This is a genomic window from Mucilaginibacter sp. P5_A6, assembly GCF_056400585.1.
Genome location: NZ_JBFUKZ010000014.1, coordinates 115343 through 158254, shown reverse-complemented (window position 1 = coordinate 158254; position 42912 = coordinate 115343). Strand labels below are relative to the sequence as shown.

Sequence of the window (42912 nt, the reverse complement as noted above, 5' to 3'; positions counted from 1 at the left end):
AACAAGAACGGGATGCAAGTGATATTATATATGACGCTTATTGTTGCGATGATGTTACTTATCTACAAAAAGGCAAACAACATCGGTTACAAAACTGCCAAAAGACGCTTTGCTATGGAAGTGAGGGATCTTACAATTGCCCTGATCGTTCTGCAATGTGGCGGGGATCCAGGTCTGTTTTTTAAAACATAAAAAATGGCCGGAATTTCTTCCGACCATGACTGCCTTAAGGGGACATTTTAATACGTCAACATTTTTCGCATACCGGCGCTTAGGTTGCCGTTTTTCAGTCTTTAAATATCTGTTCTAAAGTTTCGTTCAACGGAGCAATCTCAAAAGGGTCATGGGTGATTTTGTAAACAACCTTGTTTTGATCGATTCCAATAAAATCACCATCGTCCAGGTCCTTGATGTGATAATATACAGTTCCTTTTAAGGGCACCTCGTACACGTCCCCCGGATTGACAAGGCTAATTTCCATGGCGTTTAGTATCCTGCTGAGCTTGTCGTAGTCTTCGCTACCGTAGAGCCGCTTAACATAAGAGCCAACGTCAACGCTATTGACGTCTACATTTGGCTGATCGCATCCCCGTAAGGAATACCCGCTGATAACGCCCGAAAAAACGCTAATTGTATAGATTAGTGTTTTTTTACTTTGGCTGTCAAGAACCCTGATGTTTGTAAGTTCGTAGTCCTTCGCCCCTTTGTCTTCGAAGTCATTGATTAATTCCGGATTGAACGAAAAGTCGATATAGTCCGGATAGAAGACGCTTGCCGACGCAGAGGTCAACAGTTTTTTTTCAAGCTGTTTTTCTAAAGGCCTAAATTCCTCGGGCAGCTTTCTTATGGCATTCTTCAATAGCGCCATCTCCCAGTCTTGTATGGCGCGGTTCCTTTTCTTTCTTTTAAACAATCCAAACATGATATTACTTCTTTTTGGGATATTTTGTAAACCAATTGTATTCACCGAACCATCCTACTTGCTGCTTAAAGCTGGATCTCAAAAATTGAAAGCGATAGGGGTCAATTAACGAATGCTGAATGGTATTTAGCCTCCAAACGTTAATCTTATTATTAACTAACCAGTTTGGCAAATTTAGTGATTTTTGCATTCGCTGCGTAATAATGCCATGATGAAATTCCGTGCTAATCCTTTGAACCCCGTTTGGCGTTTTAATAAGCTGAAGCGTTTCGGTTCCTCCTTGCGACAATTTGTATTCCGCAAATGTCCGTCCGCCTCCCAAGGGGGAAACCTTGCCGAAGACTGATGCTTCCCCGAAAGGTGCCGCAGCGGCAGCGCCTACGAGCATGTTTTTCCAGTACGCGGCATCATCCTTTGCCCGATCTTCTTTTGGCGCACTCCAGTATGAGACCTGTTGATGATACGCGTTTACCCAGTAATCTGTTGTGAATACTTGTATGGCGTTCCAATACGCGCCACTAATATCATTAACTATGGCATCCGGCTTATTTGTCCAATCTTCCCATTTTGCCGCAACACCTCCCCCAATATCCCATTGACCTGCAGCAGCCCCAAAGGTCGCCCAATAGCCCTTGGGAGTCGGCTTTTTTGCGGGAGGGTCGTCGCCTTTATCCGCTAATTGTTCAACCTGAACATTATTGCTTCCGTAGACTGTTTGTAAAAACTCAAGAGTCTGCCCGCCTCCCGCCGGGTGATCTTCCATGCCATCGGGATCGATATTTCTTATGGGATTCCCCTCGACATAGTTGTATGGACTAAAGGCCCTGCTTGTCTCAGATAGCGGGTCTATACTTGTCCACCTTGCTATTACCGGATCGTAGAACCTTGCATCATAATCGTATCTGCCCAGCTCTTCCTGTAATTCCTTCCCATTATAAAGGTACTCGTTCTTGGGAAACGTGGTGGTGCTGTTAATCTCCATCCCAAACGGGTAATAATCATCCGGCTGAACCGTGTTTGCCACTCCCGTTTTGGTGTCAAACGTTATCCTCGTGTTTCCGAGATGGTCGGCAAGAAAATACTCGTAATTGTAATGCTGAGCATCCGACGGAAGAGCTGCCCCTTCCTCGGTTTGGATAAGAGAAATGGTCGAAGCTGTGGTCCCATCGTATTGTATTCCCGAAACGTAATCGGTATTCCCCGTTGCCGGGCTTACCCTTCTGAGCTTTTCGCCGTTAGCGTCATAGGTGTATGTAATCGTCTTGGCTCCCGTTATCGTCTGCGGCAAATTGAGCATGTTGTAGCCAATATTGACGGTTCCCGATACCCGACTTTGGTCAACTAGTACGTTCCCGTTGCCGTCATAGGACGCATATGTGGAAAGCCCATGCTTCGCTCCCGCGTCATTGCTTATAGCATCGTTAACGCTTTGCAGCCGGTTACTCGTGATAGCCCCTGTCGTGTAGCTGTAGCTTAGCTGATCTATCAACGTTCCACCCGCCTGGTACCGGTTCAAGGATGTAATGTTGCCCATGACGTCATATGCGATATTGTTCTCAGTGGTGCCGTCGATACCGACCCCGCTCAGCAGCCGATCCAACTTGTCGTAGCTGAACGTGTAGCTTTTGCCGTTTTGTGACGACCTGGTACCCCAGCTTTGGCTGGCGATATTTCCGTTATACTGCGCGACGGGCGTAATGCCGAAAACGTTGCTTACGCTGTTGTATTGCAGCTGCTCTTCGAACAATTGCGCGTTGCTTTTCAAAAGCCAGCCGCGCTCGTTATACGCGTAGGCGATATCCTGCTTAAAGGCCACGCTGTCAGTGCTGTGCAAGTACTTTGCCGTCATCTGCCCGATTTCGTTATAGTCGATCTTTGAAAGCAGGGTTCGCGTATCGGCGGACTGGTTCAGGTTTTGTATCTGCTCCCAGGCCTTGAGCTTGCGGCCCACGTGGTCGTAGATATTCCGGCTGCTGATGGTTACCAATGGCGATGCCGTATTGGCGCTCGTAAAGTGCTGACGGGTAGTAGTGGTAACGGCATTGGCAAAATCGTACGTGAAGTCGATCATGTCGTAATTGCCCGCGTTTACTACGCCGCCCAGATAATGCTGCTGAAACGTCCTTATCGCCCGATCCTTCTCGTCATAGAAGTTCTGGGTCCAAAGCATGTTCGCGGGCGTATTAAGTATCGCGGTCTTTTTAGCCGTCAGCTGCCCGCGGGTCATCTTGCTTCCAGAGGCAAAGGCATACGGTAAGCCGCCGGGAGTCGAGACGTAATCGTCATAATAATTCAGCGCGTAGGTGGTTATCCCCGAGGTAGGCCAGCAAGTGGCCGTGTAGCCGTTTCCGGTCGTACTTTTGCTTTCCCATTGGCTGGCTTGCGCATCCACGGCTGCCTGCAGCGTTGCCCGATAATCCGTTCCCGGAGTTGATCCTGCATGGTTGTAGGTAGCAGTCAATATGGTTCTTCCCAGCCCGTCGTACTTTGTTACCAACCATTGTTGCGTGGATTTCATCCTCTGGACGGAGTCCTGGGTTCCTACCGCCTGATCCAGCTTGTTATACAGGGTTAGCTGCCATCCCTGACCTGGAATCCTTTTGCCAATCTGCCTGTTGCCCCCGTCGTAGCGGTACTGGTAGCAATACGCGTCAAGCTTAGCTTGGGTAATGTTGCCAGCATCTGGATTTGCGCCGGGAGGCAGTACATAGGTCAAGTTTCCATAACCATCATATACATAATATGTTGACAGTATTTCCTCCGCGCTTATGGCGCTATTGTAATTAAACGTCCTCTTTAATATCAGTTTTCCGAGCTTGTCTTTGTACACTTCCGTCGTGTTCCATTTGAGGTTTGCCTGCGATGATGACCAATTCTCGTTTTTGGTAACCGAGACGTACAGCTGATTTAAGCCATAGCTTCCCAGGTCCGCCAATGCGCTTTTATACAGATAATTGCCATTATAGGTATATAAGAAAGTCGCCCCGTACAGCTTCGCCCAATAGCCGGTGCCGCTGGATTGGCTTGTCGCATTGTTTGTCGCGTAAGCGATTTTCGTGGTGTGCCCCGGACTTGCCGCCCCGGCCTTTCCTGTCAGCTGCCAGTTGTCTCCGGGCGCGCCCTGCTCAATCGGGCGATTTAGCGGCGATGCCTCGATGCTTGTCTCAGCTACGGGAAAAGGTGTGCTTGTTACTCCTGGTGCGTTCCATGTGGCCGCATTGGTAGGATTTGCATAAAACGAGGCCTGGTCGGCAATCGCGGTTGCCTTGTAAGTCCCGTCGTCGGCTGCCGAAGGCAATACGACATAGGGAAGGTACTTGATCGATTCCCTGCCGTACTGGTCATAGGCCACGGGCTGCACTAAGTCCCTTTGCGTTGGGCTTCCTTTCACCTGCACGGTTTGCAGCGGCCTGCCGAGGCCGTCAGAGTACCCCACACTAACATTGACCTTTGCAGCGTCGCTGGAGGCGGCATACAAGTCCTGGTTGGTAGCGATTCCCGAAACCCGCGGAACGTAAGTCGCGACGTAATTCGTCGTCGGCGTGAAAGTCGGCGCGTTGGAAGCGACTACGGCAATGCTTAGGGGCGCGTCCTCGCTTTTGCCCAACGCGTTATACGCGTTAATGGTATAGGAAGCCGCTGCCATCAGCGTTGTCGGCGTTCCGCTGATGGTCCCTGTTGTTACGTTAAAGCCTAATCCGGCGGGCAGCAACGGAGCTATCGTGTAGGGGGCATATACCACTTTCCGGATGAGGTTGTTTGTATAATCGCCTACGTACACGTTGCCCAGGATATCCGCTGCTATCCCGAACGGGAGGTTAAACGTGGCCGTGGTCGTGCCTATTCCATCGTAGGCCCCCGCCGCGCCCGTTCCCGAAAGCGTGCTCACCGCTCCGGTGGAGGGCACGATCTTGCGTATCCTCTGGTTGTTCTCGTCGGTCACGTACAGGTTCCCCTGCTTGTCTATCGTGACGGACGTTGGCGCGTTGAAGCTCGCCGCGGTGCCGGTCCCGTCCGCAAAGGCTGCCGTGCCGGTGCCCGCAAGCGTCGTTACCACGCCTGCCGAGGTGATCTTCCTGACCTTGTGATTCGCCCGGTCGGTCACGTACACGTTGCCCAACGCGTCAACCGCGACGTTGAAGGGCTGATTGAACGACGCCGCAGTGCCCGTCGCGTTGGTGGAACCGGCGGTTCCGCTGCCCGCAAGCGTGGTTACCACACCGGCAGGGGTGATCTTCCTGATCTTGTTGTTGTACGTGTCCGCGACGTATACGGTTCCGGACGCGTCAACCGCCACGCCGCAAGGATAGTAAAAGCTTGCCGCCGTTCCTGTCCCGTCGGCGCTGCCCTGGGCTCCTGTCCCTGCGAAGGTGGTGACCACACCTAATGGTGTGATCTTGCGGATGGCATGGTTGTCCTCGTCCGCCACGTAAATGTTTCCCGAGGCGTCTGCCGCCATTCCTACCGGGTGATAGAAGGTAGCCATTGTGCCCTGTCCGTTCGTATAGCCATGTGCACCCGAAGACGACCCTGCAAATATTGTTACGTATCCTGAAGGGCTGATCTTCTGGATGCGGTGCGCGCCGCCCTCCGCTATGTAGACGTTCCCCAGCGCATCTGTCGTCGCGCCCAATGGCTGGCTGTAGGCAGTATAAGGGTCATCAAACACTTCCGGGGGCGCACCCGAAAATGTCGTCGTCTGCCCGTTAACCGCAGGCGTGCCGCCCGTGTTGGCTGGGCTTAGCGCAATTATGGACGAGCCGACGGAATAGCTCTGCGGGCCGCTGTAACCGATGACGGGTACCTGGGCCAATGCTTGTTTTGTATACAGCATACTTATGAAAAGGACGCTGGCAATGAATAGTGGCTTATAAATTTTAGACATTGATAAAATCGTGATAGGGTTCGCAGATATGTTATTGTCCCTGGTAATGGTAGTCCGTATGCCTGATGATGTTGCGGTTTTGATCCCTAATATTCATCAGGCGCCAAGTGCCGTCGTATTCGTAATAGGAGATCTTCCCTCCTGCGTCGCCTTGGCTGGTGATACCCACCAGCGGCTCGTACGTATAGGTGCTCATCTGGGCGTCGCTCGGATGCAGCCGCAGCTCGTCGATTGTCCCTGTGCCTGAAATCGTTATCGTTCCCGAGGTTGGGTTGGTGACGGTGTGCTCGTAATACGTATAGCCGTTATAGGTATAGCCTTGGACCGGCGTCGTGTCGTTAACCGATTGCGCCCCGCTTTTGCTCCAATAGGAAACGACGTATTTCTTTGGGACAACCAGGCTGTCGCGGTATACGCTGCCACCGGACAACGCGTATGCCTTTTTGCCCGTTGGCGCGCTGGCATCGTCCAGGGCGCTTCCCGAGAACTTCCACCTGCCCTTGCCGTCGGCCTCGAACGAGGTGTAGGCTACAGAGGAGTATGTCGCGTTCTTTATTTCCGCAACCACGTATTCCCTGTTGTAATCCCAGATCGTGCTATTTGTCTGCAACTTGCTCGTATACTGAAGGACTTTTCCGTTAGACAGGTCGTACAGGTCATAGGTCGTAAATGTGGGAATTTTTATACTGCTTACCTGGTTGTCCACCTCGTCGTTGTCAGCCAAAAAGAGGCTGCCGCTTTGCTTGAATGTTCTGCTGAAACGGGATGCATTAGTACCCTCTGACTTCGTAATGGAAAGAATGTCAGCCAATCGGTTACTCGACGTCATCGCGGTGGTGACAGAATTACCGGTAACATCGAAGGGATATGTATATTCCATGGTCTGCAGGCCGGTGGAGGTCTCTCTCGATGTATAAGACAATAAGTTATACTGGTTATTGTAATGGTAGACTGAGCTGACGCTCATGCTGTCTGTTCCAAAATAGCTGGTTTCCTTGCTGCTGCTCAACAATGTCTCGAAGTCGTAGATCGGATAGTACCCCACCAGGACCTGCGACTTTACGTTCTGCTCGTAGATAGGGCTGGGAGAGTTGCTGTAGCGGTAGCGGACCAAGCCTCCATAGGGAAACAGCCTCGCGCCGTAAAAGATTGAGGAGTTCACGTTGTCATAGCCGTAGTTCGTTTTCTTTAGCAAATTATTGCCGCTGTCGTAGGCGTATGCCGCCTTGATCGTGCCGTTGTCGGGATCGACGCGGTTTTTAATCGCGGGCAGCACCGCGGCAAACTGGCTGAAGGTATTGACGCTGTTGTTTACCATGTCGGGGCTGTTGTAAAAGTAGCTGATCGTTTTCCCGGTGGCAGCGTTGCTTAAATTCACCTCTTTCTTTGTCACCTTGTAATAGCCGACCCCGTTTATCGAGGAAAAGGGGTTGGACGAAAAAAATCCGTTCATGGTGATTTCGTCAATGGCGAATGTCCTGTCCAACGTCGCCTGGCCCGAGATGCTGAGGTTGCCTGGAGGCACGGCGTTATAGTTGAAATGCCGGATAAAGTCCATCGGCAATATGGCCTTTCCGCCCTCGTATTCGTACGCTGTTTTCTTTAATTGTGCATTGTTAATGTCTAAAAATGTAATCGCTTTTATCCTCAGGCCGAATCCCGATGATACGGTATTCGCGCTGCTGCTAAAATCCGGAACGAAGTAGTTGTCAAACTGGTTTAACTCGTAGGAAAAGCCCACCTTTCCCCCCGTCGGATAGGTGATCTGCTGCAGGATGCCCGCCTGGCAGTAGGTCAGGTTAGCAGAATGGTTGTCCCCGCTGTTCCCGAGGTCGGACCTGTTGAACTGCGTGGGGTTAGGCACCGCCGAGGTGTTGGAGGTCTGTCCGTTGTAAAAGCCCCAGTAATCTATCGCGTAGCTGTTTTTGGCGGGCAGCTCCGTGGCGTTGTAAGCGAAGCCGTGTGTCGCGCCGCTGTTGTCCTGTATTGAGTTCAGTTTCAGCCTGTACGGGGCATAGCCGGAGAAACCGGACGGCATTGGGCAAGTATTACCGCCTACGGATGACGAGTTAAAGTACAAATAGTTGAAGCTAACCGACTTTATAAGCTGGGTCGCGGAGCTAATCGTGAGCTTGTCCAGCTTCTTCCCACCCAATATGTCGCTTCTGTCCGAAACCGAGAACACCGCACTTCCCTTGGGGAATGTGACCGAGCTTAAGTAGGCGTACGCCTACTTGGGATAGGTCCGCGTGCTCAGTACCCCGGTCCCGGGAAAGTTTGCCGATACAATTCCCCGTATGCAAGCACTTTCGATTTCGGCCCCGCTGCTCGTTAAGTATGTGGAGATTTGATTGGAAATCAGTTTCTTCTGCGCGAAGTTCGGATAGCAGTCATTTACGGCGGTTTGCGAGTAGTTGAACGTAATCTGCTGCTTGTTTTTGGTGATGATCCTGGTCAGCATCCATATGATGGACGAGGGCTTTAAGTTCGACGTGGTGCTGCCGCCGCCGGTGACGTTGTCTGAAGCAGAAAAAGACTGCACGACGCTTTTAAGCTCAAAGTCGAATTCTTCTCCCGAGGGAACCAGGATCTTCCAAGTATCTCCCAAGCGGGTTACGCTGTATCCTTTTTTGTTAAGGACGACTATCTGGTGGCCGCCAAAGCTCCAGTCGTTGATGAACTTGAACGAGTGCCCGAGAAAGCTTGCGGTGAAAATATCCGGCTCCGAATCGATGCTGTTGTAGTCGTGGTCGTAAAAGAAGTCGCTGGTCGTGTTGTAGTACCCGTTGAACGGGGCGAAATTGTCGGTGTAGATTACAAACCCGTGCTGCGCCACGGGCGTGTTGATCTGTATCTGCCCGCTGCACCCGAAATCGCAAACGGTCTCGCCTCCCGGAGTACAGTATTGGTACTTATAGGGAAACTGATACGGCGTGCCGGTATTGTAAAAGTCAGGCAGCCTCCTTGTGTTGGCGGCGTAGTCGTCCTGGTCGTTCACCTGCTGGATGATGCTGCCGACTTCCATGTCCCAGCCCAGGCCCACCCAGCTGGCTTCCTGGTTCACCCTGTTCCCGACCGAATGGTAGGTGAGGTTAAGCGGAACCTTGACCCCGTCTTCCTCTATCGTGTATAAGGGAATGGATATGTTGGGGATGCCCGTGTAGTCGCTTACAGGCAGCTCCGTGTACCTCGTGAATTGGAACGCGGTTGGGGTTACGGGGTGTTGGTTGTCCAACACGGAATAGGGTTGGGTTTGTCCGAGCGACTTTTTCGGACTTAAAAGCAGCAGAATCAGAAAGCTGCAAAGAATAGCTCTTTTCATTAGTCGAGATAAGGTTTGTAAGACAGAAATAATAGGAAAATTCACAATAGACATGGTTTATTTTTCAACGAAAAACATCGTTGCGCGGCGTTCCCGATTTGCAAATCACAGCCAAGGCCACTCAACAGGCCTTCTGATTCCCCTGTTTCCTGCCGCATGGGAATTAAGGAAATGGGAAATGAAATGCCGTCACAATTGGCGATGGAAATCAGGGATGACAGTATACTTGCTCACCGGCATGTCGGCGTATTTTGTGACCTGCCAGGCAGTGGGAGAAACGGGATAAAGGTCGTCGATGTTTGACGATTGAGCTCCGGCTCTTGCGGACGCAAGCAACAGCAGAAGAATAGCCGCGCAGGTAACAGGTGTTCTTTTCATTAATCGTGATTTGGGCGGGTGTGCCAATAGTTTAAGGTAACAAAGATATTACATGCGTCGGAATTCGCAACCCGTGTTTTCACGGTATTTGGAGTCCGTTAAAACACAGGTTTTGTATTGATCATTAAAAATGAATGGATACCAGCGCAATCGGGCAACTCAAAATTTTATGATCAGTTGGCTCTCATAACCGGGATACAAACAAAGTTACGCAGTCCCTGCCATACCTATGGTGACACTACTTTGTCAGTAGATGATTATTCCTCATTTGGCGCGGGGATACAGCGGAGGTCAATAGCCTGGTGTACCCGTAACTATTCAGTTTAATATGTTTGTTCTCGCCCATTGGATAGTATGGTACCCCAAAGGTGCTTTTAAGGAAGCGTTTAAGTGACCCGGGAGGACAAGAACGGAGCACCGGGAGGCAGCCAACGGTGATAGTTCGGTTAAAAAAATGCTTTATGTAATATTTATATATTTTTCTCGATTTTTTTGAATAATTCTATTCTTTAATACCAATTATTGTCCATTTTTTTGAACTTAACTAAATATATTTTCGGGGGCCTATTAATTTTGTTCATTAAGGCAAGGATTGCTCATTGTACTTAATTTTTTTGTTGCGAAAGAAAAGTGATAAGAGAGGCAAACTCATCGTACGATAACGCATTGGCAAGGCCGGTGGGCATCATGGATGTTTTTAATTCTTTGCGGCTAATTACGTCAGCAGCTTTAATCGTAAAAACTTCACCAATAATATTTCGCATTACTATTTTTTGCGCCGACTCCGCGGTAATAAATCCCATATAACTTTTGTTCCCTTTTGCGGATATCATAACAGTGGCAAAGCCTTGAGAAATTGACGCATTAGGTTTAAGAACCGACTCTGCAATTTGCTGCCGTGTCATGATGGAACCAATTTGCCCCATAAACGGCCCTTTGGGTTTTTCACTCCTGGTAAGGTTATGACAGGCTATGCAGCCCTGGCGGGCAAAAAGAGCTTTTCCCTTTAAAGGGTCTCCCTTTATTTTTGCAATCATCAGCATCACATCCTCTATGGAAGTTTTTCCTATTTGCCCTTTCCTGTTCCTGATCTTTGCCAGGTCTATCTTAACTTCTTTGGTGGCAACACTTTTCTCTTCACCGCCAAAAACCGTGATGCCCATTTGATGGCGGGCATTTAAATCGGCAAAAAGTTGTTTCCTGTTGGGAGCTGGTTTTGCCCATTCGGTTTTTAAAAACTTCTCAATCCGTGACGAGCCTTCCCACGTAACGCCTTTATAAACCGGTCCGTGCGAATCCGGCCTCGTGCCCCACCACCATGAAGCATCATAAGCGTCTTCTTTTTTGTAAAGCCGTGATAGCGTTACCAGTATTTGCTTTTTTATTTTTTCATCCTTAACTTTTGAATAGGAGGCAATTAAACCATCAACAGCTTTGGTATCATACATATATCTTAAAGCCCATAGTGCAAGGGTCGAATTTTCGGTTCCGATTGCGTTAACGCAATCATTAACCGCATTCATACTTACGAGGGCTTTTACAGCCAGGTGTGCCGGTATAATTGCAGAATTAGGTTTGGCATGAGGGCCTTCCTCATTTTTGCCCGGCGCCGCAAATGTAGCCGGAACATGGGTTGCTAATAATTGTGGCGCTGCAGCTATTTTGCCGAGGCGGCCCAGGCCTACAATAGCTGCGGCCTGAACCCGTTCGGAAGGATCCTTTAAGCCGGCTAAAAACGGCTCGATGGGTACGTTTTGGATGCCGGACTTTCTGTCGGCCAGCGCCCTTAAGGCAAATTCCTTTAACTCTTCGTTTTTAGAAAGCTGTACCAGCGCTGGTATCCCGTTTTCACGGGCCGCCTGGGCATAGGTGTAAATACCCGCTACCCGGGCATATAAGGGCAGGCTTGCATCATTTGCAATTGCAAGCGACAGGTTGCTGCTCTCTTCAACAGGCCGGGTAATGAGTTTCTGAGACGCGCTTAACCTGGTTACAGCGCTTGCCGATTTAAGTAAGTTTGCCAGATCGCCTGATGAAGCAGCATTAAGATCGGGGAATGCTTTATACGTCCAGTTTTTGGGCACAGCCCTCACAACATAGCCTTTAGCGGGATCGCCAGAGTAACCAGCGCCATCCCATGCCGAGAGGTAAAGTCTTCCAGACCCATCTACATCAAGATCTGTAATTTGCGGCAATTGAATAAACTCTTCTTCTTTTTGCTGAAAGCTGGCGCCATCCGGTTTTATGCGGTTAATATAAAGTTCGCTTCTTCCCCAGTCGGCTGTCATTGGTACGCGGTTATATTTTTCCGGCCAGGTGGGCTCGTCCATAAACAAAGAGCCTGTGCCCGATCCTCCCCCTAAATCTACAAGGGCCGGTAAAATCTCATCCGTAAAGTGCTGAAACAACAAAGGGTACCCATATTCGCCCGATTGTATGTGGTGAGAAAAACGTATGTTCCATCCACCGCCATCATTGGTATTGTCCCTTGTGAAAATGTTCATGTAGGGGTCAATGGCAACGTCGTAAATGTTCCTGGTTCCATGCGTGTAAATCTCCATCTCAGTTCCATCTGGCCGCACTCTAACTATACCACCACCCAGCATGGTTAGTTTTTTGCCGCTGCGGTCAACAGCATCATGAAATCCAAAGTCACCAACAGCAATATATATCCAGCCGTCAATGCCCATTCGTATTCCATTGGTGGCATGGTCTGTACCTCTTTCAGCCAGCATGTGCGCATTGCTTATGTGTTCAATAAGGGGTTTTGGAGGTCCGTCAGCAATGCCGTTCTGGTCTTTGTCTGTAAAAACTTCCAGGTTCATTCCACTTGCCTTACCCGATTCTTTAGAGAATACGGTGTGCATTACAAAAACCTGGTCGCCCATAACGAGGATACCGCGGGGATCATCAACTTCGGCAAATTCTGTATGCTTGTCTATTTTACCGTCATTATCAGTGTCTACAAGTCTGATGATTTTTCCTTTTCCAGGAGTTTTACCCAACGAACCCATCATATCAACACCAACAAATACCTCGCCTGTTGGCGCTGTCGCAATGCAGGCGGGGCTTGGCGTAAGCTCGGGGCCTGCAAATGTGGTAACCGTTAATCCATCCGGCCAACGCAAAGAATCTTTGTGCGCAGTACCTAAGGCTTGCTTTTGAATTAACACAGAAGGAGTAATTTGAGGTTGACTTCCTTGAAAAAAAGCACCAGTAAGGTACCTGAAAATACCTGAAAAGACTATAACAAAAAACAGGGTGAAGGAAAATTTTAGCATAAGTGGTTTGAGTTTATGGATAATTATTACACTATCAAACGGCTAAATTTATGTGTTTCATTTAATGATAGTTGCATTTATTTCAATCTTTATCATTTAATCCCCTACTTTTTGACAATATACCCCCCCCCCATCGGGTCAGTTCGCAAAAAAATAACTTAGTTGCCCAAATCAATTTTAACCCTTAGTTTAAAGATCTCTCAATACCTCAGGGCCGGATTTTGATCAGTGGTACATCTCTATTCGCAGACAGGTGTAGGAGCCTACAGCCGCTTTTAGGGTTCTTAAACTTTTTCGACAAAGGAAGCAACAATACTTTGGAAAATTGTTAAAATGTATTTAGTGGAATGGAGGAGACCAACCTGGGATTGCAGCTCAAGTACTTTACAACGGAGTGATCCGTGCGCCGATGACGCGGAAATCAGAAAAATAACCGTTGTATAGTCCCGCAAAATGCAATAATGGCAATCAAGGCCGATAAAGGGATTACAATCTTTTTGCGGAAATAATGCTTCTTGCTGAACCAGCGGGCAATTAAAAAGTAAGCTGAAAGCATAGCGGTGATTTGACCTAATTCCACACCAATGTTGAACATGATCAAGCAGGTAAAATAATGGTCTTTCGGTAAACCTAAATGGCTTAATGCGCCGGCAAAACCCATACCATGAACCAAACCAAACAGAAATACAATACCTATTCGCGATGTGCGGAGTTGGGAGAATAAATATTCTCCAGGGTTACGTATAAAATAGATAATGCGATAACCGGCTCCGCAATATTTAAAGAAGGCGTAATAACGTGATGCATGGCCAGCCCAAGCGTAATGGAATGCGCAATGGTAAAAGCCGTAGCCTGCCAGAGTATAGGTTTCAACTTTGGGCTCAGTAAAAACAAACTAAGTAAAAACAGAATATGGTCATAACCGTAACGTAAGGCACAATATGCAGGAAACCCTCGGCAAGATATGTAAGCGCTGCGCTTGATTTTAATAGCTGGGCTAATTCACCGTTTTTTAAATGTGCTGAGGCAGGTAACGTGCCAATGCCATCAGTCGCAATACCGTTAAAGCAGAGGGTGGTCAGTTCAATACTTACCGCGTTTTAGCAATGGTGAATTTGTTGGGTGAAAAAGCAAAAGCCAATAACCAATCCTAGTACGCCGCTTCTGAATACCGTTACAGTGATAGTTACTTTGACAGCACATAATTCATTCATCTTTGTTCCCCATAAGATTCTGTTGATCTAAAGGTAAACCAATCGCCGTAGGTGCTATAAACTTTATCGCTTTTCTGACAGCCAAATCGTAGAGGGAACTTTTCTGACTGATCCTCCTTTTCTTTGGTATGAAACGGGAGTTTATGGCAAAAAAAAGCGCCTAAATCATTGATTTAAGCGCTTTCGATGGGTTTTGACACCCTTTTGGCGGAATGGACGGGATTCGAACCCGCGACCCCATGCGTGACAGGCATGTATTCTAACCAGCTGAACTACCACTCCGTTTGGGTGTGCAAATATACGCACCATTTTGTATTACACAAGTCCTTTTTTCAAAAAAATTGGTTTTGTATGTTTTGCCTTACCGTTTATGGCTTCAAAATAGTATTTGATTATTTTTTGCATCTATATAAGGTGCTCTATATCAAAACAAAAAGAATCTGATTTACAATCGGGGCTACTTCTAAACCATCCAAAAAATATTTTTTCATTTTACTTCAAAGCTGAAATACTGGCTTCCGGTGTTGCCATTATCGTTTATCCCCTGTATTGAGCCCACATATCTACCTTTTTGATCGGATGTATAAAATGATACAAAGCCTTTGCCAGCTTGGCTCGTATAAACATCGGGCGACCAAAACAGCAGATTCCTAAAATCGGGTACCCGGCTTTTTTCCGCTTTTTCGGTGTCATAAACGGAAGTGTAAAACTCCCGCTTCAACTGCATTCCTTCATAATCAAGCACTACGGCATGAGGGTCCATTTCAACGCCGCCAAGATCACCTTTGTAGGTTGTAAAGCTAAATACACCTTCGTTTACAGATGGGCCATAAAAATAGCGATCTCTTATAACCTCAAGCTTTCTAACCTTTAACGGATCAATAGCCATTACTTTATCGATATTAAATACCGGCACATCGTCCAGTAAAACAAGGGGATCACCATCTAAAAATCCATTTTCATTTAAAACTTTTATATGATATCTGCCCCTGGAGCGTACAATATTGTCTTCTCTTACATATTCGCGCAATACCTCTTCCATAGTGGTAAAGCGGGTATAGTTATCTAAAAGGTATGTTTTGTAAGGCCGGGCATAAAAACCGGCACTATCAACCCCCGGATCATAAAAGCGTTTTATTTTATTCCCGGCATATACATTTTGTACCTGCATGGCCAGGCTATGTTCTTCCAATGCTTTTTTTATGTCCGGTGATAAGCCATACTTTGGCCAGTCATATTTGCTATACTGTTCAGAGAAAGGGCTTAAAACATCTATCCGGAACGTAGAATCCCTCTCGGAATTTGTTTGAGCTACAACTTCACCCGGGCCAAATAATTGTTTTGTATTGAATACCAACCTGCCTGATGAGTCGCTTTTTGAAACATATAACTGTACTCTTTTGCCCGGCACACTTAAATAAGTCACTACATCTTTTGCGGGGTTGCCTGTTATAGTACTTGTTATTTTGGCGGTTATAAGGTGGTCATTATACTCCGGTAAAAAAGTAAACGCCGGGCGGGTATTGTTTAATATATTGTTCCATTGAAACCTGCGCCAGCCTTGTGAAAGCATCAGGTTGTCTATAGCCGCGTCGGCTTCGCCATTGGTGTTTTTAAAATAATAACCGGGCGTTTCAATGTTTCCCCGAAGATCTGACCGCAGCCACAGGTAGCTAAATATATCATCCGTATCCAGGTGCTGTAATGAATCAATACGGTAAACAGACAGCGACAAGTTTGCCGGAATTGCAGCACCTGTTGTACTTTTTGCTTCTATATTAATACTTACTTTTTTACGTGTGGAGTATTGGGGTTGATCGGTAGTGGCGTTTATCAGCAGCTGTTGTTTTGGGCGCTTAAAATACAGCCTTTCACAAACGGGCTGTTTGGCATTGTTAAAAATGGTAATATGCGATACCCCATCGCCCAATTTACTTTTGTCAATGCTAAAACGGGCCGCTCCGGAATTAAGCGGGGCACTTTCTGCCACTTTCAGAAATTGCCTTGTATGTACAAAAAGGAATACCTCATTACCACCGGCGTTGCTATTTACAGTGACCTCTAAAGTAGATCCATTATCTTTTAATTGCATTACATACCCCCGGCTGTTAACCCCGGGCAATTCTTTAGTAACAGAAATACCCGAACTGGTTTTAATTATTCCCTTATATGTATTATTGGCAACGGGCGTAAACATAAAACTGCCTATACCAAATTTTAATGGCTGGAAGCGGCACACCGTATCATTATGCTGATTGATAACAGCTCCCCGGTATACAGCAAGACCGTCTCCCCTGGGTGTGGTAACTTTAAAAGCTACTTTACTGGCTATGCCGGCTACAAGGTTGCCTCCTTCCGGAAAAAATTGAACATCGTAAACAGCGGCAGTTTCCTTAGCCGGGGCATCAGGTGATTTTAGTGGGTTTACTATTGTGATGTTTTTTTCAAAATAATAATCGGGACTAAAGTTTTTCATCCAGTTGGTATAGGCCCTCAATTTGTAATTGCCATTGCTTACAGACACCGGGATATATAATGATCCGTTACCTGTGCCATTTTTTATGGCAATTTTAGCCTGTATAACAGCGTTGTGGCCATTATCTATCACATCAACGTAAACTACCTTGCTCAGATTAAAGAGCTTGTGGAAGGCAGCATCAACAGCGTAAATCTTAAACCAGATAATTTCCCCCGGCAGGTAGACACTTTTATCAGTATGTACAAAAACTTTTTCCTGTACTGTTGACTGCTGATATTGGGTAAAGCTGTTCCTTATCTCATCAATTGTCTGTGCAAAACAAGTTGCTTGCCAAAACAGCAGCCCCCCAATTGATAAAACTATAATTTTAGCAACTCTTTTAAGTTTTTTCATAGCCAAAGCCTGGTTTCTTAATATTTTAATGCGGGATGTATTATCATACGTCACCGTTGTTTTTTGTTAATGCCTGTATCATGGTTGCCAGAACGGCGGCGGCAGAGATTGTCCCCTTATTCTGCAATCGGCACATTCTAATGATGAATATATATATCCTATAATGTTATTCATTTGTACAATTGGCGAAATAGGAATAGCTCCACCTTCAATTATAATACTTTGAACCTCATGCTGCATGTTTTTGGGATTGAAAATCAAGGCGGTATCGGCAGAGCAACTATAAGGGTACACAGGATACCATTCTATAGGTAACTGGTTGTTATTAATATAGATCCTTTTTTGCTGCACATTGGTAATGCTAATATAACCTATAACCGGTTCTTTAGGATCGGTTACACAATGGATATTTCCTTGCAGCTGTGAGGGCTGTGCATCAAAAATACTACCCAGCTGCTCGGTATTTTTCCTGATATTTTCCCAAAATGCATACGCCTCCTTTGTTAAGGCGTATTGTTTTAATAAAATAGAATACCGTACAGATATTTTCTCGGCAGTAGATGGAATGGTTGTTATTGGTGCCTGGAATACTACATCAGATACCAACTTAGCAGTTGAACCAATCAGGATATTACTTGAAGCATCACCCGTAAAACAATAGTATGAATCTTCAGATTCCTTCCTGTTCCGGATTGCTTTAGTAGCCGGATCAACAATAAGACCAGATTGATACTTTGCATGAAACCTCCATGTTTCCTCATAGTCCCAGCGGTAATAACGGGTGTTGTTGGTGGCATCATGCGTGTTAACGTACAGATTTAGGTTATTGCCTTTAGGTACAAACCCAATACTATCAATAGCAGGCGTGTTTTTTACGGCGATATAATCAGATTCGTATACTTTCTGTGTGTTAGCTATATGCAGGCGGTATTTTTTTGATGGATCAAGATTTACTGCGCCGGTTGAAGAATATTTACCGTTATTTAATGGCGAAAACAGTTCTGTCACCGGGTTGCCGGCCTCATCCTGTATGGTAACGGTATAACCAACCTGCGGTGAGCTTTGTACACTCTCGCCTACGTTAACCGTTTGGCTAATGCTGATAACAGTAGGATCGCTGCCTGTATTTATTACGCCTTCCACAACAAGGTAATGATTAGGACTGCTAACAATAGTGGGGTTATATGGCTTCTTGCAGCCGGCAACAGCACCTATCATTATCAAATACCATATATATCTAAGCTTCATCATTTTCATAAAATTACTCCCCAAAGGGATAGGGCCTTTACTTATAATCGTCATTATTGCCAAAAATCGGGGATATTTACTGTTCCTTTTAATCTACAGTCGGTACATTCAACGGTCGATGCCTCATAAGCCACGATTTTCCCGGTAAAAGGGCTTATTATGGAGGCAATTGGAATAAGGCCTCCTTTAATAATAAAAAGGTCTACATCGTTTTCACCGTCATTATCTAAACGGTATGCATTTTTTTCACACCTACCATCATCAGGCACATACCATGTATTCGGAAAAAGGTTGTTATCAATAAAAATTCTCTTGGTTTGCACGGTTGATACACTCACATAACCAATAACCGTTTCGGTTGGGTTGGTAATACCATGAATATTTCCTTTTAATTGTGATGGCTGCGCATCGAAAATGCTGCCAAGCTGTTCGGTATTTTTCCTTATGTTTTCCCAAAACTCATAAGCTTCTTTTGTAAGGGCATATTGCTTTAATAGTATGCTATATTTTATAACCAGTTTTTCTGACGAAGGCGGAATCAGTATAATCGGATGATCAAATATTACATCCTGTGTTAGTTTTTCTGATGATGCCAAAACGATATTGCTCGATTTATCGCCCCTGTAACAATAATAAACCATCTCATCTTCTCGTCGCGGTACTATTTCGCCGTTCTTAACTACCAGGCCAGAATTATAGCGGGCATGAAATTTCCAGGCTTCTTCATAGGCCCATCGGTAATATCGCGTAACGTTGGCGGCGTCATGAGCATTTACATTAATCTGCAATCCTTTACCGGTTATTTTATAAGTAATGCTGTCGATAGGAGGGGTGGGCTTTACAGCAACATAATCAGATGCGTATTCATTGATGCCTGCTGTTTTAATATACAGCCGGTATTTTTTGGTTTTATCAAGATTCAGGGCAACGGCCACGTAGTGCCCGGCTTTAAATTCCTGCAATGGATAGTTTATACCGTCTTCACCTTCTACTGCTACCCGCGCATTTGTTTCAAAGGCCGATGAGACGTTATCTGCTATGTTTACCGTTTTGCTTAAAGTTATAATTGTTGAATCGGCACCGCTGTTTATAACGCCCTCAACCACAAGATAACTGTTGGGTGCCACTATTGCGGGCGGGTTATACGGCTTTCTGCAACTGGCAATCATACTGCCCAGTATTATAAAACACCATATGTATTTATTCTTTAGCATAATTATAATTCCCAAAAATCTGGTGCTTCAAGGTGTCCCCTTACCCTGCAGTCGGTACATTCAACGGTTGAGGCCTTATAACCTATTGGTGCCCCCATGTCATCTAATACAGTTTCCGTTGGTACTAAAGTTCCGTTGATAATATAAAGCAAAACCTCATCTTGGTGGGTATTGGGGTTTGCAAATAAATAAACCTTGTTTTCGCAACCCCCAATACCGGCATTCCATGTATCAGGTAAAACATTGTTTGAAATAAATATTCTTTTACTTTGCATGTTGGTTACGCTTACGTAACCAATAACAGGTTCGTTAATATTGGTGATATTATGAACATTGCCAATTAGTTGCGATGGCTGCGCATCGAATATACTGCCAAGCTGCTCGGTGTTTTTCCGAAGGTTTTGCCAAAACTCATATGCCTCTTTGGTTAGGGCATACTGCTTTAATCGTATACTGTATTTAATCACCAGTTTTTTTGAATTTGACGGTATTAATATAACAGGGTTTTGGAATATTACATCCTGCAACAATTTTTCTGATGACGCCAAAACTATATTGCTCGACCTATCGCCGGTATAGCAGTAATAATACATCTCATTAGCGGCTCTGGCGGTTATCTTCCCGTTTTTTACTATGAGGCCCGAATTTATTTCTGAATGAAACTTCCAGGCTTCCTCATAAGCCCATCGGTAATACCGTGTGCCATTGGTGGCATCATGTGTATTGGAATTGATCTGCAGGCCCTTGCTGGTTATTTTATAGGTTATGCTATCAATTGGGGGGGTAGGCTTTACTGGTACAAAGTCAGATGCATATTCATTGCCCCCTGTTTTTATATGCAGGCGGTATTTTTTTGTTTTGTCGAGGTTTAAGCCAACAGCCAGATAGCGTCCTTTAAATTTATTTAATGGATAGCTCGCTCCGTCGTTACTTTCTACTGCTACATCTGCGCCGGGGTCAATTAAAAGCGAGGTGCTATCTGCTATGTTTACCGTTTTGCTTAAAGTTATAATTGTTGAATCGGTACCACTGTCAATAACACCTTCAACTACCAGGTAGCTGTTGGGCGCTAATATAGGTTTGGGGGCATAAGGTTTACGGCAGGCCGCTGTTGCGGTAAGCAATGCTAAATAAACCATATAATTGACCCTTATACCCATACGCTTAAAACCTGATATTGTAATTAATAAACGGAATTGGTTTGGCAAATATGGATAGTTTATAGCCGCTTATTATACCGCTTTGCTCTGTGAAATAGGTTGAGTAGGCATTTGCCCTGCCGGTAAGGTTATAAACCCCTATGGTGAACGAATTATGGGTTAACTGGTGAACCTTATGGTTACCCTCGATGTTCATAGAAAAATCTGACCGGAAATAATCTGGTATGCGGTATAGGTTCCTGTCAGAATAATAAACACGCTCCGACCCGCCGTATACATACTTAGCTATCGGCAATGTTATAGGCCTGCCGGTACTATAGGTTACATTTAATGATACACTAAACCTGTGCGAAAACCGGTAATTACCTATAAAATTAAAATCATGCGGTTTATCAAAGTTTGCCGGATAGTATGTACCGCCATTAATCAATTCACCTTCATTAGGGTTGGTTTGCCTTAAGAATGTGCGCGAGTAAGTATAGCTTATCCAGCCGTTAGCTTTACCCGTGGTTTTCTTGAGTAAAAACTCAATGCCATATGCTTTGCCTTCGGTGGCCAGAACATCATTCTCAATATGATGGTTTAAAACCAGGTTGGCCCCGCTGCGGTAATCAAGGTAATCTCTCAGGCGTTTGTAGTACACCTCTACAGAAGTTTCAATGGTGTTTGATTTTAGGTTGTGGTATAATCCCAGCGATACCTGGTCGCCGTATTGCGGCTTAATGTTTGGATCGCTCAACTGCCATACATCTGTTGGCGCAATGGCGGTAGTATTGGATAATAAATGTATGTATTGCCTTAACGTATTGTAACCGCCTTTTAAAGATGTATTATCGCCTAATTGATAGCGTGCCGAAAGCCTGATCTCGGGGCCGGAATAAGTTTTTATAAATTTACCACTGGCGTAATTTGTACTATCTAACAAATTTGAACTTGTTTTAGGCAGGTTTGGCGCATAGTTATATACCGTTTGCGGCCCCAGGAAACTATATAAAGAATAGCGTACCCCGCCACTTACCGACAAATCTTCGGTAAAATCATATTTATCGCCAAGATATAATGCGCTCTCCAATGCGCGCTGGGTTGGAATTACATCCGGCGCCACCAATGATTTTGGATTATTGGGTTGGTAATTGCCGGGGTGTAGTTTATAAAAAATAGAGCTTAACCCGTAATTGACGGTGTTTTTGCGATAGAGGTAATAAGTAAAATCGGCTTTAAAATTGGTTTGATTAATATCAAAATTAAGTTTGTAAGCATTTACCGGGTTATCATAGCTGGCAATATTGTATTGGTACCTGTCGATACCTGCACCTATAACGCTAAACAGTTTATCGTTAAAGTTATGCTTCCATTTAATATTGGCGTTCCTGTTGCTGTAACCGTATGAAGTATCGCTGTTCAGTTTAAATTTATCCTTGCTTAGGTAGGTTGATACATAAATGTTGTTCTTATCATTTACCTGGTGGCTTATATCAAGGTTTAAATCATAAAATGAGGCCTGGCTGTGCTTGTATGCTTCTGGTAATAGTTTTAGCAGCCAATCGGAGTAAGTGGTACGGCCGCCAAATGAAAAGGAGGTTTTATCTTTAAAAATAGGACCCTCTACATTAAGCCGGCTGGTAATTAAACCAATCCCTGCCGATCCTGTAAACTTCTTTTTATTACCCTCGCGATTGGTAACATCCAGCACAGATGATAAACGCCCGCCAAATTTTTCGGGAATACTGCTTTTATAGAGCTCTATATCTTTTACAATATCAGGGTTAAATGACGAGAAAAAACCAAAGAAATGTGAGGGGTTATAAATGGTGGCATCATTCATCAAAATAAGGTTCTGATCTGCCGAACCGCCGCGTACGTTGAAGCCTGTAGTTGCTTCGCCCACCGACTGAACACCTGGCAGCGTTAATACCACCCTTAAAACGTCGGCTTCGCCAAAAACGGTTGGCACCTGTTTAATGCTCTTGATATCAAGGCGGTTTACACCTAATTGTACATTGCGCACATTGGCTACCTTCTCGGCCGATATCTTCACCTCTTTTAAGCTGGTTACCTGTTCCTTCATTTCAATGATCAGTTTCCCATCTGAGTAAAGCACAATCTGGCGGCGGGTGTCGCGCATGCCTAAGCCCCTGACGCTTAAAATTTGCCTTCCTTTTGGCAGCGCGAGCGTAAAATAACCAAACTGATCTGTGGCCACCCCCGTTTTGGTATTGGTAACGTAAATACTGGCACCTACTACGGCTTCGCCCGATTTGCTATCACGTACATAGCCCGATAGCGTGGCGTTCCCGCTGCCGATGGTATTTGTCTTGATCCCGATTTCATACAACTTATTTTCTGTAGTAGCTTCAGGAATTACCTTGTCTTTTGTATCGGCAAAATTTGTTGCTGGTATAGTAATGTTATTTTTTATGGTTTCAGGTGCGGCCTTAATGCCAAAGAAACCGGCGGCAAGCGAGGGTTGTATCTCGCGCCCTCTTGTAAGAAACACATCGCCATCGGTAGTAATTGCATAATGAAAATCAGTGTTTTTAAAAGCAGTATCAAGCACTGTTTCCACAGGTTTATTATCTAACTGCAAAGTTACCTTTAAGCTATCAAACATTGTTGGCTCGTAGTAAAAATGGTAGCCGGTTTTTGCCTCAAGCACGGTAACAAACGGTTCAATAGTAACCTGTTGAAAGTTTACGCTTATTAACCGCACCGTTGCTTGCTGGCAATACCCCGCTTTTAGCATAATCAAAAAGCAAAAACTTAAAAAGTAAATTTTTTTCATCGGTATATTTTAATTTTCACATTATACTATACCTGTTAAGGTTTTATACATGGGAAACCTGGTCATAAAAGCAATTACAGTATGCTGATTACACTTTGTTTACAGGAGCGCTTTATTTTGATAATTGATCGTACTCGGCAGCTATCATACGCATAGCCTTTTCAGGATCATCCTTAAACTTAATTTTATTAGCCCTAATATATTGCTGCAGTTCTTTTTTCTTATCCTTTAATACTTTCAGTAAAGCGCTTTGCCCACCTATCCTGTAGTAGTTATTATTTTTTTTAAGGAAAAAATCCCTGGAGGCCGCGGTAAAAAAGGTCTCGAGCGTTGTTTGCGTAGAAGTACTTTGAATACTTTTTGACCATTTAACTAAAGCCTGCACATTCCCGCCGTATAGTTCATCATAAAATCCGGTATTTATTGATGCCGCAGTATTCGTTGAATCGGCGGCCAGGTATACAAAACGATGTTCAAGCAGATCGAAACGCTGCACCCTTGATTTCAATAAGCTGTATTTAGAAAATCCGTTGTATAACAAAACAACAACATCATCTTTGTTAATATCATACATCATGGGTACGTTTGAGTAAAATATACCATCGTAGGTAACTGTGCCCTGCCTGAATGCATCTATATCTAAAAAAAAGGCATTGCCTTTTATCAAAGGGTTGTAAGGCTGGTATTCGGGGCCATTATACAGGCGAGACATTTGGCCTATGGAGGAGTTATAAACATCAACTACATGGCCTATGGCATTTTTTTGCATAAGGCTATCGTCAGTTACCATTTGGCCACGGGCACGGTCACTTAAAAAAATACAAGCGATAAAAAAGCACAGGAGTGGTTTGCTTATCATTTAGGTTTTATAAAAAGGAAATGTACATTACTTTTAATTAATAATCAAACCAGCGGTTTAAAAAGGCCTGCTTATACCAATAATGTATTGATTATGTTACAATTGGATGTGCCAGGTAAATATTACGCAGGAATATTCATCTCGACGAAATAGCCCGCAGGTTGTACCCGATAGGACGTTTCAGGTTTCTTTATCAAATAATAATAATAATAACGCTTTGCCAAACCTTCGTTCATAGCGGTAGTTGCAATCGGGCTTGTGCTGGTTTAGCATACGGTAGTTTTGGGTTAGTAAGATCAAAGTTTTTTTGGTTGGCCAAAAGTATGCACCAATATTTATGGACACAAATAATAATATGGAACGTTTGTTAAACAATAGGGAGCCATTTGTTAAAAAAGCGAGGTATTTGGGCTTTACGTTCCCCGGCGGGCACATTCGGGCGCGACCGTCTCATCTACTTCCTGTTCGACGGGCCAAAGGTTGCCCGCGCCGATTCTTCCTGGTTCGCCGTGACCCTCGATACTATTGCCCTGGGTTAACGCTTCCCGCCGCCAAAAATCATTCGGATTTTATTCTTTGATTGAACCCATGCCGGGCGCACAAATAAAAAAGGGCCAATCTTCAACAGATCGGCCCTTTGTATTTGTGAGTAAGTATGTATTATAGCTTACGCTTAACTTCTACATTTTCATAAGCTTCAACAATGTCGCCTACTTCAATATTATTAAAGTTTTGGATATTTAAACCGCACTCGTAACCGGTTAATACTTCTTTCACATCATCTTTAAAGCGTTTCAGTGAAGCAAGCTCGCCGGTGTAAATTACTACACCATCACGTACTATGCGGATTTTGCTGTTACGGTTAATTTTACCGTCGAGCACCATACAACCTGCAATGGTACCCACCTTGCTGATCTTGAAGGTTTCGCGGATCTCAACATTAGCAACAATCTTCTCTTCAAAGGTTGGTGCAAGCATACCTTCCATCGCGGCTTTTATCTCATTGATAGCATCATAGATGATAGAGTAAAGCCTGATATCAATCTGCTCGGCCTCGGCCAGTTTACGGGCACTTCCTGACGGACGAACCTGGAAACCGATGATGATGGCATCAGATGCAGAAGCCAGCAATACGTCTGATTCGGAGATCTGACCTACTGCTTTTGATATGATATTAACCTGTATCTGCTCGGTAGATAGTTTCAGCAATGAATCTGACAACGCTTCAATTGATCCATCCACGTCACCCTTAACAATAATGTTAAGTTCCTTAAAGTTACCAACTGCCAAACGACGGCCGATTTCATCAAGCGTAATATGTTTCTGTGTACGTAAACCTTGTTCGCGTTGTAATTGCAGGCGTTTGTTGGCAATTTCACGTGCTTCCACTTCGCTTTCCAATACGTTGAACTTATCACCGGCTGTTGGCGCGCCCTGCATACCCAACACCTGTACAGGTGTTGACGGCCCTGCAGATTCAACCCTTTGGCCACGCTCGTTGGTTAACGCCTTAACACGGCCACTGTAGCAGCCTGCTAAAATCGGGTCACCTACTTTTAAACGTCCTGATTGTACCAGGATAGTGGTAACAATACCGCGGCCTTTATCCAAAGCGGCTTCAATAACTGTACCTACGGCACGTTTATTAGGATTGGCTTTAAGCTCTAATATTTCGGCCTCCAGTAATACTTTCTCTAATAGCAGTTCGACATTTAAACCGGTTTTAGCCGATATTTCCTGCGACTGGTATTTACCACCCCACTCTTCAACCAAAATGTTCATAGCCGATAGTTGCTCACGGATCTTATCCGCATTGGCACCCGGCCTGTCAATTTTATTGAAAGCGAAGATAATTGGTGCACCTGCAGCCTGCGCGTGGTTTATGGCCTCGCGGGTTTGCGGCATCACGCTATCATCAGCGGCAATTACTATAATTACAATATCTGTAACCTGTGCACCCCTTGCACGCATGGCGGTAAACGCCTCGTGACCCGGAGTATCCAGGAATGTTATTTTTCCTTTATTATCGGGCAATGTTACTTCATAGGCGCCAATGTGCTGGGTAATACCCCCTGCTTCGCCGCCTATAACGTTTGTTTTACGGATAAAATCAAGCAATGATGTTTTACCATGATCCACGTGACCCATAATGGTAACAATAGGTGCACGCGCAACGAGGTCGGCCGGATCATCAATCTGATCAAGGTTGGCCTCTTCATCCTGTGGTTTCACAAACTCAACCTGGTAGCCAAATTCATCGGCCACAATAGTTAAAGTTTCTGCATCAAGCCTTTGGTTGATAGATACGAACATACCCAGGCTCATACATGTTGAAATAATCTGGGTTACAGATACATCCATCATGCTGGCCAGCTCATTCGCTGTAACAAACTCGGTAACCTTTAGTACTTTTGATTGCAGTTCCTGCTCCATTGCCAGTTCTTCGGCAGTAGCGGCAACATCATCACGTTTTTGACGACGGAACTTAGCCCGTTGTGCAAATTTCCCTGATTTTCCGGCACCACTTAAACGGGCAAGTGTTGCTTTAATCTGGTCTTGTATATCTTTTTCAGATGGTTCCTCCTTAGGGCCTGTGTTTTGAGGGGCATTACGGCTGTTCCTGAAATCGGGACGATTACCGCCACCCTGGCTTGGTCCACCATTTCCCGGGGCGCCATTAGTTCTGTTCCTAAAATCCGGACGGTTTGGATTAATGGTTCCACCACCAGATGGTGTATGTGGAGGATGGCTACCGCCTCCGCCGCCTTGCTGGCCATGCGGATGATTGCCGCCACCGCCACCTTGCTGCGGATTTCCCTGGCTATCTTTACGTTTTCTTTTGCGTTTATGATCAGCTGCGCTGTTGGCGTTTGATGATGATGCTATAGGATTACGTTTTGGCGCGTTAACGGGCAACTGTATTTTACCAATAATGTTAGGACCGGTAAGTCTTTCGGCCTTGGCTCTTATAACTTCATCATCAGATTCAGCTGCGGGAGTTTCGGCAGGTTTTTCGGCAACCGGAGCCTGTATAACAGGGGCTTGTTCAACCAGCACAACCGGAGCTTGCTCAGCCACAACTTTTGGCTCTTCGGCTTTTGGCGTTTCGGGAACAACCGGTTTGGGTGCTTCTGCTTTAGGAGCTTCTGGTACTATCTCTTTTGGTGTCTCAACTTTTGGTTCCGGTTCCGGTTTTGGTTCCGGAACTACTACTGCTTCCGGCTTTGGCGCCTCTGCTTTAGGCTCAACAACTGCTGGTTTTTCGGCAACGGGTTGTGGTCTCGCATTTAAGTTATTAAGGTCAATTTTACCAACTACCTTAACACCAGGCAATACATCGCCGCGATCCTCGACTTTCTCGGGAGCAACAGGTTCAGCCGGTTTTGGTTTTTCTGCCTGGGGTGAAGTATACTGACCAGTATTTTTGATCAGGATCTCTTCGTTCTCAAAATCCCTTGAACGGCGGTTTTCCACAGGCTTTTCAGGAAACGGCGCAAGATCTTCTTTCCGTATCTTTCCGATACTGATCTGCTTGGCTTCCTCTTTGATGCTTTTATCAACAGCAAACTCCTTCAACAATGCGTTGTACATGTCGCCATTTAGCTGGGCCATCGGTTGCTTGTCAACCTTATAACCTTTCGTAGCCAAAAAATCGACAATGGTACCCATACCAATGTTGAGTTCTTTTACTGCCTTAATTAATTTTATTGATTTGTCTTCTGACATTTATTATATTTTCTCTGCTAATTATCGCAAAAATACGATTTTAATTTTGGTTATTATGCTTATTCAAACTCAGCATTCAATATTGATAGCACTTCTTTTACCGTTTCCTCTTCCAGATCGGTACGTTTTACCAATTCGCCAACAGTTAAAGCCAATACCGATTTTGCTGTATCTAAACCAATTCGTTTAAATTCATCAATTATCCAGCTATCAATTTCATCTGTGAATTCTTCGATATCCACATCCTCGTCATGCTCATCTGCCTCGCGGTAAACATCTATCTCATAGCCTGTTAACTTGCCGGCAAGTTTAATGTTATGCCCGCCGCGACCGATCGCTAAAGATACCTGGTCGGGTTTTAAGTATACAGCCGCTGTTTTTTTCTCATCATCTAATTTAATAGATGTGATTTTGGCAGGCGACAATGCACGCTGAATATAGAGCTGAATATTGTTGGTGAAGTTAATCACGTCGATATTCTCATTTTTTAATTCCCGAACGATGCCGTGTATACGTGAACCTTTCATACCCACGCAGGCACCAACCGGATCTATACGGTCATCATATGATTCAACCGCTACCTTGGCTCTTTCGCCCGGCTCACGCACAATTTTTTTAATGGTGATCAGTCCGTCGAAAATTTCGGGTACTTCAAGCTCAAACAATCGCTGTAAAAACTCAGGTGCGGTACGCGAAATAATGATCTTAGGGTTGCTGTTCAGCATATCTACCTTATAAACAACAGCTTTTACACTATCGCCTTTTTTAAAGTAGTCGGCCGGGATCTGCTCCGTTTTTGGAAGCAGCAATTCGTTACCTTCATCATCAAGCACCAGGGTTTCTTTTTTCCAAACCTGGTAAACCTCTCCGGTAACAATTTCGCCAACGCGATCTTTGTATTTTTTAAAGATCTCGTCTTTTTCCAGTTCTAAAATTTTTGAAACCAGTGTTTGGCGTGCCGCTAAAATAGCACGGCGGCCAAAGCTTTCCAGGGTGATCTGCTCAATTTGCTCGTCGCCCACTTCCAGGTCCGCATCAAACAATTTTGCTTCTGCCAGTTCAACTTCCAGGTCATCATCTTCACTAAACCCATCTTCCATAACCTTACGGGTTCGCCAGATCTCTAAGTCACCATTATCGGTGTTAACAATTACGTCGCAATTTTCATCGGTGCCGTATTTTTTCCTGATCATGCTTCTGAAAACGTCTTCCAAAACGCTCATCATGGTTGGGCGGTCAATGTTCTTGAAATCTTTAAATTCCTGAAAAGAATCAATTAAATTAATATTGCTCATTTTCTACTTGAATGATATTAAAACTTTTGTTTCTGTTATTTGATTAATAGGGATAACGCTTTCAACAGTTTCGGCCTTTTTCCCTTTTTCTTTTATTTTTTCTTCAATTATAATGGCATCCTCGGTTAATGCCGATAAAATACCTTCACGTTTAGTGCCATCGGCCATCTTAATGCCTAAAGTACGCCCCATGTTTTTGGCATATTGCCTTGGCGATGATAGTGGAAAATCAATCCCCGGCGATGATACTTCAAGGTTATAAGCGGTTTCTATCACGTTCTCTTCCTCTAAATGGAAGCCCACATGCCTGCTTACTGCCACACAATCATCAATCCCTACACCATTATCGCCATCCAACAAAACGATGAGCTTTCCGTTCGAATGCATTTTAACATCCACTAAAAACAAATTCGGCTTATCGGCTATCTTTTCTTCTACGAGTTCCCGTACTCTTTTTTCAATGTTCATTACCCGCCTTTTTGATTGATAATTTTTAATTGATAAAATAAAAGAGGGGGCTATAATTGCCCCCTCTTTTATTCATTGAGTGCAAATATAATCAAAATTATTAATTTTTCAAGCACATAGGATAGTTTATTGCTTAAAAATCAAATCTGTATAGTGTAAATTCCCCAGTTTGTTGTGTCCCATGATATAATCTGAGGCACTGTTAGTGGCATCAAATTTATAGTAGCGCACAAAATAGGTTTGTTGTGCCGCAAATGGTGTGTCCGGCGTAAACATAACCGCGCTGTCTTTTACCAAATACTTACCCGGCTGAACCGGTTGATAGTTTTTCATATCGGTATCTGCGGGCATTTTATAAACGGGCACGAGGCTTTGCCAGTTACCACCCAATGAATCACGGTTTATATCCTGCATTATGGCATAGTCAATACCGGTTATTTTGATGGAATGTTTATCGGGGGTGAGGTGTATATTAATCTGGTTAGTTTTGGGTTGAGAAGAAGAGCAGCCGGTAGCCAAGAACGCCATCGTTATATAAACTATTTTTAAACTATATGAAACTATCCTGTATCTATCGGATTCCTCCGCCCTGGAGTTTTCTTTTTTTACCCGCTCATTAATTAAGCCCGTTGTCATTTCGAACGAACCCGCAGGGGGATTGCACGCTGGGGTGAGGAGGAATCTTATACGCCCTGCTTTCCAACAAGCTAATCGTGATGCGGGGCGTATAAGATTTCTCCTTCGCCCCCGCTCTCTGTCCCCCGCCGCTCTATCGAAATGACAATCTACGTTTATAGACTTACGAAGTTTTAAAAACTTCGTAAGTCTGGAGTTTCGCCCCTTGTCCTGTTTGTCTCTCATCATCTCTTCAGCGTTTGCTCAAACAACTTAAAAATCCGCTTGTACTCATCCGTCCAGCTGCTGGCTTGTTCAAAGCCGTGATCTTCTACCGGGTATGAAGCCAGTTCCCAGTTTTCTTTATGCAGCTCTATGAGTTTTTGGCTCAGGCGGATGATATCCTGGTAGTTCACATTCTGATCTATCATACCGTGCAGCATTAGCAAATTGCCCTTTAATCCATTGGCAAAATATATGGGGGAGCTTTTACGGTAAGCCGTTTCATCTGTAAATGGTTCATTTAAAATGTTGGATGTGTATTCGTGGTTATAATGCGCCCAATCGGTAACGGAACGGATAGCTCCACCCGCGGCGAAAACGTCGGGCTCGGTAAACATACCCATCAGGGTAATAAAACCACCGTACGATCCGCCGTACAAACCAACATGCTTAGGATTTACACCGTATTTATCAACCAGGTATTTTACACCATCAACCTGGTCTGTTAAATCTTTACCGCCCATATGGCGATAGATGCCGGTACGCCAGTCGCGCCCATAGCCGGCGCTTGCCGTATAATCAATATCAATCACGGCATAACCATTATCGGCCAGCATATTGTTGAACATAAACTCGCGGAAATAATAGCTCCAGGAATAAGTTACTTCCTGCAAATAACCTGCACCATGCACAAATACAACAGCAGGTTTGGCCGGATTGGCTTTTTTGGGCAGGTAAAGCCGTGCATAAACATCGCTGCCATAGCGGTTTTTGAAGGTGATGACCTCCGGATCCCGCCATGGGTACGACTTATATTCGGCACTTACCGAATTAGTTACCTGCACAGCTTTTGCACCCGGCTTATTAGCCTGCACATACAGATCCCATGGCTTATTGGAGTACGAATAACGGATAGCCAGCCATTTTTCATCGGGCGATAGTGTTACATCATTACCGCCTTTCATGCCGGTTATTTTAGTGGGAGTGCCGCCACTAACCGGGATGCTGTAAAAGCTGGTTGCACCGGGATGATCAATATTGGCCGTAAAATAAAACTTCTTTTTATCGTTGGCCAATTGCAGGGTTTGTACCTCCCATTTGCCGCTGGTTAGTTGCTTTTTGGCAGCTGTGTTTACATCAACTATATATAGGTGTGAGTAGCCGCTGGCTTCACTCTGGAAATAAAAGTGATTATTGTCAATAAACCCTGCATTACCCGTTGCTGAGTCGTCTATACCGGGCCCGCCAATCCACGCTTCATCCCGCTGGCGGTCTAACAGGGTTAGTTTGCCGGTTAAAGGGGCAAGGCGCATGATCCAGCGGTCTTTATTATCCAGGGCAGAGATGATCACAACCGCATTTGCGTTGTTATCACTCCAAAAAGGGCCTTCTATGGTTACCTGCCTGTCGGCATTTTGCTTTTTAAGTTCCTCAAGCTCTTTGGGGTAATCCTTTACATAATCGGGCAGGTCTTTTATACCGGGGATATCATTGGTAATAATGCGGTATACCGTATCGCGTTGCTTGTCGAAAATATAGGTTTCGGAAGTTGATGATGGCCGCCCTACTTTGGAGCGGTTGGGAATATCCTCTGTAAAACCCGATTCGGTTACATAGTTAGGAACTATCGCGTTTTTAACATCCTCTGCGGGTTTGGTTAGCCTATAGGTTACAAACCGTTCATCCGGGCTGGCCTTAACCCTGCCAACTCTTTTATCGCCAAAAACCAATTCCTTTAATTGTTTAGGCTCCATGGCAGCATTCTCTACAGAATCATATTTTTCTTGTTTTTTCTCGATTTTTATAATATCAAACAATTCAAATTGTTGTTTTTTAAGCCATTTTTCCTGTTCGTTGACCTCATCCTTGCTTTTTTTACCTTTTACTTTTACAAAGTTGGTTAACTGTTCCAGCCCGGTACCGTTAAGTTTTAAGGCAAACAGGTTGTTGCTTTGCGAAAATATTACCCGGCTTTCATTGCCATTAAAAACCGGCGAGCTCTCACGCTGTTCGGTGTGGGTGAGCTGTGTTGTTTTGCCCGATTTAAGATCTTCCAAAAACAGGTCGCCATTTTTTTCAAAAACCTTTTGGGTATGTGTTTTATTCCAGCTACCATTACCGGGTAAGCTGCGCCGATTGGCAATACTCACTTTTTGTGGCGTAATGTTAGCAGGAGTACTGGCAAATAGCCCTTCAGTGCTTGCTTTATCAGGGTTCCAGGTAAAAAGAACCTTTTTGCTGTCATCGCTCCAGTGGATATTTGAGGGCGATACACCAATCCATTTTGGGTCGCGCATGATCTTTTCTATAGTAAGCGTATCAAGCTTTTGGGCAATTGCAGCTGTAGTGTTTGCGATTAATAACAGCGTAAATATTTTTTTCATTGTCGGTCTTTATCCAGCGTAATAATTACGCGAATGCAATTTAACAGTTTAGGTTTGGTTTGCTAATTTTAACCATCTTATTGTTACAAAATGGAACTACACGGCCAGGGTTTTACATTACGGCAGTTACGCGAAGGAGATGCGGCATCACTGCAAAAACATGCAGATAATACCAATATCAGCGATTTTTTATTTGATCGGTTTCCATCGCCTTATACTGTAGATGATGCTATCGCTTTCATCAAATTAAAAATGACCGAAGAGCCTCAAACTCATTTTGCTATTGCTGTTGACGATCAGGTTGTTGGTGTGATCGGGATTGATTTCAGGGAAGATATTTACAGCAAAGCGCCATTGATGGGGTACTGGATTGGCGAAGCGTATTGGGGCAGGGGTATTATGCCCCAGGTATTAAAACTGGTAGTTGATTACGGTTTTAACAATTTAGATATTGTGAGGATGCAGGCCGGGGTGCTTGGCAATAATCCCAAATCAATGCGGGTACTGGAAAAAGCCGGATTTGTTAAAGAAGGAATTTTGAGGAATGCTATTTTTAAGAAAGGCGTTGTTTTGGATGAGCATGTATATGGCATAGTAAAGGGCTAAACCAGTGACAAAACAAAGCTTCTGGCTGTTTATTGCAAAGCCTAAAACAACCTTAATTTACCAATCGCCCGGCCATGTCCACCGTTCGTGCAAATGGGTTTAAAAATTTATTTACTAATACGGCAAATTCACGCCTGGTTACGGGGCGGTTCATGTCAAAATCAGCGGTGAATTTATATTGCGTTTTCCAGGTTTTGGCCGTACTTGTCTGCAATGTTTTAGGATCTGCAAGGGTTATCTCGCTGATAAGCGATAACAGGTTACCCACTGTAAACCTTGTGGCAGGTTTCTCCCTGTTAAACCATAAAAAAGTACGTGAATAAATCTCATTCAAAACAGGCTCAATTTCGGCAGTATTAACAGCCGAATCGGGCACGAAAAACATTCTTGTGCTGTTGCTGTTTTGCACTCCCTTTAACAAGCCCGTAGCCCCAACCTGTTGAACAGACCTGAAATACGGATCGTCTTGTTTGATATCGGCAAAAGGCATTAGGTATGCTTTAAAATCCAGTAGCTCGCCCTGTATAGCCCGCACATTTAATTTGCGGGTGGTAGTTTTGAAAAATGCGCAAAAGGCTGCAGTTGCACCGGCACCCTGGCCTATTGTAAGGTAGTTGGGCAGGTATTGTATATTATCTTCGGGAATAAGCTTGGCGGTTATCAATAAATTGTCGGCGCTTTTTGCCACTATCGCGCTAAGCGGGATGCAGTAAGCCGGCAACTGAGGATAATTGTTTTTGGAAAGCATGGTATCGCCGCGCGCTCCCCCGAAATCATTACCGGCCGCAATGCTGGTACGGTATGTTGTTGCCTCAAAATTGCCGGCAACGGGCTCAAAAACTTTAAAGTCTGGATTGAATTTCTGAGTGGCTATTCCATCTTTACTGGCATCAACGATCACTTTGGCTTTTATTAGCTGCGATGCGCCATCCTGGCTGATGGTTACCTGCCAGGCATCGCCATCTTTCTTAATGACTGTAACAGGTGCATTTAGTTTTATGCTGAGGTTTTTTACGGTGTCGGCTATTTTTTTAAGGATAGCAGCCCCGGTATAGGGTTCAAAGCGGAGGGGGGCGCTATAGGTGGTATCGTATCCGGGTGTTGCTTTATAAAACGCCATTACCCTTTTACGAAATTCGCCCCAGATACCTGAGTGCAGATCCTGGCCGACGGCAATCGTTATCATAGTTTGGGAAACCATGGACGGGCATAATTGCGGCCCCTGCTCAATAAGCAGGGTTTTTATTTTGCTTCGCGCTCCCTGAATTGCTGCCGCGGTACCGCCGGGGCCGCCCCCAATTACCAAAATGTCGGTTTTAATGGTTTGAGCGTATGTAAATGAACATTTTAATAGTAACAGTACTAAAAGCAGCTTTTTTATCATCGGTATAAATAACACGTACAGAACGCTAATTTAGACTAAAAGCTTGTGGTACTATAAAATTATAGCTAATTTAATTTTTTTTAAAGCTTATGACAGACGAACAGATGAAATACCCGATAGGGAAATTCGCTCCCCCGGCATCATACACCGATGAAAACATACGCGAATGGATTGATGACCTGCGCACACTGCCCGGCAAACTGCGCAATGCCATAGCCGGTCTTAATTACCAGGAACTGGATACCCCATACCGCACAGGAGGCTGGACATTGAGGCAGGTGATCCATCACCTGGCCGATAGCCATATGAACTCTATTACCCGTTTTAAACTGGCGCTTACCGAAAGCAACCCTATAATAAAACCCTACGAGGAAGCCGACTGGGCGTTATTACCAGATTATCGCCTGCCTGTTGAACCGTCATTAAAAATACTGGAAGGGATTCACATTCATATGGTAGCCCTGTTTGAAAGTTTTACCGAAAACGAATGGGAACGCACCTTTGTACACCCGGCATCAGGCGATGTTGTTTCTCTTAAAAAAGGACTTGCACTTTATGCATGGCACAGTAATCATCATTTGGCGCATGTTACTGAAACGGTGAAGAAATTCGTTAAAGCTTAAAGCCAAAAGGTCAAAGGCAAAAGGGTTTAAAGCAATTACAGTTTGACTTTGAACTCTTTTAATAGGCAAGGCTGAAGCTACCTTTAACCTTTCGCCCTTTACCTTTCGCCTAAATTACGCGGCTGGAAAGCTCAGATAAAAAGAAGTTCCTATATTAATAGTAGTTTCAAACCATATCTTGCCATTGGCATTCTCTATAGAGTTTTTAACAAAGGCAAGCCCCAGCCCCGTACCCGAGCTTTTGGTGGTGAAGTTGGGCTCGAATATTTTTTCGCGCATGTTTTCGGGGATGCCGTTACCGTTATCCTTTATAGTAAGTAATACATTCTTACTGGTTACCAGGTAATTGATATCTATCAGCCCTTTTCTGTCGGGTGGTGTGGCTTCAATGGCATTCTTTAACAAGTTATTAAAGCAACGTAACAATTGATCGCGATCTGCATTAATGATAAATGGCGTTTCGGGCGGTTGAAAACTAATGTGAATATTATCCATCTGTTTAAAAATGGTAACTGCCTGGTTTAGCATATCAAAAATGTTAGTAGGCTCGATACGGGTATCGGGCATTTTAGCAAATGCCGAAAATTCGGATGCTATTGACGACAGGCTTTCTATCTGTTCAACAAATGATTTGCTAAAACGCTCAAATTTTTGATCAAATTTAGGGTCTTTGTCCCGCCAGGATTTATCAAGCAGTTGTAAGCCCAGCTTCAAAGGCGTTAAAGGGTTTTTAATTTCGTGGGCAACCTGTTTGGCCATTTCCCGCCAGGCACTTTCACGTTCGGACTGAGCCAGCCTGTTGGCACTATTTTCCAGCGCCGATATCATTTTATTATACTCCTTAACCAGGGCCCCTATCTCGTCGTTACGTTGCCATTTTATTGGCTCATTCTTTTTACCATATATGGTTCTGCTCAGTGTATCCTGTATAAAGCTTAATGGCGTGGTAATTTGCCTTGCAATAATAATTGCAAACAAACCTATAGCTATAAAGACCAGCGCGTATACATTGATCATTACATTAAGTAACGAACTGATCCGTTCCTTGTAGTCGGCCTCGTTAGAAAAATAAGGTAATTGTACGTAAGCAACGGTTTTGTTACCTGAAGTTACTATAGGGGCGTAGGCCGCCTTATAACTTAGTTCACCTATACGCTCGTCATTCACAAACTCGGTTTTTTGCAGCTTGCTCAAAAATATATAGGCCCTTGAGTTCATTTTTTTTGCTACCAGGCCATATTCGTAAATTTTGGGCTGTGTTGTTACCAGGGGTACCCCATTCGTATCAAACAATATCAGGTCGGTTGAGTAGGTTTTGGCCAGGTCATTGAAGTCTACCTGGCTTTTTTCATTCACATTATAAATGTATTTGTTTAATATGCCTGTTTGGAATGCCTCGGTAATGCTGGTAATTTTATCCCGGATCTGTTTATCCTGCTGTTTTTGGTACTGGTTACCAATAGATATAAAAGTGATAAAACCTACAACTATAAGCGTAACCACTACCGCAAATATCATCACAAACTGGATGCGGGTTTTATAAAGTACCTTATCAAAATTTATCCTGAAAGTCCAGCGGATCTTATCATCTTTAATACTTAATATCCTGATACGTACCCAGGCTCCCCTTAAAATTATGACGACGGCGCTAAATATCAGCAAAGCCAAGAAAAAGAAGGTAATGGAAGTTACACTATAATATAATGGATTTACCTCCTTGCTCACCACTATTAAATTACGTTTAGTGGGTTTATATATCAGGTGCTCATACTTGGTAAAGGTATTGTACCATTCGGGATTATTGCTTTTAGTTGTTTTTACAGTATACTTTTTAAGCGTACCATTAAAATCGGTATTATTAAGGGAGTAAACATAATTCCCTTTTTGACTTTGCAGCTTATTATCGATATAGTACGCGTATGAATAATCCTTAAGCTCATCCTCGCTTTTTAAATTACCATCTATCAATAACTCGGGGAAAGTTCCTACTAACGATTGCAGCGGTTTTGACTTAAACTCAACCACCAATGTCCCCAGTTTTTTGTGCCTGTAGCTTATAGGCAGTATAGCAAAGTAACTCTGAAATCCGAACAACTCGTTGATCCGGTAAAAATAAGCCGACACCTTAAACGAACTATAAACCACCTGGTCTTTAAATACGTTCAGCGAAAAATTATCATCGGACATTGGCTGGTCCATCGCATCATATTCATGTACTTTTAGCCCATATTTTGATAAGTAACCGTCAAAATAAAGTTTTTGAAAACGAGTTTTAAGGTACTCGATATTATGCACATTTTCTTTAAAGTAGCGTATGATAGCCGTATCGGTAACAATCCTGCCTTCTACTATTTTAAAAGAGTTTTCGGCCGAGCGGTCATCGGGTTCTTCCAGCTTTTGTATCACGCCCTTGCGAATATGTTCTTCTTTGATGCTCTCAAAATGATTAAGCCTAATGGCCGAAATAAGAGCGCATATTAAAAGGATGCCTAAAAAAGTACTTGTGGTAAGCCTGCTACCCTGGTATATAAAGCCATACGCCCTGATCATGACCAACAACATCCACAACAGGTAAAACACAGTAAACTCATGGTAGAAAGCAAAAACAATTGTGGTGATGATAATGCTTGCTGCGAACAAAAATGCCTGGTGCGATCTTGGAACATCCAGTTTAAGGCACAGAAAAAGAACAACCTCGTCAATCAGGTAAAAAATAAGGAAACTAAAACAGAGCATTAAAACACCCAGAACACTGAATGAAGACAGGTTAAGTACATTGTTTACATTAAAGTTGATGTCTGAGTTAACAACAAGATCATAAAACAACCTTAATAGTGATGTAGAAACAGCTATAAGCAGTAGTATACAACTTATTACCGTAAAATAGCCGGCAACATTGCCAAATACAATAGTAAACAGGCGGCGCCGTTGCAGGTATACAAAAGCAACGAACCAAAAAACACATAATATATTGATGCAAAGATCGCCCAAAGAAGGATATAAAATACCGGAATGGTAAATTTTAGGGTCAAAGACCCTGAGCATTCCATTAAAATCGGGGAGGTGATAATGTAAGTTAACAAATCGGAGCAGTACAATAAACAGCGCCATAAACACTACGGATAACCAGGCATATCCATTTGCAGCTACATAGCAGCAAATATTATGGATTAAAATGCAAAGTGTTATGATTGTTAAAATCCATATTGCTAACTCGTAATAAATAAAGGCATCGTTAACGGCCCCTGGCTTTTGCTTTACAGAAAACAGGTAATCATTATTACTGCTATGAATATTATAAACATCCTTGTCAATAAAATTGGCAATCTCAATATTGTCACTGGGAGTAAGGTCTCTTGCGAAGGTATTTTGAAGGTATTGGTTGGTAAATGCATAGTTAATTTTTACCGGGATGAAAAAGATAACGGAGAAATCGCCGTCAGTTTTTTTAATCGCTTCGTAGTAACCATTAGGTTGCTTAATAAACGAATTCCCTTCTTTAATGCCATCTAAGCTATCAGGCAAAACTTTAATGCCACTCCAAAAGCTTAACCGGTTTTTATAAGCAGTTACAAACCAAATGTTCTTTTGGGTAGTAAAATCATTAATGCTGTTAATGGCATCCTGGTCATTATCGGTAAGCGTTTTAAATTTATTAAACTGTACTTTATCGTTTATTTGCTTATTAATGTAAGCTTCTTTTTTATGTAAATTATCCTCGAGTGTTTGCGCTGTTTGCAACAGGTTATTTATTGGGGTATATGTTTTTTGGACAATAATGGCCGCAAACAATAAACCAATACCTATCAGGGTAAGCAACAAACGTATTTTTCCGGATGCGGTCAAATTATTATCAGATAAATTGATTTAAAAAACAAAAAGCACTATACAGTGCTTTTTAAAGTTATTGCGTTAGCTCGGCACTCTCAGTAACCATAGCCCTGTCAACTTTTTTTACAAGGCCTTGTAATACATTGCCCGGACCAACTTCGGTAAAGGAGGTTGCTCCATCTTCCATCATGTGTTTAACGGTTTGTGTCCATCTCACGGCTCCTGTAAGCTGGGCTATTAAATTTTGTTTTATAAGTGCAGGATCGGTATATGGTTTGGCATCTATATTTTGGTAGATAGGGCAAACCGGCGATTTAATCTCGGTGGCGACAATGGCCGCTTCCAGCTCAACCCGTGCAGACTCCATTAATGGTGAGTGGAAAGCACCCCCAACTTTAAGCTTTAAAGCCCTTTTTGCTCCGGCTGCAAGCAGTTTTTCGCAAGCCGCGTCAACCCCGGCAATGGTACCGGATATTACCAGCTGACCGGGGCAATTGTAATTTGCGGTTACTACCACATCGCTTACCTGCTGGCAAACATCTTCAACAATAAAATCATCCAGGCCCAAAATTGCCGCCATGGTAGATGGCTGCAGTTCGCATGCTTTTTGCATGGCATTGGCACGGGCAGCTACCAAACGCAAACCATCCTCAAATGATAAAGCGCCGGCTGCCACCAGGGCAGAAAACTCACCTAATGAATGACCTGCAACCATCTCTGGCTTAAAGTCATCCTCTAAAACGGTGGCTAAAATAACCGAGTGCAAAAATATAGCTGGTTGGGTTACGTTGGTTTGTACCAGGTCTTCGGCTGTGCCGTCAAACATCACATCGGTAATGCGGAAACCCAATATCTCATTGGCTTTTTCAAATAGTTCGCGGGCTTTTTCTGATTGATCATAAAGATTTTTACCCATACCTACAAACTGGGCACCCTGCCCCGGAAAAATATATGCTTTCATGTGCCCCCTAACCCCCTAAAGGGGGAATTTTTATGTTTATAATACTTATTATTTATCAACCCTTCGTATTCCCCCTTTAGAGGACCGGAGGGCTTAACCCAACTTAGAACTTATCAAATTTAAAAATTCGGTTCGTGTTTTTTCTTTTAAAAACTCACCTGTAAATGCCGATGTGGTAGTTACGGAGTTTTGCTTTTGTACCCCCCGCATGCTCATACACAAGTGGCGGCATTCAATAACAACACCAACACCAAAAGGGTTAAGTGTTTCCTGGATACAGTCACGAATCTCGTTGGTAAGCCGTTCCTGTACCTGCAGCCTGCGGGCAAAAACATCAACTATACGGGGTATCTTACTCAGGCCTACAACATATCCGTTAGGAATATAGGCAATATGCGCCTTGCCAAAAAAAGGCAGCATATGGTGCTCGCACATAGAGTACACCTCAATATCCTTAACAATAACCATCTGGCTGTAATCCTCCTTGAACATAGCTGAGCTCATGATTGTTTTTGCATCCAGATCATATCCATGTGTAAGAAAAAGCATGGCTTTAGCAATGCGCTCGGGGGTTTTTAATAAACCTTCACGTTCGGGATTTTCGCCGATCTGTTTTAAAACGTTAAGATAATTGGCCGATAGGCTTTCAATCAGTTGAGGATTATATCTGTCTACCTTGGTATAACCGTCAATATCATCATCACGGTCGGGGATGTGGTTTTTGTCAATCATTTTATAAAGTTATCCGCCAAAATACTCGGCCGAATTATTTTCAGTTTCATACAATCTAACCGAGTGCAAAAATACACCCTCATAAGCCTCAATAGGCGTTTTAAGCTGGTTAAATATTTCTATACAAAGCAACTCCGTTGATGCCATTTTACCCGCCATAAAATCAACATCTTTGTTGATGTTTTTATGATCGAGCTTTTCAATAACAAATTCGTTAATGATAATTTTCAACTCTTTAAGGTCAATAAGATAACCAGTTGCGTGCGTAACTTCGCCCTTAACGGTTACAAACAAGTTGTAGTTATGACCATGCCAGTTAGGATTGGCGCATTTGCCAAATACCTCATTGTTTTTTTCAGCGCTCCATTCCTCACGGTACATCCGGTGAGCGGCATTAAAATGTTCCTTGCGCGTTATATGTATCATCATAATATATCGTGAGTGCAAATATACAAAACAAAAACAGGCGAGTTGTTTTATATTAGTACCCAAAAAACTTCATCAAAACATTTAAAAACCATATGCTTATATTGGTAGTTGCCGCGACCGCCCCTGAGATAGAACCTCTTAGCAAATACTTTGGTAATAAAATAGCTGTGCTTATAACCGGTGCAGGCATGGTGCCTACTGCTTTTGCGCTTGGCCATCATCTTACACTGCCCAAATACGACCTGATACTAAATTTGGGAATCGCCGGCAGCTTCGACCGGAACATTCAGCCGGGCGCGGTGGTGGAAATTACCGAAGATACCTTTGCAGAGACTGGCGCCGAAGATGATGAGCAATTTATACCCATGAATGTTTTGGGTTTTGGCGAAGTTACTTATAAGCCCACAACTACTCTTGAAGAAGTTGTAGGTAATTTTTCCCTGAAAAAGGTGCGGGCCATCACTGTAAATACTGTTCATGGGAATGAGTTGTCTATTAAAAAAGTAAAGGACCGTTTAGATCCGCAGTTGGAAAGCATGGAAGGGGCGGCTTTTTTTTACGCATGCCAACAGGTCAATGCGCCGTGTATGCAAATCAGGGCTGTGTCAAATTATGTAGAAAAACGTAACCGCGATAGCTGGCAGATAGGACTCGCAATAAAAAATCTGAATACCTTTGCTATTGATCTGATCGATGCTGTCATTAAGCTTTAATCAGGTTATATATACTACACTTTAATATTATGAAATTAACCCTCGGCTTTTCGCCCTGCCCTAACGATACCTTTATTTTCGACGCACTGATACATCATAAAATTGATACCGAAGGCCTTGAGTTTGAGGTTTTTTATGATGATGTGGAAACACTTAATCAAAAAGCTTTTCGCGGCGAGTTGGATGTTACTAAACTAAGCTACCACGCCTTTGCTTATGTAGCCGATAAATATGTACTGCTTGATTCTGGCAGCGCATTAGGGTTTGGAGTTGGGCCGATGCTGATATGTAAAGATGACCCTGAAAAATTGCTTGCGCAACTCGAATCCGGCGATCCGCAACCCCTAATAGGAATCCCTGGCAAGTATACCACTGCTAATTTTTTATTGGGCAATGCCTTCCCGAACGCTACTAACAAAATTGAGCTGGTTTTTTCGGATATTGAAAATGCTGTATTGGAGGGGCGGGTAGATATTGGCCTTATTATTCACGAAAATCGCTTTACTTACCAGGATAAGGGTTTAAAAAAGATCATCGATCTTGGCGACCATTGGGAAAAACAAACCGGCTGTGCTATTCCGCTTGGGGGCATAGTGGCAAGCCGTAGCCTGCCAGCGGCTATTCAGCACAAACTGAACCGGGTATTACACAAATCGGTTGAGTTTGCTTTTGCCAATCCCAAATCGGGGCTGGAGTTTATCCGCTCACATGCACAGGAAATGAGTGAAGCGGTAATGTACAAGCACATCGAACTTTATGTAAACAAGTATTCTGTTGAACTGGGCG

At 44.0% G+C, this 42912-nt stretch carries 27 protein-coding genes, 1 tRNA gene and 1 pseudogene (1 of these 29 running past the window's edge); 5 read left to right on the top strand and 24 right to left on the bottom strand.

Annotated features, from left to right (window positions below; genetic code table 11):
* Positions 1 to 192 (top strand): annotated as a pseudogene (locus AC1DO4_RS16290) (IS4 family transposase); the annotation flags it as partial.
* Between the two features lie 94 nt (positions 193 to 286).
* Here AC1DO4_RS16290 and AC1DO4_RS16285 read toward each other — a convergent pair.
* The 19 genes from AC1DO4_RS16285 to AC1DO4_RS16195 all read right to left on the bottom strand — a co-directional run bounded on the left by AC1DO4_RS16285 (position 287) and on the right by AC1DO4_RS16195 (position 32847).
* Positions 287 to 922 (bottom strand): hypothetical protein, encoded by a 636-nt coding sequence (locus AC1DO4_RS16285; protein ID WP_477417638.1) that lies wholly within the window; start codon positions 920 to 922, stop codon positions 287 to 289.
* Positions 923 to 926: 4 nt separating this feature from the next.
* Positions 927 to 5807, bottom strand: coding sequence for a DUF6443 domain-containing protein (locus tag AC1DO4_RS16280; RefSeq protein ID WP_477417636.1), 4881 nt, complete (start codon positions 5805 to 5807; stop codon positions 927 to 929).
* Positions 5808 to 5838: 31 nt separating this feature from the next.
* Positions 5839 to 7845, bottom strand: coding sequence for a hypothetical protein (locus tag AC1DO4_RS16275; RefSeq protein ID WP_477417633.1), 2007 nt, complete (start codon positions 7843 to 7845; stop codon positions 5839 to 5841).
* A 192-nt stretch (positions 7846 to 8037) separates the two neighbouring features.
* Positions 8038 to 9129, bottom strand: coding sequence for a hypothetical protein (locus tag AC1DO4_RS16270; protein ID WP_477417631.1), 1092 nt, complete (start codon positions 9127 to 9129; stop codon positions 8038 to 8040).
* A 983-nt stretch (positions 9130 to 10112) separates the two neighbouring features.
* Positions 10113 to 12680: a DUF7133 domain-containing protein gene (locus tag AC1DO4_RS16265; protein ID WP_477417629.1), complete on the bottom strand. Its 2568-nt coding sequence runs from the start codon at positions 12678 to 12680 to the stop codon at positions 10113 to 10115.
* Positions 12681 to 13209: 529 nt separating this feature from the next.
* Entirely contained in the window at positions 13210 to 13449 is a 240-nt protein-coding gene (locus AC1DO4_RS16260; protein ID WP_477417627.1) for a HupE/UreJ family protein, read from the bottom strand.
* A gap of 32 nt (positions 13450 to 13481) precedes the next feature.
* Positions 13482 to 13754 (bottom strand): HupE/UreJ family protein, encoded by a 273-nt coding sequence (locus AC1DO4_RS16255; RefSeq protein WP_477417643.1) that lies wholly within the window; start codon positions 13752 to 13754, stop codon positions 13482 to 13484.
* Positions 13755 to 14207: 453 nt separating this feature from the next.
* Positions 14208 to 14284 (bottom strand) — tRNA-Asp (locus tag AC1DO4_RS16250).
* 205 nt (positions 14285 to 14489) lie between these two features.
* Positions 14490 to 16874, bottom strand: a complete 2385-nt coding sequence (locus AC1DO4_RS16245) for a hypothetical protein (RefSeq protein WP_477417625.1) — start codon at positions 16872 to 16874, stop codon at positions 14490 to 14492.
* A gap of 78 nt (positions 16875 to 16952) precedes the next feature.
* Entirely contained in the window at positions 16953 to 18125 is a 1173-nt protein-coding gene (locus AC1DO4_RS16240) for a DUF4249 domain-containing protein (protein ID WP_477417623.1), read from the bottom strand.
* A gap of 50 nt (positions 18126 to 18175) precedes the next feature.
* Positions 18176 to 19336 carry a DUF4249 domain-containing protein gene (locus tag AC1DO4_RS16235; RefSeq protein ID WP_477417620.1) on the bottom strand — a complete coding sequence of 387 codons (1161 nt, stop codon included), beginning with the start codon at positions 19334 to 19336 and terminating at the stop codon, positions 18176 to 18178.
* 2 nt (positions 19337 to 19338) lie between these two features.
* On the bottom strand, positions 19339 to 20496 hold the full coding sequence (locus AC1DO4_RS16230) for a DUF4249 domain-containing protein (protein ID WP_477417618.1): 1158 nt from the start codon (positions 20494 to 20496) through the stop codon (positions 19339 to 19341).
* A 4-nt stretch (positions 20497 to 20500) separates the two neighbouring features.
* Entirely contained in the window at positions 20501 to 23278 is a 2778-nt protein-coding gene (locus AC1DO4_RS16225) for a carboxypeptidase-like regulatory domain-containing protein (RefSeq protein ID WP_477417616.1), read from the bottom strand.
* Between the two features lie 112 nt (positions 23279 to 23390).
* The gene (locus AC1DO4_RS16220) at positions 23391 to 24137 is read right to left on the bottom strand and encodes a hypothetical protein (RefSeq protein WP_477417614.1); all 747 of its coding nucleotides are present in this window, start codon (positions 24135 to 24137) and stop codon (positions 23391 to 23393) included.
* A gap of 660 nt (positions 24138 to 24797) precedes the next feature.
* Entirely contained in the window at positions 24798 to 27863 is a 3066-nt protein-coding gene (gene infB / locus AC1DO4_RS16215; protein ID WP_477417612.1) for a translation initiation factor IF-2, read from the bottom strand.
* Between the two features lie 59 nt (positions 27864 to 27922).
* Positions 27923 to 29158, bottom strand: a complete 1236-nt coding sequence (gene nusA / locus AC1DO4_RS16210; RefSeq protein WP_477417610.1) for a transcription termination factor NusA — start codon at positions 29156 to 29158, stop codon at positions 27923 to 27925.
* Positions 29159 to 29161: 3 nt separating this feature from the next.
* A complete protein-coding gene (gene rimP, locus AC1DO4_RS16205; protein WP_477417608.1) occupies positions 29162 to 29626 on the bottom strand; it encodes a ribosome assembly cofactor RimP in 465 nt (154 codons plus the stop codon).
* 126 nt (positions 29627 to 29752) lie between these two features.
* Positions 29753 to 30262: a hypothetical protein gene (locus AC1DO4_RS16200; RefSeq protein WP_477417606.1), complete on the bottom strand. Its 510-nt coding sequence runs from the start codon at positions 30260 to 30262 to the stop codon at positions 29753 to 29755.
* Positions 30263 to 30486: 224 nt separating this feature from the next.
* A complete protein-coding gene (locus tag AC1DO4_RS16195) occupies positions 30487 to 32847 on the bottom strand; it encodes a S9 family peptidase (protein ID WP_477417604.1) in 2361 nt (786 codons plus the stop codon).
* 90 nt (positions 32848 to 32937) lie between these two features.
* Between AC1DO4_RS16195 and AC1DO4_RS16190 the strand changes: the two genes are divergently transcribed.
* Positions 32938 to 33453, top strand: a complete 516-nt coding sequence (locus tag AC1DO4_RS16190) for a GNAT family N-acetyltransferase (RefSeq protein ID WP_477417602.1) — start codon at positions 32938 to 32940, stop codon at positions 33451 to 33453.
* Positions 33454 to 33505: 52 nt separating this feature from the next.
* Here AC1DO4_RS16190 and AC1DO4_RS16185 read toward each other — a convergent pair whose 3' ends face one another.
* Positions 33506 to 34837: an FAD-dependent oxidoreductase gene (locus AC1DO4_RS16185; protein WP_477417600.1), complete on the bottom strand. Its 1332-nt coding sequence runs from the start codon at positions 34835 to 34837 to the stop codon at positions 33506 to 33508.
* 89 nt (positions 34838 to 34926) lie between these two features.
* On the opposite strand from AC1DO4_RS16185, the gene AC1DO4_RS16180 reads away from it, so the two are divergent.
* Positions 34927 to 35460, top strand: coding sequence for a YfiT family bacillithiol transferase (locus AC1DO4_RS16180; protein ID WP_477400531.1), 534 nt, complete (start codon positions 34927 to 34929; stop codon positions 35458 to 35460).
* 114 nt (positions 35461 to 35574) lie between these two features.
* Here AC1DO4_RS16180 and AC1DO4_RS16175 read toward each other — a convergent pair whose 3' ends face one another.
* The 4 genes from AC1DO4_RS16175 to AC1DO4_RS16160 all read right to left on the bottom strand — a co-directional run bounded on the left by AC1DO4_RS16175 (position 35575) and on the right by AC1DO4_RS16160 (position 41410).
* Positions 35575 to 39306 carry an ATP-binding protein gene (locus AC1DO4_RS16175; protein WP_477417598.1) on the bottom strand — a complete coding sequence of 1244 codons (3732 nt, stop codon included), beginning with the start codon at positions 39304 to 39306 and terminating at the stop codon, positions 35575 to 35577.
* A gap of 58 nt (positions 39307 to 39364) precedes the next feature.
* A complete protein-coding gene (gene fabD, locus AC1DO4_RS16170) occupies positions 39365 to 40252 on the bottom strand; it encodes an ACP S-malonyltransferase (protein ID WP_477417596.1) in 888 nt (295 codons plus the stop codon).
* A gap of 93 nt (positions 40253 to 40345) precedes the next feature.
* The gene (folE, locus tag AC1DO4_RS16165) at positions 40346 to 40984 is read right to left on the bottom strand and encodes a GTP cyclohydrolase I FolE (RefSeq protein WP_477400536.1); all 639 of its coding nucleotides are present in this window, start codon (positions 40982 to 40984) and stop codon (positions 40346 to 40348) included.
* A 9-nt stretch (positions 40985 to 40993) separates the two neighbouring features.
* Positions 40994 to 41410, bottom strand: coding sequence for a 6-pyruvoyl trahydropterin synthase family protein (locus AC1DO4_RS16160; protein ID WP_477417641.1), 417 nt, complete (start codon positions 41408 to 41410; stop codon positions 40994 to 40996).
* 95 nt (positions 41411 to 41505) lie between these two features.
* Between AC1DO4_RS16160 and mqnB the strand changes: the two genes are divergently transcribed.
* Together mqnB and AC1DO4_RS16150 are read left to right on the top strand one after the other, a co-directional pair.
* Positions 41506 to 42126 (top strand): futalosine hydrolase, encoded by a 621-nt coding sequence (gene mqnB / locus AC1DO4_RS16155; RefSeq protein WP_477417594.1) that lies wholly within the window; start codon positions 41506 to 41508, stop codon positions 42124 to 42126.
* A 29-nt stretch (positions 42127 to 42155) separates the two neighbouring features.
* Positions 42156 to 42912, top strand: partial view of a menaquinone biosynthesis family protein gene (locus AC1DO4_RS16150; RefSeq protein ID WP_477417592.1) — the 5' portion only. It continues 92 nt past the right edge of the window; 757 of the gene's 849 nt are visible here — the first part of the coding sequence; it begins with the start codon at positions 42156 to 42158; its stop codon lies off the right edge, out of view.

Coding starts and splice junctions, on each gene's coding strand:
- AC1DO4_RS16285 (WP_477417638.1), bottom strand. CDS start 922: ATGTTTGGATTGTTTAAAAGAAAGAAAAGGAACCGCGCCATACAAGAC.
- AC1DO4_RS16280 (WP_477417636.1), bottom strand. CDS start 5,807: ATGTCTAAAATTTATAAGCCACTATTCATTGCCAGCGTCCTTTTCATA.
- AC1DO4_RS16275 (WP_477417633.1), bottom strand. CDS start 7,845: ATGCCGTCCGGTTTCTCCGGCTATGCCCCGTACAGGCTGAAACTGAAC.
- AC1DO4_RS16270 (WP_477417631.1), bottom strand. CDS start 9,129: ATGAAAAGAGCTATTCTTTGCAGCTTTCTGATTCTGCTGCTTTTAAGT.
- AC1DO4_RS16260 (WP_477417627.1), bottom strand. CDS start 13,449: ATGGGTTTTGCCGGCGCATTAAGCCATTTAGGTTTACCGAAAGACCAT.
- AC1DO4_RS16245 (WP_477417625.1), bottom strand. CDS start 16,874: ATGAAAAAACTTAAAAGAGTTGCTAAAATTATAGTTTTATCAATTGGG.
- AC1DO4_RS16240 (WP_477417623.1), bottom strand. CDS start 18,125: ATGATGAAGCTTAGATATATATGGTATTTGATAATGATAGGTGCTGTT.
- AC1DO4_RS16235 (WP_477417620.1), bottom strand. CDS start 19,336: ATGCTAAAGAATAAATACATATGGTGTTTTATAATACTGGGCAGTATG.
- AC1DO4_RS16230 (WP_477417618.1), bottom strand. CDS start 20,496: ATGGGTATAAGGGTCAATTATATGGTTTATTTAGCATTGCTTACCGCA.
- AC1DO4_RS16225 (WP_477417616.1), bottom strand. CDS start 23,278: ATGAAAAAAATTTACTTTTTAAGTTTTTGCTTTTTGATTATGCTAAAA.
- AC1DO4_RS16220 (WP_477417614.1), bottom strand. CDS start 24,137: ATGATAAGCAAACCACTCCTGTGCTTTTTTATCGCTTGTATTTTTTTA.
- infB (WP_477417612.1), bottom strand. CDS start 27,863: ATGTCAGAAGACAAATCAATAAAATTAATTAAGGCAGTAAAAGAACTC.
- nusA (WP_477417610.1), bottom strand. CDS start 29,158: ATGAGCAATATTAATTTAATTGATTCTTTTCAGGAATTTAAAGATTTC.
- rimP (WP_477417608.1), bottom strand. CDS start 29,626: ATGAACATTGAAAAAAGAGTACGGGAACTCGTAGAAGAAAAGATAGCC.
- AC1DO4_RS16200 (WP_477417606.1), bottom strand. CDS start 30,262: ATGACAACGGGCTTAATTAATGAGCGGGTAAAAAAAGAAAACTCCAGG.
- AC1DO4_RS16195 (WP_477417604.1), bottom strand. CDS start 32,847: ATGAAAAAAATATTTACGCTGTTATTAATCGCAAACACTACAGCTGCA.
- AC1DO4_RS16190 (WP_477417602.1), top strand. CDS start 32,938: ATGGAACTACACGGCCAGGGTTTTACATTACGGCAGTTACGCGAAGGA.
- AC1DO4_RS16185 (WP_477417600.1), bottom strand. CDS start 34,837: ATGATAAAAAAGCTGCTTTTAGTACTGTTACTATTAAAATGTTCATTT.
- AC1DO4_RS16180 (WP_477400531.1), top strand. CDS start 34,927: ATGACAGACGAACAGATGAAATACCCGATAGGGAAATTCGCTCCCCCG.
- fabD (WP_477417596.1), bottom strand. CDS start 40,252: ATGAAAGCATATATTTTTCCGGGGCAGGGTGCCCAGTTTGTAGGTATG.
- folE (WP_477400536.1), bottom strand. CDS start 40,984: ATGATTGACAAAAACCACATCCCCGACCGTGATGATGATATTGACGGT.
- AC1DO4_RS16160 (WP_477417641.1), bottom strand. CDS start 41,410: ATGATACATATAACGCGCAAGGAACATTTTAATGCCGCTCACCGGATG.
- mqnB (WP_477417594.1), top strand. CDS start 41,506: ATGCTTATATTGGTAGTTGCCGCGACCGCCCCTGAGATAGAACCTCTT.